Consider the following 56,071-nt stretch of genomic DNA (forward strand, 5'->3'; position numbering starts at 1 on the left):
GTACCTAGTTTATTGGCTAGATAATAATCTGTTATTATATTACTTATTTATCTTGTCCTCTCCCCTTATACGAAGGGACCGAATCCGACGCGTCACAAGGCGGGTACGGGGGACTTTAATCAGCTTGTCCTTTTAGATGTCTGTACGGAAAAATCTGTCGGAAAAACGGCCCTTAAATCGATAGTTATTGACTACGAGGAATCGACTAGGACTCAGCCGTCGTCCGGAATGTGGACAGATAGATTTATCTGAGCCATATGGGTGTGACATTGTGCGTTCTTCATTCGTCGCAGTTCCTATAGTCAAAGGCGCTTCGAAACGGTGGTAGGCTCTCCGGCCCGGCCCACCATTCCGTTTCAGATCAATGCCTTAGCCAGAGGATTGTGCCGGTGGGACATTTTGGTCCTCAATCCGGTCTGTTTGCGGCGTTCCAAAAGCGGCAGCCTGAGTCTGCTCTGGACGGCTCGCCGCCTGCGCATCGATGATCGCCCCGGGTGGCTAGTTGCTCGCGCTTGACCGGGCTTCGGCAGCCAAGCCGGCGACGGCCTCGATCAAGCGAGCGATGTCGCCTTCGCTCGTGAGATAGCTGACCGATGCACGTACGATTCCGGCAAGCCCGCGCGCCTGCATGTCGAAGGGCGTATAGGCCGGCCCGTTGGCGCCGACCGCAACCCCCAGCGTTGCCAGGCGGTTCTTGACCTCGTTCGCGTCGAGATCGCGGATCGTGAACGAAATCAGGCCGGACCGTTCCTGTCCGAGGTCGCGGATCGTCACGCCGCCGATCGAAGCCAGCTCTGAGCGTATCCGGGTCGCGACGAGGTCGATCCAGGCGCGGATCGATGGGATACCGAGCGCCAATGCCTCGCGCAACGCGTTGCCAAGTCCAAGCAGCAGCGCGATGGGAGCCTCGCTGGTCTCGAAGATCCTGGCGTCGCGTCGCGGCGCGGGCCCCTGCGTCGTCCAGGGCGCGGAGAGGACGTCGTGGAAGACTGGCCTCAGTTGCGGCAGGAAAGACTGGCGAACATAGAGGATCGCCGTCCCGCGGGGTCCGCGAAGATGCTTCCGCCCGGCGCCTTTCAGCACGTCGCAGCCGATCGCCTCGACATCGACCGGGATTTGTCCGAGCGCCTGGCCAGCATCGACGAAATAGGGAATGCCGGCGGCGCGCGCGACCTGGCCGATTGCCGCCGCATCGTTGATCAATCCGCCGTTGGCGGGCAGCCATGTCAATGCGATCAGCCGGACGCGCTCGTCGAGCATCGCAGCGAGCGCCTGAGGATCGACCGAACCGTCTGCGCGGCAGGGAATGACCTCGATCCGGGCTCCGGTTCGATCGGCCGCGGCCTGCATCGTCGCGAGATTGCCGCCCCATTCCTGGCGACCGACGAGAAGGCGGTCGCCAGCACGCAACGGGGCGAGAGCCGAGAAAGCAAGGCCCCAGCCGGCCGAGCCGCTCGGCGTGAAGGCGATCTCTGCGATCGAGGCGTTCAAGAGGCGCGCCGCATCGGCCCTGGCCGCGTCCAGCCTGTCCTGCACGGCGGCTGCTGCCTCGTGCGGTCCGTGCGCAGCCTCCCGCTCCAGATGGCCGGTGATTGCAGCAAGGGTCGCGGCGGAGATCAGGGAGGCGCCGGCGTGATTGAAGTGGACGCTCGTCGCGCAGCCCGGTGTGGCGGCCCGCAGCGCCTCGATATCGAAACCGCTCGTCATGGCGAAACCGCGAGCTGGACAATCGCCTCGATCTCGACGCTGGCGCCGCGTGGCAGCGCGGCGACGCCGATGGCCGAGCGGGCATGGCGCCCGGCGTCGCCGAAAACCTGCACGAGCAGATCCGAGGCGCCGTTCGCAACCTGGGAATGTTCAGCGAAATCGGGCGTGCTGGCGATGAAGACGCCGAGCTTGAGCACCTGGGCGACGTCGGCCAGACGTCCCTCCGTCGCAGCCGCGATCTGGGCGATGACGTTGAGCGCGGCTGCGCTTGCGGCCGTGCACCCCTCTTCGACCGACAACTCGGCGCCGAGCCGTCCGCGGTGGATCCGCCCATCGTCCTGCGCGATCTGGCCTGAGATGAACAGGGTGGAGCCGGCCCGCGTCGCCGAGACATAGTTTGCGGCGGGAGCCGCGGAGGCCGGCAGTGCATATCCGAGAGCCCGCAGGCGGTCGGTGATCTTCATGGCGTCATCCTTTCGATGGGCAACGATGACGCCTGCGATCCCTGCTGACCAATTCGAAGCATCGCCCTGTTGCAATCGATCTGGCTCATGAGTCGGAGCTGCCTTAGAGACTCAAGGCATGCTCGCCGAAACGGTCTGACATCATGCGCTCCTCCGCCGATCTGCCGCCGCTTCATGCCTTGCGCGCCTTCGAAGCCGTGGGGCGGCTTCTGAGCTTTCGCCGCGCGGGGGAAGAACTGCTGATCACGCAGAGCGCGGTGAGCCACCATATCCGTGCCCTGGAGCAGTCGCTCGGCGTCGTGCTGTTCGTGCGTAAGGCCCGCGGCGTCGCGTTGACGGCGGCCGGCGAGCGCTATCTCGACAGCGTCTCGCGCGCCTTCTCCCTGGTCGCCGAGGGTACACGCGCGGTCCGTGCGGATGCGCCACGCCAGCGGTTGCGCGTCAGCCTGCTGCCGTCCTTCGCCGCGAACTGGCTATTGCCCCGGCTGGAAGCCTTCCGTGCCGCCAATCCGCAGATCGAGCTGGTGCTGGATCCGACGCTGCGCCGGGCCAGCCTCGAGACCGGAGAGGCCGACATCGCCATTCGCTTCGGAGAGGGTGACTGGCCTGGCTTGCGTTGCGAGCTTCTCGCCACCGAGCGGCTCATGCCGGTGATGAGTCCGGCATTGGCCGCGCGCAACCCGCTTGCTGCGCCCGAGGATATCCACGGCCACACGCTGCTGTTCAGCCAGCGCCCGACCGAGTGGGAGGTCTGGGCCAGGCAGATGGGCATCGAACTCGCCACCGGCCGCAGATTGCAGCTGACGGACTACAACATCGTTCTGCAAGCAGCGGCGAACGGCCAGGGTATCGCGATGGGGCGAGGCCTCCTGGTTGCCGACTATCTCCGCCGCGGCGTCCTCGTCGCGCCGCTGCCGGAGCCGGTGACATCGCCTTTGCTCGGATACTGGTTGGTGTTACCCCGGAAAGCAGATGCCAACGCGGCGGCGACGGCGTTCACAGAATGGCTCAGGCGAGAGGTCGCCGGGGCCTGAGCGAAGCAATGATCTCGGTCACGAAACAACTGCTCGCGTTGCATTCGCCTGGAACGGAGCAGTGCACTGCCTTGACGTCTAGGACGATGGCACTTCAGTTCTGTCCGGCCCACCAATTTCTGCTTCGTTCACAAAGCCCTGAAACTATGACCGTCTTTGACCTAGCCTGATCTTGCGGCGAAGCATGCCACTGCCTCTCGGCTCAGCCGCTGTCGCTTTGCCTTCGTTCGTCTCATCAAAAGTCGAAATTGACGTTTCCCGAACCTTGCCCGCAAGATGCGGCGTGGCTGCCGTCAAGGCTCCCGAGTTTCGGGGCGCTCATCGACTGGGTTGCAGGCCGGAGCTGCTCCGGCGAATTCTGCTGGCCGCTGTCACGCTGCTGGCCGCCGGCACACCCAGTACGGCTGACGAATTCCGCCCATGGCCCGCCGAGACGGTGCCGGCGCTCGTGCTCAGCCAGCTCGACGGCCCCGGCATCGATCTCGCCGAATTTCGCGGCACCCCTGTCATCGTTCATTTCTTCGCCACCTGGTGCGCGCCCTGCATCGCGGAGATGGCATCGCTGAACGCGCTTGCCGCCGCGAGGAAGGGCAGCCCTGCCATCCTCGCGATCAGTGTCGGCGAGGTCGATGCGCGGGTGCGCAATTTCTTCCGCGATCGTCCCGTCGCCTTTCCGATCCTGCTCGACCGCGACCGCAGTGCGATGAAGACCTGGCAGGTCGAGGGCCTGCCGACGAGCTTCGTGCTCGATCGCGATCTCAGGCCTGCCTTCAAAGCCGATGAACCGCTCGACTGGACGAGCCCGCCGGTTGCGGCGGCGCTTGCGGCCTTGCCTGCCACACCACCGAAAAGCAACCGAGGGGAAAAGGAGACGCCGCCATGATCAGCCGTCGCGACATGTTGAAGACCGGTGCTTGCGCTGCAGCCGCTTTGGCACTCCCTCGTGCTGCCGATGCGCAGGCGGCGGCCTTCGCGCCGAAGCCCGGGGCCTGGCGTGATTTCGAGGTGGCGACGCGTCTCGATCTGCCGGCGAACGGCAAGGCCCAGGCCTGGATTCCACTGCCCTCGGTGCGGGAGGACGAGTGGATCAAGCCTGGCAAAAGCAGCTGGGAGACCAATGCGTTGTCCGCCGAGATCGTCCGGGATCCAAAATACGGTGCGGAGCTCCTGCACCTTGTCTTCAAGGATGGCGAGACCGCGCCCCGCGTCGAGGTCCGCAGCGGCTTCTCGCTGCGCGACCGGGCCGAGGACCTCGCGGCGAAATCCGCGGTGCCGGCGTTGGGAGAGAACGATCGCAAGCTCTATCTCGAGGCGACAGAGTTGATGCCGACCGATGGCATCGTCCGGGAGACCGCGGAGAAGGCGGCTGCCGGCAAGACGGGCGATCTCGACAGGGCGCGGGCGATCTATGAATGGGTCGTGGCGAACACCTTCCGCGATGCCAAGACCCGGGGATGCGGCACAGGCGACGTCGCCTCGATGCTGCGGACCGGCAACCTGAGCGGCAAATGCGCCGATCTGAACGCGCTCTATGTCGCGCTGGTCCGCAGCGTCGGCATCCCGGCCCGAGACATCTACGGCATCCGCGTCGCACCCTCGAAATTCGGCTACAAAAGCCTCGGGGCGGGGTCGGATGTCATCACCAAGGCCCAGCACTGCCGGGCGGAGATCTGGCTCGACGGTTATGGCTGGGTGGCTGCCGATCCTGCGGATGTCCGCAAGGTCGTGCTCGAGGAGCCCCCGGGAAACAATACGGTCGACGATCCGAAGGTCGTCGCGGCGCGGCAGGCGCTGTTCGGCGCCTGGGAAGGCAACTGGCTCGGCTACAATGTCGCGCACGACCTCGTCCTGCCGGGCTCAAGGCACAAGGTCGGATTCCTGATGTATCCGCAGGCGGAGGTCGCGGGAGCGCTGCTCGACTGCCTCGATCCGGATACGTTCAAATACGCGATCAGGTCGACCGAGCTGAGGGCCTGACTGCGTCTCGGGGGGAGCGCCGATCTTCGATGCGTCTTGCGCTGAGGCCGGCACGCAGCTTCCGGCCTCAGCGCGACAGCGCCATCACGCGATCGAGGGCGGTCGCGAAGCCCTGGAGCGAGATCGAGAACGGCGCGGCGGCGCCGCCATCGGCCGTCGCCTTGATCTTCAGCGCCGTGCCCGTTCGCAAGGCCGTGACCGTTGGTGCATCGAAGCTGACCGCGACGAGGCAGCCGTTCGGCAGGCAGGTGCGGAAGCGCATCGGCTGAGCCGTCAGCTTCTCGTCGATCTGGAAGGCGACGCCGGAATCGAGCGACAATCCGAAGGGCAGCACGAGCACGCCGGCGACGGCATGGCCCGCCGGCGCATTGAGCTCGATGGCGAGCACGCGCTGGCCATTCTGCTGCGCCTGGATCTGGCTGAGCACGCAGCGCTTGGCGCTGCCCTGCTGGGCGCAGACGACGCGCCAGTCCTTGTAGGTTTCGTTGAGGGCGGATGCGCCGCCGGGCAGCGCCGCTCCGGCGACCGTGGCCTGTCCTCCTGCGGGAGCCTGGGCGAGCTCGATGCGCGGCGTCTCCGGGGCAACGCCCCGGCCCGTGGCCGATGCGGCCGGGCTGAAGCCGGCAAGTGCCGCCAGGCCGATGGAACCGAGGATGCGAAGCGGGGAGCCGGTCATGCGATCGCCTTTCGGCCTTCGGCTTTCGAGGGCGCGAAAGCCGGTTCAGGACGTCCTTCGAGTGCGCGCTGCCAGGCCAGTTCGGCCTCGATCGTGAAACCGGCGCCGAGACTGCGCCTGAGCGTCCACAGCAGCGTCCCGGCCAGAGCCTGATAGTGAGGTTCGATCAGGCGGCCGATCCTGTGGGACCGGGAGAGTTCCTGCACGATCGGCAGGACTTCTCCGAAGTGCCGGGAATTCCCGAACATCAGCCTGAGCGTCAGGACGAGGCTGCGCTCCTGCGGTTCGAGCTCCAGGGCGAAGAGCCGATAGACCTCCGGGTAGGTTTCGAGCAGCCGGTTGGCGAACATCGCGTCCGCCTGCTCGGCGATCGGGAACAACGTCACGATATTCGTCAGGATGAGGGAGCGGGAACGATGATCCATGCAGTCCTCAGAACCTGACATTGAAGTTGGCCTTGGCGGAATGGTCGGCGAGGCCGGAGCCGAACTGGCCGCCATTTAGTCCCGCCCGAAGCGTACCGGCCGCCAGCGTGGTGCCGCCGGAATAGGTGTTGGCGCCGCGCAGTGTCTGCCGGTTGTCGCCTTCCTTGCGCAGCGAGCCCTGGCCGGTGATCAGGTTGCTGGAGCTGGTCGAGTAGTCCAGCCCTCCGCTGCCGTCGCGGCCGAGCGTCAGCTGCGCGCCATTGGCAAGTGCCACCTGGCCGGTGCCGATGACCTCGTAGATCTTCTCGTTGCCCTGGACGTTTAAGGTCGCGTTCCGGGAGACGATGATCGATGCCGTATCGGAGATGTTGCCGCCGAGCGGCGCGGCCGAGGTCAGGCTGCCGCGATTGAGGAAGATGCGGCCGACATCGACAGCGCCGCCGAGGACGAGTTCGCCGTTGCCGTCCTTGAACAGGTCGCCCCCGTTGCTGGCGATGTCGCCCATCAGCCGGCCTGTACCGCTGCCGACGGTGAAGACGGCGGTGGCTCCCGCTGCCAGATTGATGTCGTTCGCGAGCGAGATGGTATCGTTGAGCGCAAGCGTGCTGCCCAGCCCCTCGAAACGTAACGCGCCGGTGCCGAGCGCATTGGAATGCGCCACTGTCAGCAGCGAACTGGCGGCCAGGGTCGTGCCACCGGAATACGTATTGTTGCCGCCGAGGGTCTGGGTGCCGCTGCCTTGCAGGCGCAGGCCAAGCGCGCCCGCGCCGTCGGTGATCGCTCCGTTGAAATCGATGCTGTTCGTGATGGTCAAGGTGGCGGCGCCGGGGCCGTTATTGGTGATCGTGCCGGCGCTCACGCCGAGCTGGCCCAGGGTATGGACAGTCTGGCTGGTGCCGCCGAGATCGAACGTGCCGCCGGAGACGAACAGGCCGGTTCCTGACTGGCTGTAGAAGGTCCGGGCCGCATTGCTGCCGAAACGGACCACGCCGCCGGTCATGTCGAGAAAGTCGTAGCCGAGCGTGCCGACCATGCTGGTCGGCGCGAAGACGATGGTGCCGTTATTGGCCGAGGTATCGCCGAGGAAGAGATAACCGACGGCGGGGTCGCTATAGGTGACTGTGCCCTCGAAGACCGCGTTGACGCCGGCCTGGGTCCGGATCGAATCCGTCGCTCCGACCGTGATGGCATCCGTATAGGTGCCGCTCACGGTGTCGAGCACGGAGTTCGCCTGCACGGAGGGCGCAGCCAGCGTGCCGGCCGCGACGAGCGCGGTTGCCGAGAGGAGGTTCGTCCTGCGGAGAACATGGCTGCGCACGGGGCGCTTCGGGGAAGCAGTTTTCATCATGGGCCTTTGGGACAAGCGAGATGAGTGTCGGCCGGCGGTGATGGCCGGGCGTCAGTCGGAGCTGCTGTCGAGGACCGCCTTCAGGCGCGGCGCGAGCGGGCGAACGGTGTCGGCGAAGCGCGCGCCCTCGGCGCGGAACGCCAGCATCCGCGCGAATTCCACCCGGGGTGCCTGCAAGGCCTCCGCCTTCTGGGCCGCGTTCAACCCGACGAGGCCGCTCGCGCCGGCATCGAGCTTGGCGCGCAGCGCGTCGATCTCGCTCTGGGGTGCGAGCGCGGCGAGGCCGCGGAAGGTTTCGCTGACCGCGATCTTCCAGCTTTCGGCGGTGAAGCCCGCAGCCCGGATCAGGCCGCGCTCGGCGGAATCGCGCTCGAACCACTCGCCGACGATCTCCTCGTCATAGGCGAAGGAGCCGAAACCCGGCTGCAGCGCGGCGATGAGCTCCGCGACCTTGGCGACCTCGTCGCGCGTCAGGGCCACTGCGGGATCGGCGGCGAACAGGAAGCCGGCGCAGAGCACGGCAGACAGGAGACGGCGCTTCGGGCGGCGCGCGGCGGCGGCACCGTGCTTGCGGGCGCTTGAAATCGACAGCACTCGAAATCCCTTCCAAGGCCGAGAATGAAGGCTGTCGGCACGGCCCATTCGGCAAAGCGGAGCAGCGCTTTCGCGCAATTCGATCCGGACCTTAGGAAGAGGGTGGCTTGCCCGTCTGCGCGGGGAGCGAAGGGGCTTTGCAGGAAACGAACATCGCGCCGGGTATTTTTCAGGGAATGACGGTTCGTCAGCGGCAGACCGGCATCGCGCGCCTTCATCCGAGTCATTCCTCGCCTTTCGGGAGGGCGGCGCGGCGACTCAGGATATCCGCCCGGAACTCGGAAGGCGTGGCGTCGAAGCGCTTGCGGAACGCGCGGTTGAACGAGGAGACGTCGGAGAACCCGACATCATAGGCGATCGTGGTGATCGTGCTGGAGGCGAGGTCGCGCTCCTTCAGCAGGCGGATGGCGTGTTCGAGCCTCTGTCCGCGGACGAAGTCCGAAAACGTCGTCCCGGCATTCTCGAACAGGCGCTGGACATAGCGCACCGTGACGCCCTGGCGCCGTGCCACGGCCTCGATCTGCAGATCGCGATCACAGAGGCGTTCGAGGACGTCCTTCTGCACGAGCTTGAGGCGGGCGCCTGCGATACTGCTTTCGTTGCGTTCGGTCCCGCCGCGCACCACGCCGGCGAGGACCAGGGCCGTGAGATCGTAGACATGGCGCGCCGCCGCCTCGGCGACCTTGACCGAGCCTGGCGGATTGCGGCGCAGCAACGCGACATAGTCCTTCAGCAGCGACATGCCCTCCGTCGCCGCCGGGATCACGTAGCTCGCGTCGAGATCGATGCGGGGCGCGCGGGCGACCAGCAGCCGGCGGTCGAGCGAGACGAAATCGAAGGAGGTGGAGCGGCCGTGCCAGCATTCGTGGCAGGTGCCCTCGTTGACGAGCACGAGATCGCCCGCGCCGATCCTGATCGGCGGCTTGCCCGCGACCGAAATCTCGCGTTCGTCGTCCTGGATCGTCCAGACGTAGTTCTGCCGGCCGTCCTGCAACTGGTCGCGCGCCCGGATGCCACGCATCGGCGTGAAGCGGCCATGGGAGACGAGAAGCTCGCTGGGCAGCGCCATCGCTTCGAGATCGACGCGGATCGTGTCGTTGTCGGCGGGGAGCAGCCGCCGCCCGCTCCAGACATGCCGGGCCATGAAATCATGCAGGAAGGCCATCCGCTCGCCGCGCGGAATCTCTTCCGTCGATAGCCGCTGCATCGCAAACGGTGCGATCGTCATGCGAGGGCTCCGGCTTCGACGAAGTAGGAGCCATTCCCCCACCGTTCAGAGGGGGCGGACGCTATGGCGGGGGAGGATGGGCCGTCTCGGATCGCGGCGAACAGATTTTGCAGCCGGCGAACAAAGCAGCGGTTTTTCCGCGGCCGGATTGCAAAAGCCTAGCTTGAATCAGCCTTTCAGGGCGCTGGCCCTGACGTCGGAGGGCGTCGCCTCGAAGCGCCGCCGGAAGGCCCGGTTGAAGGAGGTGACGTCGGAGAAGCCGGCATCAAAGGCGATGGTCGTGATTGTACAGGAGGCGGGATCGCGCTCGCGAAGCATGCGAAAGGCGAGGTCCAACCTCTGGTCGCGCACGAAGTCCGAGAAGGTCGTTTTCTCTGTCTCGAACAGGCGCTGGACATAGCGCGGCGTGATGCCCTGGCGCCGGGCGACCGCCTCGATCCCGAGGCCGGGATCGGCAAGCCGCTCGAGGATATCCTTGCGCACGAGCTTCAGCCGCGCCGCCGCGATGCTGCGGGCATTGCGCTCGGCGCCGCCATGCACGAAGCCGTCGAGGACCAGGGCGGCGAGGTCGTAGACATGGCGGGAGGCGATCTCGCTCGCCTTGACCGATCCGGGCGGATGACGGCGCAGCATCTCGACATAGCCGGAGAGCAGCGACAGCGATGCCGATGCCGCCGGTATGACATAGCTCGCTTCCAGCGCGACGCGCGGTGCCAGGCTCGCCAGCCGCCGCTGGTCGAGAGAGAGCACGTCGACCGACATCGGCTTGCCCTGCCAGAACTCGAAGCAGACCGCCTCGTTCAGGAGCAGGACATCGCCGGCCGAGACCTTGACCATCCTGCCGCCATCGACGGCGACCTCGTGGTCCTCGTTATGGATCGTCAGCGGATAGTGCTCGCGGCCGTCCTGAAGCAGGCCGCGCGTCCGCGCGCCATGCATCGGCGCATAAAGGCCGCGGCCGACGGTCAGCCCGCCCGGCAGCATCATGGCTTCCATATCGATCCGGATATTGTCCCGGTCGGCCGGGCGGAATTCCAGCCCGCCGACATGGCGCGCGACGAAGTCGTGCACGAAGGCCATCTGTTCCCGGCGCGGGACATCATCCGTCCGCAGTCGCATCATCGGGAACGGGGCTGCCGTCACTGCGCTCTCTCGGTGATGATGGTCGGCCCAATTCCTCTATTATCGGATCGATTTCCGCACAAGCGGGGTCCATTCCAGGTTGCAGAGTGCGCGCAGCCTTCCCCGCACCGGAGACGGGCCGTCAGGCGTGGTGCAGGATCTGTCCGAGGAACTTGCGCGTGCGCTCGTTCTGCGGCGCCGAGAAGAACTGCTCCGGCGGCGCTATCTCGACGATCTCGCCGGCATCCATGAAGATCACGCGGTCGGCGACCTTGCGGGCGAAGCCCATCTCGTGGGTGACGCAGATCATGGTCATGCCGCTCTCGGCCAATTCTACCATCGTGTCGAGGACCTCGCTGACCATCTCGGGGTCGAGCGCCGAGGTCGGCTCGTCGAACAGCATGATCTTCGGGTTCATGCAGAGCGAACGGGCGATCGCGACGCGCTGCTGCTGCCCGCCCGAGAGCTGCACCGGGTATTTATGCGCCTGTTCGGGGATGTGGACGCGCTCCAGGATCTTGCGGGCCGTCACCTCGGCCTCGGCCTTGGGCGTGCCGCGCACCTTCATCGGCGCCAGCGTGCAGTTCTCCAGCACGGTCAGGTGCGGAAACAGGTTGAAGCTCTGGAACACCATGCCGATCTCGCGGCGGATGTCCTCGATGCCCTTGAGCTTGGCATGAACGGTGGTGCCGTCGATGACGATCTCGCCCTTCTGGTGCTCTTCGAGCTGGTTCAGGCAGCGGATCAGCGTCGACTTGCCCGAGCCCGAGGGGCCGCAGATGACGATGCGCTCGCCGCGCGAGACGGTGAGGTCGATATCGCGCAGGACATGGAAGTCGCCATAGAACTTGTCGACCTTGCGCATTTCGATGATCACGTCGCCGATCTCATGGTCGGTGGCGGACGGGGCTGTCGCGGACATCTGCAAAAACCGTTCTGGATGACAGTCGAAAGAGGTGCCCGGCGCGAAGCCGGGCACCCGTCAGGCATGATCAGAACTGCGGCATCGCCGGCAGCTTCGGCAGCGGGATGCCGAACCACTTCTGGTTGATCTTCGAGAGCTCGCCATTGGCCTCGATCTCGGCGATGAACTTGTTCGAGAACTCGGCCAGCGCCGTGTCGGCCTTGCGGAAGGCCATGCCGTTGGCCTGCTCGCGCAGCGTGATCTTCGGCTCGATATTGAGCTGCGGGTAGTCCTTGAGGAGCTGGGCGAGGATGGTGTTGCTTGCGCCCATCGCCTGGACCTGGCCGGAGATCAGGGCCTGCAGCGCGGTTGCATCGTCGTCGAAGCGCTTGAGCGGCGTGCCGGCCGGCGCGACGGCGCTGATCGCGGTGTCCTGGGTCGAGGCGCGCGCGACGCTGATCGTGACCGGCTTCAGGTCTTCCGCCGTCTTGATGTTCAGGCTCTTGGGGGCGAGCACGTAGATCGTCAGCGTGCTGTAGGGGTTGGAGAACAGCACCTGCTTCTGGCGCTCGGCGGTGATGCCGAAGGTGGCGATCAGCACGTCGACCTTGTTGGTCAGCAGATAGGGGATGCGGTTCGGGCCGGTGACCGGCACGAGCTCCAGCTTCACGCCGAGCGCCTTGGCCATCAGGGCGGCGACGTCGGCATCGTAGCCGGCCGGGTTCTGCTGGGCGTCGGTGCCGCCGAAGGGCGGGTAATCGGTCAGCACGCCGACTATCAGCTTGCCGCGTGACTTGATCTCGTCGGGCGTGGCGGCCTGGGCAGGCGCGGTGTTGAGAGCTGCGGCGGCGAGGCCGGCGAAGACGAGCGCGCCGAGGCTGCGGCGGCAAATCGATTTAAACAGTGACATGGGTCGTTCTCCTCTGAGGGTGGGCTTCGTGTTGCGTAGCCGCGCTCAGCGCGCGGCGACGAGGAGCTTTTGCTCCATTCGCTTGCTGTAGGCCGAGAGCGGCCGGCAGATGACGTAGTAGACCAGCGCCACCAGCGCGAAGATCGTGAAGGGCCGGAAGGTGGCGTTGTTGATGATCTGAGCCGCGCGCGTCAGCTCGACGAAGCCGATGATCGAGGCGAGCGAGGTGCCCTTGATCAACTGCACGAGGAAGCCGATCGTCGGCGGGATCGCGATGCGGATCGCCTGCGGGGCGATGATCAGCACCATCTTCGGGGCGTAGCGCAGGCCGAGCGAGGTCGCAGCCTCCCATTGCCCGCGCGGCACGACCTCGATGGCGCCGCGCCAGATCTCGCCGAGGAAGGCGCTGGCATGGAGCGAGAGGCCGAGCGCGGCCGCCGTCCAGGGATCGACCGACCAGCCGAACAGACCCGGCACGAAGAAAGCGAGGAAGAGCTGCATCAGCAGCGGCGTGCCCTGGAAGACCTTGATGTAGCCGGCCGAGGCGACCCTCAGCCATTTGTACTCGCCGGTGCGGGCGAGCGCGACCAGCGCGCCGCCGAGCGCCCCACCGAGGAAGGCGACGAGCGAGAGCAGCAGCGTCCAGCGCACCGCCATGAGGATGTAGATGATGTCGGGGGAGCCGAGTGTGCGCATCGTCTCACCTCACCGGGTTGGCTTGCGCAGGAAGCTGCGCTCGATGGCGGCGAAGACCGTCCAGAAGAAGACGGAAAGGCCGAGATACATGCAGGTGACGACGAAATAGACCTCGAAGCTGCGGAAGGTGCGCGACTGGATGTCGCCGGCCACCGCCGTCAGCTCGCTCGCCGCGATCGCCGAGCAGACGCTGGTGTTCAGCATCAGCAGGATGAACTGGCTGGTCAGCGAGGGGTAGATCGCCTGGATCGCGGGCTTCAGGATGATGTAGCGGAAGATCTGGAGCGGGCGCATGCCCAGCGACTTGCCGGCCTCGATCTGCCCCTTCTGGATGCTCTCGATGCCGGCGCGGATGATCTCGATGCCATAGGCGCCGACATTGACGACCAGCGCCAGCAGCGCCGCCGTGTTCGAGGTCATCTTCAGGCCGAGCGAGGGCAGGCCGAAATAGATCATGAAGATCTGGATCAGGAACGGCGTGTTGCGGATCAGCTCGATATATTCGTCGATGATCCAGACCAGCCATTTCGGGCCCGAGGTCTTGCCGAGCGCGCCGGCGACCGAGACCACCATGCCGATCGCCATCGCCAGCGCCGAGAGCACGAGCGAATTGAACAGACCCTGCAGCAATTCGGGCCAGGCCGCGAAGACGTCGGCGAAATCGAACTCATAGCTCATGCGGGCAGGCCCCTCCGGGGCTTCCGCTGCTCAACAGCCTGCATCGATCCTGTCCTCCGTGAGTATCCGGCCGGCTTGGCGCCCGCTTCTCGGTGTTGTCGGTCCAGTCTTGCTACAAACGTGGGATCAGCAAGCCGCCATCGACGTTGATGACTGTCCCCGTCGCATAGGCGAATTGCCCGCTGGTCAGGGCGGCGACCGCGGCCGCGACATCCTCGCCTTCGCCCCAGCGTCCGGCGGGGATCAGCCCGTCGGCGATGCGCGCATCGTATTTGGCGGCGACCTTGGCGGTCATGTCGGTGCGGATCACGCCCGGCCGGACCTCGAAGACCGGAATGCCCTCCGGCGCGAGCCTGACCGCCAGTGCCTTCGCCCACATCGAAAGCCCGAGCTTCGAGACGCAGTATTGCGCCCGGTCGATCGAGACGAGCTCGGTCGAGGCCGAGGTGATGAAGACGATGGCCGGCCGTTCCGGCCTGTCCGCCAGCATCGCCCTGGCGACTTCCTGACTCAGGAAGGCGGCGCCGCGCAGGTTGATGTCCATCACGAGGTCGAAGCTCTCCTCCGTGATCTCCAGCATGTCGCCGCGTATGGGCGCGCCGATGCCGGCATTGGAGACGAAGAGATCAAGTCGACCGAAACCGGCCTTCACGCCCGCGACGAGACCGGCATGGCTTGGGACGGCCGCGACATCGTGCTTGAAGAAGCGCGCCTTCGCGCCAGCCGCTTCGAACAGCCTCAACGCTTCGGTGACGGCCTCGTCCTCGGCGATATCGGTGAAGGCGATGTCGTGGCCGGCCTTGGCCAGCGCCACGCCGATGGCGCGGCCGATGCCGCGCCTTGCGCCGGTGATGAGGGCGACGGGACGCGTCATCTCATTCTCCCCGATAGGTCGGCGTGCGCTTCTGCTGGAAGGCTGCAACGCCTTCCTTCACGTCGTCGGTATAGGAGACGAGCGAGCTCGCCAGCGTCTCCATGATCGCGCCGCTATCCTCGTCCTCGGCGGCGTTGATGAGCTGCTTGACGATGAGGTTCGCGACCGGGCCGCGCTGGCAGATGCGCTCGGCCATGGCCTGTGCTGCCGCGAGCGCACCGCCCTTCTCGACGATCTGATCGACGATGCCGAGCGAAAGCGCCTGCTCGGCGGTGACGATCTCGCCGGTGAGCGCAAGGCGCCGCGCGACCTGCCCGCCAAGGCGCTTCACGAGACGCTGCGTGCCCGACCAGCCGGGGATCATGCCGAGCCCGGTCTCGGGCAGGCCGATCTTGGCCTGAACCTCGCAGACGCGGATATCGGCGGTGACGGCGAGTTCGAGCCCGCCGCCGAGCGCATGGCCGTTCATCGCGGCGATGACCGGCGGCTTCATCCGCGCCAGCTTGTCGAAGACGCGGTGGCCGGAGCGGACCCAGCCCTGGCCCATTTCCAGCGGAGACAATCCGCCCCAGGCGACGATGTCGCCGCCGGCGCAGAAGGCCTTGCCCTCAGCCGTCAGGATGACCGCGCGCACCGAGCGGTCGGCGTCGACGGCGTCGGCGAAACGGCCGAGCAGGCCGACCATGACATCGTCGAGCGCATTGAGTTTTTCCGGCCGGGCGAGCGTGATCGTCGCGATGCCGGCGGCAATGTCGAGGCGGACGGGGTCGCTCATGCCGCCCTCGCAGGGAGATCGAGGCCGATGAGGGCCTCATTGAACAGCGCGGCGTCCATCAGCTTCGGGGGCTTCGGCACCAGCAGCGGGAACTCGCTCTGGGCGAGGATGTCACGCTCCAGATCGACGCCCGGCGCGATCTCGGTGACGACGATGCCCTCGGCCGTCAGCTTCATCACGCAGCGCTCGGTGACATAGGTGATGTCCTGGCCCTGGGCGATCGCACGAGGGCCGGAGAAGGAGATGTGCTCGACTGCCTCGACCAGCTTCTTCACCTTGCCTTCCTTCTCGATGACGAGCTTGCCATCCGCGATCGCGAGCTTGGCGGCGGCGCTGAAATAGCCGGAGAAGACGATGCGCTTGGCCCGCGCGGTGATGTCGATGAAGCCGCCGGCCCCGGCGGTGACATGCGGACGCACGCCGAGCTTCGAGACGTTGACGCAGCCCTGCCGGTCGATCTGCAGGAAGGAGAGCAGCGACAGGTCGAAGCCCGCTCCCTGAAAGTAAGTGAACTGGTAGGGGGAGGGGACGATGGCTTCGGCATTGGAGGCGCAGCCGAACTGGAATTCGAGCAGCGGCACGCCGCCGACGGCGCCCTGCTCGATCACCCAGGTGACCGCGCCATGCTGGCCTTCCTCGATCAGGATGCGCGGGACATTGGCCGAGATGCCGAAGCCGATATTGACGGCGTCGCCATGGCGCAGTTCCTGCGCAACTCGGCGCGCGATGACCTTGGCGACGTCGAAGGCCGGGGTCTCGAAGCTCGACAGCGGCCGGCGCACCTCGCCGGAGATGGCGGGGTCGTAGACGGTCTGCGTCGTCTGCATCTGGTCGGGCGCGACCACGATCGCATCGACGAGGATGCCGGGCACGAAGACGGCCTGCGTGTTGAGGCTGCCGGCCTCGACCACGCGCTTCACCTGCGCGATGACGATGCCGCCATTGTTGCGCACTGCCAGCGCCTGATCGAGCGGGCCGAGCAGGCCGCCTTCATGCTCGTAGGAGAGGTTGCCGCGCTCGTCCGCCGTGGTGGCGCGGATGATTGCGACTTTCGGCACGATGCTGCGGAAATAGAGCCAGTCCTCGCCGTCGAATTCGACGCGCGACACGATCGGCTCGGCCATGGCGCGGGCGTTCATCGCGCAGCCCTGATGCGTCGGGTCGACGAAGGTCTCCATGCCGATCTTGGTCAGCACGCCCGGACGCTTCGCTGCGGCCTCGCGGTGCATGTCGAACAGGATGCCGCTCGGGATGTTGTAGGCCGGGATCTCGTTGCCCGTGACCATCTTCCAGATCGCGGGCGGCTCGGCCGAGGACGGGCCGGACGGGTAGGAGCCGCCCATGATCCGAGCCAGCAGGCCGGGCTTGGCGATGTGGTCGACGCCCTTGACGCCCCACATGTCGCCGGCCGCGATCGGATGCAGCGTCGTCAGGTTGCGCGGGTGGCCGGACGCATCGAAGCGCCGGCCGATCGCCGCCAGAACGGCATCGGGGCAGCCGAGGCCGGAGGAGGAGGAGACCGTGACGATCGCCTCGTCCGGGATCAGGGCGGCGGCTTCGTCGGCGGAGAGGATGCGGGGGAAGGCCATGGGTTACGTCTCTTCGGAAAGGGTTCAGCCGGCGGCGGCGAGCGCGCGCTGATAGGCGCCGCAGGATTCGCGGATGACGAGATGGGCGGGGCCGATGAAGCTTTCCGGCTCCGCGGCGGGATCGTTGATCTGCTTCAGCAGGAGGGCGGCGGCGCGCTCGCCGAGGCCAACGGGATCGACCGCGACGGTGGTCAGCGCGGGCGAGACATGGCGCGCCTCGCTGGTGTCGTCGAAGCCGACGATCGCGATGTCGCGCCCGACGACGAGACCGTGGCGCGCGGCCGCCAGCATCGCGCCGATCGCGGTGACGTCGTTGTAGCAGACGACCGCGGTCGGCCGGTCGGCGAGCGAGAGCACCGCGCTCATCGCGCTGAAGCCGCCGTCGCGCGTCGGCATGCTCTCGAGATTGAGCGCGGGATCGACGCTGCGGCCGGACGCTTCCATCGCCGAGAGGAAGCCGCCATGGCGCTCCTGCCGGACCACCATCGAATGCATGCCGCCGAGGAAGGCGATGCGCTCATGGCCGAGATTGATCAGGTGGCGGGTGACGCGGCTGGCGCCAAGGAGGTTCTCGGGAACGACGATACTGGTATCGGCGCCGGGCAGTCGGCGGATCGCCACCAGCAGCGCGGTGCCGGCTGCCTTGGCCCAGTCGAGATGCTCGGGCCGCGTATCCAGCGCCGGGCAGAGGATGATGCCGCCGGCGCCGTGTTCGCGCATCATCCGCATCACCTGCTCCTGCCGCACCACGCTCTCGGCGGTGTTGGCCATGAAGGCGACATAGCCGGCCATCTGCAGCACCTTCTCCACGCCGATGGCGAACTCGGCGAAGAACGGGTTGGAGAGGTCGTTCAGGACGAGGCCGACGATGCGGGACTGCGCATTGCGCAGATTGGCGGCGCCGCGATTATAGACATAGCCGAGCCGATCCATGGTCTGCAGGACATGCTGGCGGGTCTCGGGCTTCACCGCGCCGCGGCCGGTGAGGACGAGCGAGACCGTCGATTTCGAGACGCCGGCGGCGTCCGCGATCTCGATGATCGTCACCTTTCCCTTGCTGCCTTGCGGCTGCGGCATGGTTTCGTCCCTGATGCGCGTGGCGCTGTTCTTTTCTTGGAACGTTCCATTATCAGCGAATGGATCGTTGCGCAATATGCCTCTTTCAAAGCTTTTTCTCGCTCTGTATAAGGCTGGAAACGCGTTTCATTATTGGAACGTTCCAATAATTCACCGGAGGAAGCGATGGTCGAGATCAGCCTGCCCCGCATGGATGGCAGCAGCGAGCGCTACAGGCTGGCGCCGCCTTCGCCTTTCCCGCAGACGGCCAAGGCCAACGGCGTCCGCACCGTTTATGCCGCCGCCCATGTCGTCGCCGATCCATTGAAGCTGGTCGATCCCTGGCGCGAGCCGGCCGTCGACTGGGACGCGACGCTGGCGTTCCGGCACCATCTCTGGGGCCTCGGCTTCAAGATCGCCGAGGCGATGGACACCTCCCAGCGCGGCATGGGGCTGGACTGGCCGAACGCCGCCGAGCTGATCACTCGCGTCCTCGCCGAGGCCAAGGCGACGCCGGGCGCCGATCTCGCCTGCGGCGCCGGCACCGACCAGCTCGCCCCGCAAGGTGCCCGCGGCCTCGATGACGTGATCCGCGCCTATGAGGAGCAGATCGGCCATATCGAGGAGCATGGCGGCAAGATCATCCTGATGGCGAGCCGCGCGCTCTGCCGCGTCGCGAAGGGGCCGGACGATTATCTCGCCGTCTATGGCCGCCTGATCCGCCAGTGCCGCGGCAAGGTGATCCTGCACTGGCTCGGCGACATGTTCGATCCGGCGCTCGCCGGCTACTGGGGCAGCCGCGATTTCGAGCCGGCGATGGAGACGGTGCTCACCCTGATCCGCGACCATGCCGACAAGATCGACGGCATCAAGATCTCGCTGCTCGACGCCGGCAAGGAGATCACGATGCGTCGCCGCCTGCCGGCGGGCGTCGTCATGTATACCGGCGACGACTTCAACTATGCGGAGTTGATCGGCGGCGACGAGCAGGGCTTCTCGCATGGCCTGCTCGGCATCTTCGACCCGATCGCGCCGGCCGCTGCCGCTGCCTTCGCCAGGCTGGAGGCGGGCGACCGCGCCGGGTTCCGCGCCATTCTCGATCCGACCGTCGCGCTCTCGCGCCGGCTCTTCGAGGCGCCGACGCAGCATTACAAATGCGGTGTCGTCTTCCTCGCCTGGCTCAACGGCTTCCAGAGCCATTTCAGGATGGTCGGCGGCGCGGAGTCGGCGCGCGGCATCCTGCATTATGCCGACCTCTTCCGCCTCGCGGACCAGTCGGGGCTTCTGATCGATCCCGAATTGGCGGCGCGGCGGATGACGCATCTCTGCGCCCTCAACGGCGTCGCCTGAGGGGAGGGCAGGTCATGCACGCTCTCCTGCTCGATGCCGATATCTACGACCAGATCCGTGAGACCGCCCGGCGCTTCGCCGAGGAGGTCGTCAGGCCGGCCGCTGCCGATCTCGACCGTGACGAGACCTTCCCGGCCGATATCTACCGCCAGATGGGCGCGCTCGGCCTGTTCGGCATCACCGTGCCGGAAGGGCATGGCGGCGCCGGTCTCGATACCTACGCCTACTCGATCGTCATGGAGGAATTGTCGCGCGGCTATGCCTCGGTCGCCGACCAGTGTGGCCTCGTCGAATTGATCGGCACGCTGCTGACCCGCTACGGCGCGCCGGAGCAACTCAAGCGCCTGCCCGGCATCCTCGCCGGGAAAACCCGCGTCGCCTATTGCCTGACGGAAGCGGAGGCGGGTTCCGATCTCTCGAATGTCCGCACCACGGCGCGAGAGACCGCCGAGGGCTATGTCATCGACGGCGGCAAGCTCTGGATCCACAACGCGCCCGTTGCCGATCTCGGCTTCGTGCTGGCCTCTACCGACCCGTCAGCAGGCCATCGCGGCATGAGCATCTTCCTGGTCGATCTGCATGTGCCGGGTGTCTCGCGCGGGCCGAAGGAGCACAAGATGGGCCAGCGCGCGAGCCAGGTCGGCGCGCTGACGTTTGATGGTGTCACGGTGCCGCGCGAGGCGTTGCTCGGTCCGAAGGGGCGCGGCTTCCACATCATGATGAGCGTGCTGGAGAAGGGCCGTGTCGGCATCGCCTCGCTGGCGGTAGGCATCGCGCAGGCAGGGCTGGAGGCAGCGCTTGGCTACGCTCGCGACCGGCGCCAGTTCGGCAAGCCGATCCTCGACAACCAGGGTCTGCAATGGCTCTTGGCCGACATGGCCAAGGATATCGCCGCCGCCCGAGCGCTGGTCGAGCGCGCCGCGCTGCTGATCGACCACGAGAAGCCCGCGACCTCCGCCTCCTCGATGGCCAAATGCTTCGCCAGCGACATGGCGGTGGCGCAGACGGCCAATGCCGTGCAGGTCTTCGGCGGCTCCGGCTATATCCGTGGTTTCGAGGTCGAGCGGCTCTATCGCGACGCCAAGATCACCCAGATCTACGAGGGCACCAACCAGATCCAGCGCACCATCATCGCGCGGGAATTGATCAAGAACGGCGCCTGACTACAGGGCCGTGGTCTGGCTCACCCTGGCGCGAACCGCCGCGAGGCAACCGGCGATCTCCGCGATCAGCCATTCCGAGACGATCCGGCTGACGCGCGAGAGCGGCCGGCGGGCATCGATGGCGACGCTCACCGATTGCGGCTCGACGGCCGTGTCGCGGATCGGCAGGAAGACCAGCGAGCCGTTCATCAGCTCCGGCGCGGTGTCGAGCTCCGAGGTGAAGGCGAGATATTCTCCTTCAAGCGCGAGCTGCTTCACCAGCTGGAGCGAGTTGGTGACCACGGCCCGGCGCGGGTCGGAAAACAGCCAGCCATGGTGCATGTCGAGATAGCGCCGGATCGTCAGGGCGCGGCTCTGCAGGGCGATGCGGTGGGTCGAGGCCTCTTGGAAGCTGACGGACTCGGCGCTCGCCAGCGGATGCGACGGCGCGACGACGCAGCCGACCGGCAGCGCCGCGCTCCAGAGCACATGGATTTCGCGGCGCGGGACAAGGTTGAAGACCGCGGCGATATCGGCGGCGTCGCCGGCCAGCGCGGTCAGGGCCGCGTCGGGGCTCGCGACTTCGACATCGAGTGAGATCGCCGGGTGCTCGGCATTGAGGCCACGGATCAATCGCGGCAGGAAGCCGTTGACATGGCTGTCCATCACGACGAGCCGGGTGTGGCCCTGATCGACGCCCTGTAGCTGGCGCAGGTCCGCGGCGGCGCGGCGCTCGTCGGCCAGCCAGTTCCGCGCCAGCGCGATGATGGCGTCGCCCGCCGCGGTCGGGCGCATGCCGCGCGGCAGCCGCTCGAACAGCTCCATGTTGAAGTCCCGCTCCAGCAACAGGATATGCCGGTCGATCGCGGAGGCCGCGACATGAAGCTCGCGCGCGGCCTTCTGGATCGAGCCGGAGCGCGCGACCTGCTCGACATAGCGAAGGGCGGCGGGGACGAGGGAGGCGCGCATGTAACCATCCTAATTTCGAGAATGGAGAGTTCCAAATTCTGAGCTGGACGGCAACATTCGAAGCGCCGATCCTTCCTTACGTCAACGGGCCTTAGGCCCTCTTGGCGCAGGGGGAGCGTGCATGATCGACGCCGGACGCATCGGGCAGCCCAACGCGCGCCGCAGCAGCCGCGAGGATGGCGGCAGGCCGGACAAGGCTTCACGGCCGACGATCGGGGTCGTGTTGCCGTCGTCCAACCGGACGGTCGAGCGCGTCGCCTATGTCATCCGGCAGAGCCGCCCCGAACTCGACATCTGCATGACGCGGGTTCCCTATTCCGGGCATCCGCACGATGGCTACGAGCTCGAGAGCTTCCGTCGGGCAACGCGGCTGCTCGCCGATACGCGGCCCGACGTCATCCTGTGGAACGCGACGCGCGGGGCGCTGCTCGGTTTCGAGCCCGACCGGGTGTTGTGCCGGATGATCGAGGAGATCGCCGGCGTGCCGGCGACGACGACGGCACTGGCGACCCTCCAGGTCCTGAAAGCCGACGGCATCCGCCGCATCGCCCTGATCGCGCAGGGCGGCCTCGACGATTGCGAGCGGCTGACCAGCACCTTCGGCGACGAGGGCATCACGGTGATCGCGTCGTCGGCGCTCGGCATCGAGGACAACTTCGAGGCGGCGGCGGTGACGGATGACGACCTGATCGCCGTGGCCTCCGATCTCTGTGCGCGGGCGGAGCCCGAAGGCCTGCTGATCTGGAGCACCAATCTCGGCGGGCACGCGCTGTCGCGCCGCTGCGCCGGCCTCGGCGTCCGGGTCTTCGATTCCACCACGATCGGCTTCGACGTCGCGCTCGCCCTTCTCGACGACCCGCCCCGGAACAAGCCCCCGGATGCGGCACTAAGCCCAGCCTCTCCCCGATAACAACAAGGGCCCGTCAGTGGCCTGCTCAGAGGACGAACGGTCATGGTCACAACCCTTACACGCAGGCATTTCGGCAAGCTCGCGGCGGCCTCCGCGCTCGCTTGCCCGGCCGTGGTCCAGGCGCAGCCCGCCTGGCCCACGAAGCCGGTGCGCATTCTGATTTCCTTCCCGCCCGGCGGCTCCAGCGACTTCGTCGCCCGGGCGATCACGCCAGCCTTGTCCGAGCATTTCGGACAGCAGTTCATCGTCGATAACCGCCCCGGTGCCGGCGGCACGGTCGCGGGCGACATCCTGCGGCGCGAGCAGCCGGACGGCTACACCTTCCTGCTCTCCAACAACGCGCCCTTCACCATCGCGCCGACGATGTTCAAGAAGATCCCCTACAACGTCGTCAAGGACTTCACCCATGTCTGCTATCTCGGCGCGACCTATGGCGGGCTGGTGGCGCATGCCAATGTCGGCGTGAAGACGGCGGCCGAGCTGATCGCCAAGGCCAAGGCCAATCCCGGCCAGCTCAGCTTCGGCTCCAGCGGCGTCGGCTCGATCGGCCATATCACCGGCAATACCTTCTGCCGGGCGGCGGGGATCGACATCCTCCATGTGCCCTATCGCGGCGCCGGGCCGCTCCGGATCGACCTCACGGCCGGCATCATCGGCCTGCAGTTCGAGGGCATCGTCACCAGCGTGCCGCAGATCGCGGCCGGCGAGTTGTTCGGGCTGGGCGTCACCTCCGACAAGCGCCTGCCGGCCGTGCCGAACATCCCGACCTTCAGGGAGATGGGCTACGACGTCTCGGTCAAGAACTGGCACGGCATCAGCGCGCCCGCCAACCTGCCGCCGGCCATCGCGGAGAAGATGAGCGCGGCGCTCGCCGATATCTGCACGCGCCAGGCCATCACCGATCAGTTCGCGAAGATCGGCAACTACTACGACCCGATGACCTCGGCTGAGTTCTCCGCCTTCGTTGCCGATCAGATCGAGGTGTGGCGGCCGATGATCATCGCCGCCGGGGCTGCCGGACAATGAGCGAGCCCAGTCTCTCCCCCGTCCGGCCGGGGCGGGCCGAGCTCGCCTCCGGGTTGCTGGTCACGGCGCTCGGACTGCTCGGCCTCGCCGCCTCCTGGGACCTCGATCGCGGCGTGCTGCGCCAGATGGGGCCCGGCTACCTGCCGGCCACCGTCTCCTGGCTGATCATCGCCGGTGGCGCCGTGATGATCGCCGCCGCCATGCTGAAATCCGGCAAGCCATTGCCGGATTTCCAGTTCAGGCCGCTGGCCGTCATCTCCGCCGGCATCGCGCTGTTCGGCCTGACGATCGACAGGCTCGGAATTCTCGCGGCGATCGTGATCCTGATCATCGTCTGCGGTTTCGCGAGCCCGATCACCCGCTTCCGGGAGAATGTCGCGCTCGCGGTCTGCCTCGCGGCGGCTTCCGCCGTGATCTTCGTCAAGCTGCTGGGCTTGGCGATCCCCATCCTGCCGAGGTGAGCGCGCCATGGATCTGCTCGGCAATCTCGCCATAGGCTTCTCCGTCGCTGCGTCCGCGACCAATCTCGGCTTCTGCCTACTCGGCGTCTTCGTCGGCACGCTGATCGGCGTCCTGCCCGGCATAGGCCCTGTCGCGACGATGGCGATGCTGCTGCCCGCCACCTTCCATGTCGCGCCGGTCTCGGCGCTGATCATGCTCGCCGGCATCTATTACGGCGCGCAATATGGCGGCTCGACCACCGCGATCCTGGCGCGTGTGCCGGGCGAGGCTTCGTCGCTGGTGACGGCGCTCGACGGCTACAAGATGGCGCTCAAGGGCCGGGCCGGCGCTGCGCTCGCCATCGCCGCGATCGGCTCCTTCTTCGCCGGCACGGTCTCGACCCTGCTGGTCGCGATGTTCGGGCCGGCCCTGTCGAAGGTGGCGCTCCAGTTCGGGCCGTCGGATTACTTCGCGCTGATGGTGCTCGGCCTCGTCGCCGCGATCGTGCTGGCGAGCGGCTCGCTGCTCAAGGCTGTGATGATGATCCTGGTCGGCATCCTGCTCGGCCTCGTCGGCACGGACCCGAACAGCCCGCTGCCCAGGATGAGCTTTGACGTGCCGGCGCTGGCGGAGGGCATCAACTTCGTCTGCCTCGCGGTCGGCCTCTTCGGGCTCTCCGAGATCATCTACAATCTCGAGAAGGAGATCGTCCGGCCGCAGGCGATCCCGTTCCGCGAGCTGATGCCGAACCGCGAGGAGATGAAGGCGGCGACGCCGGCGATCCTGCGGGGATCGCTGATCGGCTCGGCCTTGGGCATCCTGCCGGGCAGCGGCGCGCTGCTCGCCTCCTTCTCGGCCTATGCGATCGAGAAGAAGATCTCGAAGACGCCGGAGCGCTTCGGCGAAGGCGCGATCGAGGGCGTCGCGGCGCCCGAGGCTGCGAACAATGCGGGCGCGCAGACCTCCTTCATCCCGCTGCTGACGCTGGGCGTGCCGTCAAATGCGGTGATGGCGGTGATGGCGGGCGCGATGGCGATCCAGGGCATCACGCCCGGCCCGCAGGTCATGGTCAAGCATGCCGAACTGTTCTGGGGCATGATCGCGAGCATGTGGATCGGCAACCTGATGCTGGTGATCCTCAACCTGCCGCTTGTCGGGCTCTGGGTGAAGCTGCTGCAGGTTCCCTACCGGCTGCTCTACACCTCGATCATCCTGTTCTGCTGCATCGGCGTCTACTCGATCAACAGCTCCGTCTTCGACGTCTATCTGACGATCGCCTTCGGCATCCTCGGCTATGTACTGATCAAGCTGGAATTCGAGCCGGCGCCGCTCCTGCTCGGCGTCATCCTCGGGCCGCTGATGGAGGAGAACCTCCGGCGCGCGATGCTCCTGTCGCGCGGCAGCCTCTCCGTGTTCTGGGAGCGGCCGCTGAGCCTGGGGCTGCTGCTGACGGCGGCCGTGCTGCTGATGGTCGTGCTGCTGCCGAGCCTGCGGCAGGCGCGCGACACGCTCAAGGAAGAGTGACGGGGCCTCCCACTGGGTCGCGGGGCGCGTGCGCATCGATGGAAGCGCGCCCCGCGACCACTTTTTCCCCGGGCAAGGGTCATTCGCGATGAAACGCTTCAAGATGCTTCTCAACGCCAATTTCAGCGGGCCGCAGGCCTGGCTGCTGCTGGCGATCCGGCGAGGCTATGTCGCTGACGCCGGGATCGAACTGGAGTTCACGCCGGGGACCGGCGCGTACAACGCTGCGCCGGGCCTGGTCGCGCGCGATTTCGACCTCGCCTATGGCGACCTGAACTCATTGATCGAGGTCGCGGCGGCTGAGCCCGAGCGCGCGCCGACCTGCGTTTACGCGCTGTTCAACGCCTCGGCGGCGGCGGTCGCGGTGCCCGCCGGCAGCCCGATCGCGACGCCGGCCGATCTCAAGGGCACGCATCTGATCGGGCATGCCTCGGATGTAGGCCTGCGCACCTTCCGGGCCTTCGCCGAGGCGACCGGTCTCGATCCCGACAGCGTCAGGGTCGAGACCGCCGACGGGGCGATGGCCGAGCTGGTGGCGCGGCTCGATAGCGAGCGGGGGCCACATGGCCTGTTCGGCTATGTCAGCACCATCACCGCGGCGCTGGCCGCGCAGGGCAAGGACGCCGCGACGCAATTGCGTTGGCTGCGCTACGACCGTTACGCCCCGTTCTTCTATGGCAGCGGCTTCATGGCCTCGCCGCGCGTCATCGCCGAGGAGCCGGAGGCGTTGACGCGACTGGTCGCGGCCATCAATCGTGGCGTCGTCGAGGCTCTGGCGGACGAGGAAGCCGCGCTCGACGCTGTGCTGAGCTTCGCGCCCGAGGCCGACCGCGAGGTCGAGCGTATCCGCTGGAAGACGACGCTCGGCGTCGAACTCGCCCATCCCGATGGTGAGCGGCTCGGCCTCGGCATGATCGATGCGGCGCGCTTCACCGAGAGCGTCCGCCGCCATGCGAGCGCGCAGAACCTGCCGCGCGTCCCCGCCACCGAGCGCCTGTTCAGCGCCCGCTTCCTGCCGCCGGCCGCAGAGCTGGCGCGCACCCGCCAGACTCAAGGAGCCGTCGCTTGAAACGCCTGCGCATCCTCCTGAACGGGCCCTTCGCCGGCCCTCATGCCGGCTTCGCGCTGGCCGAACGCCGCGGCTACCTGGCCGATGCCGGGATCTCGATCGACTGGCATGCCGGGAAGGGCGCTTCCGCCGTGATCCCCGAACTGCTCGGCGGCGGCTATGACGCGGCCTATGGCGATCTCAATGCGCTCGCGCTTGCGCTCGGCGGGTTGGCGCCAGAGACGGGCCCAAAGGCGATCTATGCCGCCTTCAACCAGACGCCGCTGACCATCGCCGTCCGGGCGGGCGATGGCATCGCGGCGCCGCGCGATCTCGAAGGACGCACGGTGCTCGGCCATACCTATGATGCGGCATTCCAGATGTTCCCGGCGCTCGTCGTGGCGGCCGGGATCGATGCCGCCCGCGTCAAGCTGATCTTCTCGGAGGAATCGCTCGGGCTGATGGTGCGGCAGATGGTCGAGACGCGCGATTGCGACGGTGTCTTCGGCTTCGTCAACACGATCAAGGCCTCGCTTTCGGAGGAGGGGCTTTCGATCGAGGACAAGGTCGGTTTCATCGAATACCGCGATTGGCTGCCGTCCTTCTACGGCAATTCCCTGCTGGCATCGCCTGTCTTGCTGGCCGATGCCGGTCTGGCGCGCGCGCTGGTCGAGGCGGTGGCGAAGGGCTTCGCCGATCTGCGCGCCGATCCGGAAGCCGGGATCGATGCCGTCATGGAGATGCGCCCTGAGCTCGACCGCGCGATCAACCTGCGCCGCCTCAAAGGCACGCTCGCCATCGAGATGAACCATGCCGAGCGGGAGGGCGTGCGCGACGGTGATGTCGATCCGGTCCGCCTGCAGGAGGCGCTCGACCTGCTGGCGCGCGCCTTCCCGAAGACGCGGTCGCTCAAGGCGCAGGAGGTTTTCGCGCAGCTTCGGCCGGCCTGAATTCGCCAGGGATGTGGCAGGCTTCGCCACAACATCACCGCGAAATGATCAGAGCGGCTTCAGCCTGAGACCGCATTTCGGCTGTCCGATGGGCATTCATTGCCAATACAGAGGAGAATTCTCCATGCGAAAGGCCATGATTGCCATCGGTGCCGCGCTGTTCGTCTCGGGCGGCGCCATGGCGCAAGCGCCGGCCACACCGACGCCACCAGCCCAATCCGCGCCCTCGGACGAGAAGGCGGCCACGATCAAGACGGTCAGCGTCGTCGACATGGACGCCCTGCCGGCGGCGGCGCAGGAGCAGGTCACGCAGCAGTCGAAGGCGCAGCCAGCCGGGCAGCTCCAGCGGGTCCAGTCCGCGATCGAGGGCGAGCCCAAGCTGAAATCGGCCCTCGCCACGAAGGGCTTCACCTCCCGCGACGTGGTGCTCGCCTCGCTGGGCGATGACGGCGAACTGACCATCCTCGCCAAGCGGGCGTCGTAAGTCCGGCTCGGCCGGCCTTTAGACCGGGATCAGCGTCGCGACATGGCGCTCCGCCGGCCGCTCGCTCTCGGCGAGGCCGGCGGCGACGCCGGCGCGGTCGGCCGGGCTGCGGTTCTGGCTGAGCTTGCGCTTGCCTTCGAGCATCGCGATCGGCATGCGCAGGCCGACGATGCCGCGCAACTGGGCCTGGACGAATTCGGGCGGCGCATCGGAGACCGCCCAGGGCGCGGCGCGCTCGCCCTCGTGCAGGCTGGTCAGGCGGGTGACGACATCGAGCAGGCGGGTCGCGTCGTCGAAGAACTCGACCGGGCCGGAGGCGTGGACCGTGACATAGTTCCAGGTCGGCACGACCTTCCCGGTCTCCTGCTTTACCGCATACCAGCTCGGCGTTACATAGGCGTCCGGACCCGCGAAGATGGCGAGGCCGTTGCCGACGGGCGGCACGCGCCATTGCGGGTTCGCCCTGGCGAGATGGCCGTAGAGCACGCCATGCTCGCCCTCGCTCTCGTCGATGAACAGCGGCAGCGACGTCGCCAGCGGGCCTTCCCCTGTGGCGGTGATGAAGGTGGCGAGACGCGCGGCGCGGATCGTCGCCAGCAGGCTTGTCCTGTCCTCGTCGCGAAAGGCCGGTGGGTTGTACATGCGGGAACTCCTTGTGCCGCCGCTGTCATGCCTGCAATCTGGACCTTCAGGAATATCCAGTTCCAAGGGTTTTTAGTGGTCCAGTTGGAAGAGCAGGGCGTCGCCCGCCGGATCATCGCCGCGATCAAGCAGCGGATCCATGGCGGGGAATACCGGCCGGGCGACCGCCTGCCGTCGAGCCGTTCGCTCGCCATCGAATGGGGCGTGTCGCGGACGACGGTCACGGTTGCCTATGCGCAGTTGATCGCCGAGGGTTATCTGCTCAACCGCCCTGGGGCACGGGCCATCGTCGCGCGCGGGCTCGCGGCAGGGCCAATGCCCAAGGTTGCCACGCCTGGAAGCGCGCGGGCCTTGTCCGATTTTGCCGAGCGCCTGCTTGCCTTGCCCGCGCCGGCCCGGTTCCAGACCTATCGCGTCGCCGATTTGCGCTATGGCGACCTGAACGGGGCGGATTTCCCGATGCTGGCCTGGCGCCGCGCGCTCAATCGGGCGAGCCTGCGACGGGCCGAGCGTCTGCGCTACAGCGATCCGCAGGGCTCGGCTCCGCTTCGCGAGGCCTTGCAGAGCTATCTGTGGCGGTCCCGAGGGATCAGTTGCGCGCCGGAGCAGATCATCGTCGTCAACGGCTCGCAGCAGGGGCTCGATCTTTGTGCGCGTTTGTTGCTCAACCCCGGCGATCGCTTCGTCATGGAAGACCCCGGCTATGTGCTGGCCCGGCATGCCTTCGCGGCTTCGGGCGGGGTGATCGTGCCCGTTGCCGTCGATCGCGAGGGCATCCGCACGGACGGGTTGCCGGCGGCGCGATTGGCCTATGTCACGCCGTCGCATCAGTATCCGCTTGGCAGCGTGCTCTCCGCCGCAAGGCGTCGCGCCCTGCTGGATTGGGCCGCAGAAGTCGGAGCCGTGATCGTCGAGGATGATTATGACGGCGAATACCGGCACGGCGTTGCGCCGATCCCGCCCTTGCAGGCTTCCGCGCCCGACAAGGTGATCTATCTCGGCACGGTCTCGAAGACGCTCTCTCCGACTTTGCGGCTGGGCTATCTCGTCGTGCCGCCCGATCTCGGCCCGATCTTCGCCGAGGCCAAGCGCCTGACCGACCGGCATACGCCCTTGCTGGAGCAGGACGCGCTGGCGGAGTTCCTGTCGAGCGGCGGCTATGAGCGCCATGTCCGCAGCGTCCGCAGACGCAATGCGGAGCGCCGGGCCGCGCTGCTGCAGGCTCTCGCCGAAGAATGCGGAACGCGCCTGACGGTGACCGGCGCGGATACCGGCCTGCATGTCGTCGCCTGGCTGAACGGCGTTCCGGCGGAGCGCGAGGCGGCGATCGTCGAAGCGGCTCGCGAGGCCGGGATCGGCATCTATCCGATCGGGCCGCTCTACGCCTCCGGGACCGGGCGGCCGGCCGAGGCTGGCTTCGTCATCGGCTATGCGGCGCATGACGTCGAGGTGATTCGGCGCGGCGTCTCCGGGCTGGCCAAGGTGTTCGCGGCTATCGGCTGACGATCAGCCGCGCAGGCCGCCGAGCATCAGGTCGCAATAATCCTGAGCGAAGGACGCGGCGCGGCGGCCCTTGCCCGGCTTGAACCAGCGCACCATCCAGTTGAGCATCGAGAGCACGGCACGGCTGGCGACATCGACATCGACCGCTCGGAAGGCGCCCTTGGCGACGCCGTCGGCGATGATCTGCCTCAGCGCCTGCTCGTGCTCGTCGCGCAGCTTCTGCGCTTCCGCGATCATCACGACATTCTCCATGCCGCCATAGCCGACGAGCATGGTGAGGAAGCCGTCATAGTGATCCTCGAAGAAATCGGCATGGGCGGTCATGAAGCGGGCGAGCGTCTCTTCCGGTCCCGAGGCCTGCGCCGTGGCCCGCGAGACGTGGCCGCGCAGCCCCTCCAGCGTGCGCACGATGATCGCCTCGTAGATCTCCTTCTTGTTCGGGAAGTAGTGGTAGATCGCCGCCTTGGTGACGCCGACGGACGCTGCGAGCTCGCCGAGCGATGTCCCGTCATAGCCGTCCCTAGCGAAGAGCCGGGCGGCATCGTCGAGGATGCGGTCGCGTGCGTTCGCGATGGTCGGCGGGCGACCCTGACGCTTGGGTTGCGTTGCGGTGTTCGGTTCCGCCATGGCGCGTCAGCCGATCGCGCCGACGGCGCGCAGGCGTTCGATCTGCCCGGGCTCAAGGCCGAGATGCTCGGCCAGGACCGCATCTGTGTGTTCTCCCACCGCAGGCGGCGGCGTCGGCTCGCGCGGGGGGCTTGCGGACATCCGCAAGGGGCTGCGGACCGAGCGAAATGTCCCGATCGTCGGCGCGGGCACGGAGACGACGCTCTGGCGCAACTCGGCGATGTCACTGGTCAAGGCCTGCCCGACGCTGCGGACATCACCTGCGGGCACCCCAGCGGCGCGCAGGCCAGCTAGCACCTCGGTCAGGTTCAGGCCCGCGAAATGCTGTTCGAGCAGGGGCAGGAGCGTGTCGCGATGCTCTGTGCGCTTGCGGTTGGTCGCATAGCGCGGATCGTCCGACAGATGGGCCAGGCCGAGCACCCGGCAGAAGCGGCGGAACTGCTCGTCATTGCCGACGGCGATGGCGATCCGTCCGCCGATGCAGGCGAAGATCTGGTAGGGCACGATGCTGGGATGGGCGTTGCCATAGCGGCCCGGGTCCTTGCCGGTATTGAGATGGCCCGAGGCGATATTCGCCAGGAAGAACAGGGCGCTGTCGTTGAGCCCGATATCGAGCCACTGCCCCTCGCCGGTGCGCTCGCGCATGTAGAGGGCGGCGAGCACGGCCTGCACGGCGTTCATGCCGGTGACGAGATCGATGAAGGCGACGCCCAGCCGCATCGGCTCGCCAACGCGCTCGCCGGTGATTGCCATGAAGCCGGATTCGGCCTGGATGATGAAGTCGTAGCCGGGGCGTTCCTCCTGCGCGTGACCGCGGCCATAGCCGGAGATCGAGCAGACGATCAGGCGCGGATTAATCGCCTTGAGGTCCTCATAGGTCAGCTTGAACTTGCGTAGCGAGGCCGGCCGGAAATTCTCGACGAGGATATCGGCCTTGCGGGCGAGCTCGACGATGAGCTCGCGGCCTTCCGTGGTGCCGATATCGACGGCGAGACTCTTCTTGTTGCGGTTGGCGCCGAGGTAATAGGTCGAGATGCCCTCGACCGAGGGCGGCATCCAGCCGCGCGTGTCGTCGCCCGCGCCGGGCTGCTCGATCTTCCAGATTTCCGCGCCGAGATCGCCCAGCGTCATGGTCGCCCAGGGGCCGGCGAGGACGCGGGTGAGATCGAGGACCTTGATGCCGTCCAGTGCCGCGCCCATCGCCTGTCACCTCGCATTCCCGATATTTACTTACCGGCTGGAAGGTATTTAACTGCCCCGCCTTGTCAAGGAAGCCCGAGGCGCCGGGCGCGGGCAAGCGAGGGAGAGGGCGATGGCCTTGGACAGCGAGACGATGCAGGGGTTGCTGGAGAGCGTCGCGCGCTTCGTGCGCGAGCGCCTGCGGCCCCTGGAGCATCAGGTCGCGCAGGAGGATCGCATCCCCGCCGAGATACGCCGGGAGATCGCCGATATGGGGCTGTTCGGCCTGTCGATCCCGGAGGAGTACGGCGGCCTTGGCTTGACGATGGAGGAGGAGGTCCGGGTTGCCTTCGAACTCGGCAGGACCTCGCCGGCCTTCCGTTCCCTGATCGGGACCAATAACGGCATCGGCTCGCAAGGGCTGATCATGGACGGCACCGAGGAGCAGAAGCAGCGCTACCTGCCTCGCCTCGCCTCGGGCGAGATCATCAGCTCCTTCGCGCTGACGGAGCCGGAAGCAGGCTCGGATGCGGCCTCACTGAAGACCTCTGCGCGGCGGGTTGAGGGCGGCTATGTCCTCAACGGTACCAAGCGCTTCATCACCAATGCCCCGCATGCCGGGCTGTTCACGGTGTTCGCGCGCACCGATCCGTCGCAGCCCGGCGCCAAGGGCGTTTCGGCCTTCCTCGTCGAGGCGGGCACGCCGGGGCTTTCGCTCGGGCCGGTCGACAAGAAGATGGGCCAGAGCGGCTCGCACACCTCGGACGTCATCTTCGAGGATTGCCGCATTCCGGCCGACGCCCTGCTCGGCGGGCGCGAGGGGCAGGGTTTCCGCACGGCGATGAAGGTGCTTGATCGCGGGCGCCTGCACATCTCGGCGGTCTGCGTCGCGATGGCCGAGCGCGTGATCGATGACAGCTTGCGCTACGCCGTCGAGCGCAAGCAGTTCGGCCAGCCGATCGCGGAGTTCCAGCTGGTGCAGGCGATGCTCGCCGACAGCCGGACGGAGGCCTATGCCGCCCGCTGCATGGTGCTGGAGACGGCGCGGGCCAAGGATCGCCGCGAGGACGTCGCGACCGACGCCGCCTGCTGCAAGCTCTTCGCCAGCGAGATGGTCGGGCGCGTGGTGGACCGGGCGGTGCAGATCCATGGCGGCGCCGGCTATATCGCCGATCACGGCATCGAGCGCTTCTACCGGGATGCGCGCCTGTTCCGCATTTACGAGGGCACCTCGCAGATCCAGCAGATCGTCATCGCCCGCAACATGGTGAAGGCGCTGGGCTGAGCGGCCGCGCTCAGTCGGCGCTCTTGCCCTGCTGGCGCAGGGCCTTCAGCCGGTTGATGAGGTGGCGCGCGCCCATCAGGATATGCTGTTCCAGATGCTCCTTCGCGCGCTCGATCTCGCCCTGCTTGCACAGGTCGAGCAGGAGCTGGTGCTCGCGGTTCATCCGGTCGCGCCCGCCGGTCAGGCGGATCGGCAGTGGGAAATGGCGGTAGGCGTTGAGATAGAGCTTGCGGACGAGCTCCAGCGTCTGCGGCCGGTTCGCCGGGGCGTAGAGCGCGGCGTGGAAATTCCAGTTCTGGCTCGACCAGGCTTCGTCCTCGCGGTCGACCGCCATGCGCGCCAGCAACTCCTCCGCCTTGGCGAAGTGCTGAGGGCCGAGCAGCGGGATGGAGAGTTCGAGCAGCCAGGTCTCCAGCCGGGCGCGGATTTCGTAGGTCTCCTCGAGATCGTCGATCGACAGGCCCGAAACCACCGCGCCCTTATGTGATTCCTGAAGGACGAGCCCCTCGGCTTCGAGCTGATGCAGGGCCTCGCGGATCGGCACCCGGCTGACGCCGAGCTCGGCCGCCAGCTTTTCCTGCCGCAATTGCATCCCCTCCGGCAGGGCGCCGGAGAGAATCTGGTCGCGCAGCAGCGCCACGACGCGCGCGGTCGTCGTCTTGCGCTGGAGCGCGGTGGTCTTCGTCGAGAGGATCGGCGCGGTCATCGCTCAGGCATGCTTCGTCGATTGCATTTGGCCCCAATCCTTGCCCCGAACGGTGCGCGCTTACAATCGGCGGCGCTGACATGTCTGTATGTCGAAATTATTGTATCCAGTTTTTGGATCGTAAAACGTAATATTTTCCTATTCTGCGGCGGTTAAATCCCCCCTTGCGCACTCAAGAGAGTCGTCGTATCCAAAAATTGGATTCAATATTTAATTTGAGTGGACGGCCGGCCGGTGATCGCGATCTGCAACAATGAGGGAGCCTGCGGAATCGCGGCGACAGGTGCGGCGCTGGCCCGTGGCGATGCGGCGCTGGACGCGATCGAGGCCGGCATCCGGCTGGTCGAGGCCAGCGAAGAGGTCAGGACCGTGGGGCGCGGCGGCTGGCCCAACCTGCTGGGAGAGGTCGAGCTCGATGCCTCGATGATGGATGGTTCGACGCTGCGCACCGGCTCTGTCGGTGCGCTGACCGGCTATCTCCACCCGGTCAGCATCGCTCGGCAGGTGCTCGAACGATTGCCGCATGAATTGCTGGTCGGAGAGGGCGCGCGCCGCTTCGCTGCCGAGATCGGCGCCGAGGCCGGCGAGTTGCTGATGCCGCATGCGCGGATGGCGTGGGAGCGCTGGTTCCGGACGGAGGTCGGCGCGGCCGAGCAGGCGCGTTGGCCGGACGTGCCGATGGCGGAACTGTGCCAGCAGGCGATCGACCCGGAAATCGGGCGCGATACCACGGTCTTCCTGGCGCAGGATGCGGAGGGCCATATCGGCGCGGGCACGAGCACGTCGGGCTGGGGCTGGAAGTATCCCGGCCGCCTCGGCGACAGCCCGATCATCGGGGCGGGCTCTTACGCGGATAGCCGCTACGGCGCCTGCGCCTGCACGGGCGTCGGCGAGATGAGCATCCGCGCCGGCACGTCGCGCGCCGTCGTCCTCTACATGAAGATGGGCATGAGCGTCGAAGAGGCCGTGCATGAGGCGGTCGAGGACATGCGCGCGCTCAAGGGCGGGCTGATCGGCCGCGTCACGATCCACGCCATCGACCGGCAGGGCGGCCACAAGGTCGTCGCCGTCAACGGCCTTCCTGAGAACCACTACTGGCTTTGGCGCGCGGGTGACGCCGCCCCGTCGAGCCAGCCCTGCGAAATCATCGCGATCAGCGATGTCCCCGCCCCGAAGCCGACGGCGCATCGCCGCTACGAGCAGATGGGGCTCTGAGCCCGCCCTCCCGCCAGCAACAGGACAGACCATGACAGCGTCACGCCATCGCCTTTTCGCAGCATTCGCCGGCCTGCTGCTCGCCGGGACCGCCGCGCAGGCTCAAACCACGCTCGAACGCGTCAAGCAGCGCGGGCAACTGATCTGCGGCACCAGCACCGGCATCGCCGGCTTCAGCATGGCGGACGGGCAGGGCAACTGGTCGGGGCTCGATGTCGATGTCTGCCGGGCGCTGGCGGCGGCGATCTTCGACGATCCCGCGAAGGTCAAGTTCATCCCGCTGGCGAGCAAGGACCGGCTCACCGCACTGCAGAGCGGCGAGATCGATGTGCTGCCGCGCACCACGACCTGGACGCTGAGTCGCGACGCCGGCCAGGGCCTGAACTTCACCGCCGTGAACTATTATGATGGGCAGGGCTTCCAGGTCCGCGCCAAGAGCGGGGTCAAGTCGGTCAAGGACTTGAACGGTGCTTCGATCTGCACGGTGCAGGGCACGACCAACGAGCTGAACCTCTCCGACTATTTCCGCGTCAACAAGATGAAATACGAGGTCGTCGCCTTCCAGGGCATCGATGAGACGGTGAAGGCCTATGAGAGCGGGCGCTGCGACGCGATCTCGACCGATATCTCCCAGCTCGTCTCCTATCGCCTGAAGATGTCCGACGCGGCCGAGCATATGCTGCTGCCCGAGGTGATCTCGAAGGAGCCCATCGGCCCCTATGTCCGCCAGGGCGATGACGAATGGTTCGACATCGTACGCTGGACCGTCTTCGCGCTGGTCAATGCCGAGGAGCTCGGCGTGACCAAGGCCAATCTCGCCGACATGCTGAAGTCGGAGAACCCGGAGATTCGGCGCCTGCTCGGCGTCGAGGGCAAGTTCGGCGCGGGGCTCGGCCTGACGCCGGACTGGATCGCCCGCATCGTCAAACATGTCGGCAATTACGGCGAATCCTACGAGCGCAATCTCGGTTCCGGCAGCCGGATCAACCTGCCGCGCGGCATCAACAATCTCTGGTCGAAGGGCGGCATCCAGTTCGCGCCGCCGGTGCGCTGAAGCGATCCAGCGATATAGACCGGAAGCATGCGACGGCCCCGCGAGGGGCCGTCATCGCTCGAGAGGGCTTCAGCGCCGCTCGTCGAGCGCGTCGCGGACGCCGTCGCCGAGCAGGTTCACTGCCAGGATCAGCAGGCAGAGCCCGGCGCCCGGCAAGGCGATCAGCCAGGGGTCGAACAGGATATGCTCGCGCCCCTCGGCGATCATCAGGCCCCAGGACGGCGTCGGCGGCTGGGCGCCGAGGCCGAGGAATGAGAGCGCGGCTTCGAGCAGGATGACGTTGGCGATCTCCAGCGTCGCGACCACGATCAGCGTGTTGCGCAGGTTCGGCAGGATGCCGTGCAGCATGATGTAGAGATGCGAGGCGCCGAAGGACTGGGTCGCCTGCACGAATTCGCGGCTGCGCAGGCTTTGGGCCGCCGAACGCACGACCACGGCGAAACGATCCCAGAGCAGCAGGCTGAGCACGATCGCGAGCGTCTTCAGGGAGGCGCCACCCAAGGCCACCGCCGCGAGCGCGACCAGCACGATCGGCAGCGAGAGCCGCGTCGTCACGATGAAGCTGATCGCCATGTCGACACGGCCGCCGAAATAGCCGGCGGCGAGACCGAGCATCGTGCCGATGAACCCGGCGCAGAGCGTGACGCCGAGGCCGATCAGGATTGAGACGCGGGCGCCATGGAGCAGGCGGGCGAGATAGTCGCGGCCGAGATGGTCGGTGCCGAGGAGGTGAGCCGGGTCGGAACCCGGATACCAGAAGGGCGGCACCATGCGCTTGCCGAGATCCTGCGCGATCGGATCATGGCTCGCGAGCCAGGGCGCGAAGATCGCGATGAAGACGATGATAGCGAGCAGGCCGCCGCCGATGCGGATGGCGCTGCTGGCGCTCAGCCCCTTGAAGAGCTTGCGCCGGCGGATGGCAGGGCTGTCGGCGATCGACATCAGGCGCTCCTCAGGCGGGGATCGAGCCAGGCATTGATCAGGTCGGCCGCGGTGGTCAGCGTGACGTAGATCAGCGAGAGGATCAGGATGATCGCTTGCACCACGGGAAGGTCGCTGCGCAGCAGCGATTCCCAGGCGAGGCGGCCGAGCCCGTTGATGGCGAAGACGCTCTCGATGACGATCGAGCCGGAGAGCATCAGGCCGAATTGCACGGCGGCGAGCGAGACCAGCGGCAGCACCGCGTTGCGCAGGGCGTGGACCAAGAGCACGCGCGGTTGCGAGGCGCCCTTGGCGCGGGCGGTGCGGATATAATCGGCGGTGAGCACGTCGATCATGCCGGCGCGCGTCAGGCGCATCAGGGCGGGCATGGCGTAGTAGCTGAGCACCACGACGGGCAGGATATAGCCCTGCCAGCTCTCGGTGCCGGAGATCGGCACGAGCCCGTACCAGACGCCGAAGATCACGATCAGGATCAGGCCGAGCCAGAAGCTCGGGATCGCCTGGCCGAGCACGGCGAGCATCAGGGCGATCCGGTCGATCGTGCCGCCCGGCTTCAACGAGGCGAGAATGCCGAGCGGAACCGCGACGACGAGCGCGAGCAGGAAGGCCGCCGAGCCGAGCACGAGCGTGACCGAGAGCCGCTCAGTGATGATCGGCGCCACCGGCAGGTTGAAATAGAGGCTCGTGCCGAAATTGCCGGCGAAGGCATTGCCGATCCAGCTCAGGAACTGCAACGGGATCGGCCGGTCGAGGCCATAGGCCTGCCGGATCAGCTCGACATCCTGCGCCCGGCCGGCCTGGCCGGCGAGGACGACGGCGGGATCACCGGAGACGAACATCAATCCGAAGGCGACGGCCGAGACGGCGAGCGCCACGAGGGCGGCGACGATCAGGCGGCGCGCGAGAAAGGGCAGCATGACGGCTCCGGGGATAGCGGGTCGGCCTGCCTGGCAGGGACAGCGCCGCTACCGGCTTTAGACCGATAGCGGAGCGGCGATAGGTGTGAAGCTGTTACTTCCAGCTCGACAGCCACCAGCGGGCGAACTCGTCCGGATGGGGCTTGAAGGTGAGCTGCTGCGACAGGCCGTAATTGATGTTGAAGTCGTACATCGGCAGCCAATAGGCCTGATCGGCGATCTTCTTCAGCGCCTTGGCATAGTTCGCCTCGCGCAGCGCCCGATCCTGCGAGGTGTCGGCCGCGTTGACCAGCTCCATGACTTCCTTGTCCTGGACGAGGTCGTCGGCGCCGCCGCCGAAGAAGTTGGAGATGATGAAGGCGACGTCGCCGGTGCCGTAGCTGCCCCAGTTGGTGAAGAAGGCCGGCAGTTCGCCCGCGCGCCATTTCTGCACGCCGGCAGCATATTGCTGCTCGTTCAGCGTGGCGCGGATGCCGACCTTGCCGAGATCGTTGGCGATCGCCTCGGCGACCGGGCGCGGCATGGCGGCGAAGACCATCTCGATATCGACGCCGTTGGCGAAGCCGGCTTCGGCCAGCAGAGCCTTGGCCTTGGCCGGGTCATAGGCGTATTTCGTCACGTCCTGGGCACAGCCGAATTGCTTGGGGTTGCAGGCGGCGTTCAGCACCTGCGAGGCGCCGCCGGCGAAAGCCTTGACGATGGCCTCGCGGTTGACGGCGTGGTTGATCGCCTGCCGGACCTTCAGGTTCTTGGTCGGGTAGTCCTTGCCCTTGCCGGTCACGGTCATGCCGACATAGGAAATCCGCATGATCGGGCCGTTGACGATCTGCACGCGGCTGGCGAGGCGCGCGGCCTGGTCCGGCGGGATGCGCCAGGTCCAGTCGAGCTTGCCGGCCATCAGCTCGGCGAACTGGGTGTTGAGCTCGGGGATGGTGCGGACGACGATCTTGCCGATCGCGGGCTTGCCCTTGGGGCTGCCGGCATAGTGGCCGTCGAAGCGCTCGAAGGCGTAACGGATGCCGGGCGTCATCTCGGTGAGCTTGTAGGGGCCGGTGCCGACGGGCTTGGCCGCCATGCCGGCCGAGCCGACCTCCTTGAAATAGGCGGCCGGATAGATCGGCAGCGCATCGGCGAGCATCTCGACCGCGCCGGCGAAGGGCTTGGCCATCTTGATGCGGACTTGGAAGTCCGAGACCTTCTCGACCTTGTCGATCCAGTCGACCGCGATGCGGAAGCGCGTGCCATAGGCCGGGTCGAGCACGGTGGTCAGGGTATAGACCACGTCATCGGCGGTGAACTTGGCGCCGTTATGGAAGGTCACGCCCTCGCGCAGGTCGAATTCCATCGTGGTGGGATCGACGAAGCGCCAGGCCTTGGCCAGCGCGGGCTTGATCTCGCCGGTGTCGAGATCCTTGTAGAGCAGGCCGTCATAGATGTGCCGGGCGAGGATCAGGCCTTCGCGGCCGGCGATCTTGTAGGTGTCGAGCGCTTCCGGCTCGAGCGCGAAGGCGGCGTTCAGCGTATCGTCGGCCTTGCCGGCCAAGGCCGGAGCCGGCGCGAAGGCGAAGGAGGCGGCGAGAAGCGCGCCGGCCAGCGCGGTCGTTCCCAAGATTTTCATCGGTGTGTTCCCCTGTGTTGTCTGGATGATGATCCGATCGAAACCCGCCTCTGTGGGCGGTGCCGCGACCGGCCTATAAGGCCCGCAGCTTTTCGTAGAGCGCCCGCGCGCCGTTGATCTCGTCGATGCGTTCGCCCTTGAGGACGCGCGCGATGATGCCGGGCTCGGCCGCCTGCATGGCGGCGCAGGTCCGGGCGAGAGCTTCCGCTTCGGCGGGATCGATGATGCAGACGCCGTTCTCGTCGGCGAGGACGAGGTCGCCGGGGCGCACTGTCGCGCCGCCGCACTGGACGGTCTCGCCGATCGCGCCGCCCTTGCCGAGGAGCTTCGTCGTCAGCGGCGAGCGGCCGCGACACCAGACCGGCAGGCCCGAGGCCCGGATCGCCGCGACATCGGTGACGAAGCCATCGATGACGACGCCGACGATGCCGGCGGCCTGGGCGGCGGCGGTCATCACCGCCCCCCAGCAGGCATGACGGTCGTCACCCTGGCGGTCGATGACGAGGATGTCGCCGGGCTTGGCCTGCGTCAGGGCGCAGGAGAGCACCGCGCCGTCATCGGGTGGGACGCTGACGGTGAAGGCCGGTCCGCAGACGCGCGGGCCCTCGATGACGCACTGGATCGCGGGGACCATGAAACCCTCGGTCAGGATATGGCCGAGCGTCGCGGTCTCGATCTCGCGGAAGAGCGCGGCGCGCTGTGCGATCGAGGCTTCGGCCGATGATCCGGTCGCTGTCATGGTCGCCCTTGCGCTGGAGGATGTCGCGTTCTGCCGAACCTACGGAAGCCGCGAAACCGGGTCCAATAGACAGTTCCTATGCTAAGCATAGGCTTGCCACGGCAGCGGGTTTGCATAAGGGGCAGGGACGACCGAACGGGGAGAGGCTCGCTTGAGCGGAACGAAGCCGAAGCTGCACCATCTCAACTGGAACCTGCTGCATACCTTCCTCGTCATCGTCGAGGAACGCAGCATCACGCGGGCGGCCGACCGTCTGCTCGTGCGCCAGCCGACGGTGAGCGCGGCCCTGCAGCGGCTGGAAGAGACGCTGGGCGGCCAGCTTATCCAGCGCGACAGCCGCCGCTTCGTCCTGACCAAGCGCGGCGAGCTGCTCTACAAGGAATGCGTCGACATCTACCGCAGCGTGGCGCGCATCGGCGACCGGCTGTCGGAGGATCATGACGACCTGACCGGGCTGGTGCGACTGCTCGTCGTGACCCATGTCGTGCTGCCGCCGCTCGACCGGACGCTGACGCTGCTCAATCGCAAGCACCCCGGCGTCAGCGTGCGCATCGACGTCGCCAACAGCCAGGACATCGTCCGCGCGGTCTCGCAGAAGCTCAGCCCGTTCGGCTTCTGCTTGCTCGCCAAGCCGTTGGCCGGGCTCGACTGCCGGCCGCTATTGCGCGAGGAGTTCGGCATCCTGTGCGGGCGCGGGCATCCGCTCTTCGGGCTCTCGGATGTGCCATTGGCGGAACTGCGCGACGAGCCCTTCGTCGCGCTCGCCTGCGGGCAGGACGGAGCGCTGGAGCCGATGGTCTCGGTCCGGGAAGGGGCGGGGCTCGGCAGCCGGGTCGTCGGCTCCAGCCCCAATCTCGAGGAGGTTACAAGGATGATCGCCGCCGGGCTCGGCATCGGCATCCTGCCGCTGGCCTCGGTGGCCGAGGCGCTGGAGAGCCGCTCCTTGTGGAACCTCGCGCGGCCCGAGGACCTGCTCGGCGCCGACCTCTATTTCATCTCCAACCCGGCCATGCAGCTCAGCGCCGCGGAAGAAGCCTTCCTGCGACTGTTCGAGCAGCGGCTCAGCGCGACCGAGGAGGAGCCGGCGGCCGAGACTGCTGCGATTCTGCTCAGCGATCCGCCCGCGCCATGACGGTGTGAAGCAGCACGTTGAGGCCGGGTTCGAGGTCGTCCTTCGTGCAAAGCTCGGCATTGTTATGGGTGATGCCGCCCTTGCAGGGCGCGAAGATCATCGTCGTCGGGGCATGGCGCGCGACGAAATAGGCGTCGTGCCCAGCCTGGCTGAGGATGTCCTGCGTGCGGTAGCCCAAGGCCAGCGAGGTCTGACGCACGCTGTCGATCAGCTCCTGCGCGAAGATCCTGCCGCCCCATTTCCAGATATCGAGGATCTCGGCGGTGCAGCCGGCGCGGGCGGCGGATTCGCCGACGGCGCGGCGGACACGCTCGGCCATGACCTCGGAGGTTTCGGGATCGGGATGGCGCACGTCGCAGACGGCCTGCGCCCAGTCGGAGAGGATGCCCGGCTTGTTCGGCCAGGCGGCGAGGCGCGCCGCGGTCGCCTTACCGCCGCCGGCGGCATAGGCCCAGCCGATCTCGTCGGTCTCGACCAAGAGGCGGGCGCCGGCGAGCAAGGCGTTGCGGCGGCGCTCCATCGGCCAGGGGCCGGTATGGGCGGTCTCGCCCTTGAACTCGACGAGCATGCCCGTGCTCGGGAAGCCGCCGGTGACGACGCCGACCTGCATGCCGTCGCGGTCGAGATAATAGCCCTGCTCGATATGGAACTCGACATAGGCGTCGAAGGCATGCGGCGCCGCTTCCATCTCGCCGCGATAGCCGATCCGCTCCAGCTCCTGGCCGATCGTGCGGCCCTCCTCGTCGGTGCGCCCCAGCGCCCAGTCGAGCGTATAGGCGCCGACGAAGCAGCCGGAGCCGACCATCGGCGGCGAGAAGCGCGCGCCTTCCTCGTTGGTCCAGTTGACGATCTCGATCGGCCGGCGCGTGCGGTGGCCGAGTGCGTCGAGGGTGCGGCAGACTTCGAGCCCGCCGAGCACGCCGGCGATGCCGTCGAAGCGGCCGCCATTGATCTGCGTGTCGAGATGGCTGCCCATCACCACCGGCGGCAGGCTGTCATCGCTGCCGGCGCGGCGGGCGAAGATGTTGCCGATGCCGTCGACGCGCACGGTGAGGCCTGCCTCGCGGCACCAGCCGACGAAGGTGTCGCGCACCTCCTTGTCTGCATCGGAGAGGGCGAGACGGGAGAGGCCGCCCGGCCGGCCGGGGCCGATCTCGGCCGAGCGCTCGATCGTGGTCCAGAAGCGCTCGATGTCGATACGGGCCGTGTCGAGGCTGGGCATGACGGGTCTCCTCTCCGCCGGGCGGGGCGGGAGCTGCTGCGGGGCGATGAAGCGACGGGTTCGGCACCGCGATCGCAGGCGAACCGTCCAGCTCAGGATTTCAGGCGAGAGGCGGCGCAGGCAAATAGATATTGCCTATGCTTGCCATCGGCCGGCTCCGGGACCGTCAGCGGTTCGGCGGCAACTCCGCCGAGACGAGCCGGTTGCGGCCCTCGTTCTTGGCGCGGAACAGGGCGAGGTCGGCGGCATTGACCAGCCGGGCCGGTTCGCTTTCGCCATCCGGCCAGGCGGTGGCTACGCCGACGCTGATCGTCACGCGGTCGGCGCCATGCGCGATGTTGAGGTTGCGCACGCCCTGCACCAGCCGGTCGGCGACATGGATCGCCCCTTCCTGCGGCACGCCGGTCAGGATGACCACGAATTCCTCACCGCCGAAGCGGGCGGCCAGGTCGGTCGAGCGGGTGGAGCCGTCCTGGATGACGCGCGCGATCTGCTTCAGCACGTCGTCGCCGGCGAGATGGCCGTAGGCGTCGTTGTAGCGCTTGAAATGATCGACATCGATCATCAGCACCGAGAGCGGGCTCTGGGTGCGCTGGCAGCGCCTCCATTCGGCTGCGAGGTACTCGTCGAAATAACGGCGATTGCCGAGGCCGGTCAGGCCGTCGATCCGGGTCAGGCGCTCCAGCTCCAGATTGGCGCGCATCAACTCGCGCTGGCTCTCGCGCAAGGCGCGATAGGCCTCGTCGCGCTGGAGATGATCGAGATAGGCACGGGTGTGGTAGCGCACCCGTGCGATCAGCTCGATCTTGTCGGGCAGCTTGACGAGATAATCGTTCGCGCCGGCCTGGAAGGCTTCGCTCTTCGTCGCCGGGTCTTCCTTGGTCGAGAGCACGATGACGGGCACGGCATGCAGCGCCGGATGCTTGCGGTATTGCCGGACGAGATCGAGCCCGTCGACGCCGGGCATCACGAGATCCTGCAGGATGACGGTGGGCTTGACGCGCTGGGCGACCGTGATCGCCTCCAGCGGGTCGGTGCAGTAGTGGAAATCGACATCGCCGTGATGGGCGAGCGCACGCCGAACCGCCTCGCAGACCATGACCTGGTCATCGACCAGCAGGACCATGGACAGATAGCTGTCGGCCGGCGCCGGGACATCAGGCAGGGAAGATTTCGTTTCGCCTGTCATGGGGCAACCTTCATCAGGACGACGGAGCGCACGCCTCGGTCAGGCGAGGGGCGATCGCGGCCAGCGGCAGAATCTCCGCGGCCGCGCCGATCGCAGCGGCAGCCTTGGGCATCCCGTAAACCGCGCTTGTGGCCTTGTCTTGCGCTATCGTCAAACACTGCCTGTCGCGCAGGAGCTTCAGTCCACGGGCGCCGTCACGGCCCATGCCCGTCAACAGGACGCCGACCGGGTCGCCCTGCCAGCGCTCGGCCACGCTTTCGAAGAACACGTCCACCGACGGGCGGTAGGGATAGTCGCGCGGCTCGGCCCGGTAGCTGAGCTCTCCGCTTGCCTTGAAGATGAGGTGATCGGCGCTGGCCGCGATCAGCACCGCACCGCGCTCCGGCCTGTCACCATCGCGGGCCGGGCGGACGGGCAGGCGGCAATGCTGGCTGAGCCAGCTGGCGAAACCCGGCACGAACTGCTCGTCGAGATGCTGCACGAGGATGATCGCGGCCGGGAATTCGGGCGGCAACCCGCCCAGCAATGTCGCGACGGCCGCAGGGCCGCCTGCGGACGCGCCGATGGCGACGAGGCGTTGCGAAGGAGACGTGGGAGTCGGCGGCCGGCGCTGGCTGCGGGGCGTCGGGGGCAGGCTGCGCGAGAGCCGGCCGATCGTCGTGATGCGCGCGAGCAGCGCCGCGGTTTGCGCCGAGGAGTGGCCGGTCAGGCCGACGCTGGGGATGTCGACCGCGTCGAGCGCGCCATGGCCCATCGCCTCGTAGACGCCGGAGATATTGGCATCGACGCTGGCGGTGACCAGCAGGATCGGGCAGGGCGTCTCGGCCATGATCCGGCGCGTCGCCTCGACGCCGTCCATCTCCGGCATGTTGAGGTCCATCAGGATCAGGTCGGGCCGGTCGCGCCGGCAGGCCTCGACGGCCTCGCGGCCGTTCATGGCGATCCAGGCGACCTCGTGTTCCGCCGTGGAAACGATGACGCGCCGCAACAGTTCGACCGCCATCGGCAGGTCATTGACCAGCCCGACTCTCATGAAACGCCCCCACAGCGCATGCCCTGATTCATGGCTCGCCGATCAGGTCGACGACCGCATGGATCAAAGTTTCGTCGTGGAAGCTCCCCTTGGTCAAATAGTAATCCGCGCCGGCATCGAGCCCGCGGCGGCGGTCCTCCTCGCGATCCTTGTAGGAGACGATCATCACCGGCAGGTTGCGCAGGCCGGGGTCGCGCTTGATCAGCGTCACGAGCTCGATGCCGTCCATGCGGGGCATGTCGACATCGGTGACGACGAGATCGAAGCTGTCGGAACGCACCGCGTTCCAGCCGTCCATGCCGTCGACCGCGACCTCGACCTCGAAGCCGCGATGGTCGAGCAGCTTGCGTTCCAGTTCGCGCACCGTCAGCGAATCGTCGACGACGAGGATGCGCTTGCGCCGCTTCTGCCCTGCGCGCGTGACGCTGCGCTCCAGAGACCTGAGACGCCCGCCCGAGACCAGCTTCTCCATCGAGCGGATCAGGTCCTCGACATCGAGGATCAGGACCGGCGAGCCATCGTCCATCAGGGCGGCGGCGCTGACATCCTTGACCTTGGCGAGACGGGGATCGAGCGGCCGGACGACCAGCTCGCGCTCGCCGAGGAAGCGATCGACCACGAGCGCATAGAGATTGTCGCCCTCGCCGACGACGACCGTCGCCAACTCCGACCCGTCCGCTACCGCTTCGCCCCGGCCGAGAATCTCATGGGCGGTGACGAGCCCGACCTGCTGCTCGTCATGGCGGAAATGCGGGCGGCCTTCGAGCAGTTCGATCTTGTCGCGCGGCAAGCGCAAGGCGCGGGCGATCGCGGTCAGTGGCAAGGCATAGGGCTCGCCGTCGATCTCGACCAGCAGCGCACGGATCACCGAGAGCGTCAGAGGCAATTGCAGCTGGAAGCGCGTGCCGATGCCGGGCTCCGAGGCGATGGTGACCTGGCCGCGCACCTGCCGGACCATGGCCTGCACGGCATCGAGGCCGACGCCACGGCCCGAGATATCGCTGACCGTCGCCTTCATCGAGAAGCCAGGCAGGAAGAGGAACTCGAGCAGTTCCTCCTCGCTGAGGTCCCAGACCGTCTCGGCCGTGGTCAGGCCGCGCGCGAGCGTCGCCTGCCGGAGCGCTTCGAGATCGATGCCGCCGCCATCGTCCGAGACGATGATCTGGAGCAGGCCGGCATTGTGCCGGGCTTCGAGCCGCACCAGGCCCTCGGCCGGTTTGCCGTTGGCACGACGCTGCTCGGGCGCTTCGATGCCGTGATCGACGGCATTGCGCAGGAGGTGGCCGAGGGGCGCGTCGAGCTGGTCGAGGATGTCGCGGTCGATGCTGGTGGCGCCGCCGACGATATCGAGGCGCACGGTCTTGCCGAGCGCCCGGCCGATATCGCGGACATTGCGCTGAAAATGCCGGACGCCGTCTTCGAAGGGGCGCATGCGGCTCGCGAGCGTCTCGTCATAGAGCCGGTTGGCGAGATCGGTGGCGTGTCGGTCGACCGTGTCCATCTCGTCGAGGCGCTGGGCGAGGAGCGCCTGGCCTTCGGCCAGCTTGAGCTGCGCGGTGGCGAGCGCCTGGGCGGCGCGATCATCGGTCTCGGCCGGCATGGCGGCGCGCAGGTCCTCGAAGCTTTTGGCGAGCTCTGCCTGCACGCGCCGCAGCCGCAGCAAGCCGTCATTGAACGGCCGCAGCCGGCGCGCCGACATCAGCGACTCGCCGGCGAGGCCGAGCAGGCGGTTCAGGCTGTCGGCCGTGACCCTGACCATGCGTTCGCCGGCCGCGCCATCCCCTGTCGAGGCTGGCGTGTCAGAAAGGACAGGCGCCGGGGGAGCGGCCGCTTCGGTGGCCGGGGCTTTGTCCGCGGGAGCTGAAACGCCCTGAGCTGCACTCGGCGTGGGCGCCTCCGCTTCATCGGAGGCCTGTCGCAGGACCTGCGCGAAGGTCTCGATCCTGCTCCTTGTTTGCGCTTCGGGCTCCTCCGCTCCGGCTGCGATCGCCGCAAGGAGGTCCAGCCCCGCCAGCAGCGCGTCGATATGCCGTTGGTTCAGCCGGAGCTTGCCGTGCTGCGCAGCGACGAGGCATTCCTCCATCTCGTGCGCGACCTGCACGGCCGGTGTGAGATCGATGATGCGGGCGGCGCCTTTCAAGGAATGGGCCGCGCGCATGCAGGCTTCGAGATGAACCGCGGCGGTCGGGTCGCGCTCGAGGGCGAGCAGGCCGGTCGTGAAGGCCTGCGACTGTGCCGCGAGCTCCGCTCGGAACAGCTCGAGCATGGAGAGGTCGCTGAGATCCTCGCCGCTCATGCGATGCTCCGGTCGATCAGGTCGAGCAGGCGGCCTGCATCGAGGCAGCCAACCGCGCGGCCCTCCCACGGAATCATCGCCGCGACGACGCTTGCCGCCGAGCGGCCGACCGTTGCCGGAACCGCGCTGCGCTCATGGGCGCGGTAGGTGTGGAGTCCGTGGACCTCGTCGACCTCGAAGGCGACGTGACGGGCCTCTTCGCCGGTGACGACCAAGCGCGGGAAGACGGCGATCCGCTCCGCGCCACGAGAGATGACTGCACCGCCGATGCCGAGCAGGGCCTGTAGCGAAACGCAGATCAGCAATTCGCCGCGAACGTTGACGATGCCGCGCACGGCCTCGCTGCGGCGATGAGGCAGGGAATGGACGGGACGTGGTTCGGCGATCTCGCGGCAGATCGCGGCCGGCAGGCCGAGCCATTCCTCGCCGATGCGGAAGATCAGGACGCTGTCGATCTCCTCGCCTTCGGGCGCCTTCTCCTCGCGCCCCGCGAAATGCCGTGTCCATTCGTCGCGATAGCCCGGCGGCAGGGGGCGGTCGAGCAGCTTGCGGGCGATCTGCGCATGGGTCGGGCAGTTGCGGCAGTGGAGCTGTTCCTCCAGCTCCGGACAGGAACGGTCGCCGCTGACGCCGATCTCGCGCCAGCACTCGTCGATGCCTTCGGTCGTCATCGGGGGGGGGCGGCGGACATCAGGTGCCGCTCCGCTTGGCCAGCCGGTCGAGCCGGTCAGCGAGGGCCTTGGCGGCGCCATGGTCGCCTTGCCGCTGCTGGAGCGCCCGGAGCTGGGCAAGGGCTCGCTGGTGGTCAGGCGCCAGATAGAGCGCCTTGCGGTAGTTGCGCATGGCATCCTCGACCGCATCGGCGGCGTCATGAGCCAGTCCCAGCCAGTAGAACGCATCGGGCGAAGGGCCGAAGTCGGCGATATGGCGTTCGGCCGCTGCGCTCACTTCGGTCAGGCGTCCGGCATCGGCCGCGCGCTCGATCTCGGTCAGGCTGGCGGCTGCCTGGTCGGGCGAAGGGGCGGATGTCTGGACGGTAGCAGCCTTCTGCGCAAAGGGGCGAGGCGCCGGTTTGGGCGCCTGCGGCAAGGGGGCTGCCTTCACCGCGGCTGGTCTCGGCTTTCGCGCGACGGGCGGCTCGGTCGGCTTCACGCGTGCGGCTGCTGCCTTCACGAAGGCGAAAGCGCGGGGGAAGCGCACCGAAGCGAAACCGCATAGCACCGGCAGCCCGGATTCGGCCGGACCGACCAGCAGCAGGCCGTCATCGGCCAGCATCTGCCGGAGCCGGGTCAGGGCCGTTCCCTGCGTTTCGCGATCGAAATAGATCAGCAGGTTCCGGCAGAAGGCGACATCATAGGTTTCCTGCCCGGCTTGCGTCGCCGTGGCGAGGACGTTGCCGAGGCGGAAGCGGACATGCCGGCGGACGATGCCGTGCGGCCTGAAGCCGCCTTCCGCAGCCTCGAAATAGCGGTCGCGAAAGGCGATGTCGGCGCCGCGGAAGGAGTTCTTGCCGTAGATCGCGCGCTCGGCATGGACGAGGTTGCGGCTGCTGACATCGATCGCGTCGATCTGGAAGCTGCCATCCGGGAAGCCGGCATCAAGCAGGGCCATGGCGATGGAATAGGGCTCCTCGCCGGTCGAGCAAGGCAGGCTGAGCAGCTTCAGTGGACGGCCGATCGCGCGGTTCTCGCGCAGATGCCGGATCATCGCGCCGAAGGCCTCGCGATCGCGGAAGAACCAGGTCTCGGGGACGATGACGGCATCGACCAGCTCCTGCCGCTCGGCCGGGCTCGACGTGACGAAAGCCCAGTAGGCGTGGAGATCGGAGATGGCGCAGGCCGTCATCCGCCGCTTCAGGGCATGGCGGATCACGGAGGCGCCGACGGTCTCCATGCTCAGGCCGATGGTTTCCCGGAGCAGCTTCTCGAAATCCCGGATCGGAGCGGTCTCGTCCATCACGGCTCCGCCGCTTGCTGACGGAACAGGATGTCGCGGATTTCGGGCGTGAGCAGGGCCTCGCCCCGGACCCATTGGACCAGCCCGCGCTCGTCGCTCGCGACCGGGCCGAGATAGGGCGGCATGCCGGCCTCGACGCCGGACGCGGCGAAATCGGCGGCATCGCGCTCGATGGTCTCGACGGCCTGCTCGACCAGCAGGCCGAGAAGATCGTCGCGGCCCAGGTCAGATGGATAGCGCAGCAGGATGATGCGGGTGCTCAGGCGCGGCTCGGCCGGGCGCCCGAGCGCCAGCAAGGCGAGATCGACCACGGGCACGGGCCGGCCGCGATAATTGATCGCGCCGGCCACGCCCGCCGGTGCGCCGGGGAGTTGCTTGGTCGCGAGCAGCGGCAGCACGGCCTCGACCTGCCCGGTATCGAGCACGTAGCGGTCCTGCCCCAACTGGAACATCAGAAACAGCATCGCGCGGTTCCGTTCCGCCTTGTCTTGTCAGGCGCGCAGCTTGAAGCGCGAGATCGAGTTGCGCAGCCCGCTCGACACCTGGTTGAGCTCGTCGATGGCCAGCGTCGATTGCTGCAGGGATTCGACCGTCTGCTGCGCGGCCTCGCTGAGCTGGGAGAGCGCCTCGCTGATCTGGCCTGCGCCGGTCGCCTGTGCCTGCATGCCTTCGTTCGCGCCTTCGAAGCGAGGCACCAGCCCCTGGACCTGCTCGATGATCTCCGAGAGCTGGCCGCCGACCTGCTGCACTTCCTGCATGCCGCGGCGGACCTCCTCCGAGAACTTGTCCATGCCCATCACGCCGGCCGCGACGGCCGACTGGATATCCTTGACCATCTGCTCGATGTCGTAGGTCGAGACGGCGGTCTGGTCGGCGAGGCGTCGGATCTCGGTCGCGACCACGGCGAAACCGCGGCCATATTGCCCGGCCTTCTCGGCCTCGATCGCGGCGTTGAGCGAGAGCAGGTTGGTCTGGTCGGCGACCTTGGTGATGGTGGTGACGACCTGATTGATGTTGCCGGCCTTCTCGCTGAGGATCGCGAGCTTGGCGTTGATGGCGCCAGCGGCCTCCATCACCTGCCGCATCGTGCTTTCCATGCGCGCGAGCCCGGCCTGTCCGCCATTGGCGAGCGTCGCGGTCTGCTCGGCGACGGCCGAGACCTCGTCCATCGTATGGGCGAGCTCATTGGAGGTGGCGGAGATTTCCTTGGCGGTCGCGCCGATCTCGGTCGTGGTGGCGGCGATCTCGTTGGCCGTCGCCTGCTGCTCCTTCGAGGTCGCGGCGACCTCGGTGATCGAGGTGTTGACCTGGATGCTCGATTTCTGGACCTGGCCGATCAGCCCGGCGAGATCGTCGGCCATGGCGTTGACGCCGTCGGCGAGTGTGCTGAACTCGTCGCGTCGCGCGAGCGTCAGGCGCTCGCTGAAATCGCCTTGCCGCATGTGATCGACGATGCCGAGCAGCTTGCCGAGCGGCACCGTGACAGCCCGGAACAGCAGGTAGCCGCAGAGGACCGCAAGAACGACCGCGATCGCGAAGCAGATGATCAGGCCAAGCTCCGCCGAGCGGACGATCGTGACGATCTGGCGGGTCGATTCGTCGGCCTCGGCCTTGTTGAAATCGACCATCCCGCGGAGCGTGCTGCGGACCTTCACGCCGAGCGGTTCGAGATCGCGCTTGACGACGGCGGACTGGTCGAAGGCTTCTCCCTTCGCTGCCGCCTGCTTGCCGGCGGCCAAGATCGCATCCTCCGCCGCCGCGAATTGTTCGATGAGTTGCGAGGCAGCCGCGTGGTTGCGCCGATCCGTCTCCGAGTCGACCGTGCGCTCATAGGATTTGAGCAGCTCGCGTAGCCTTGCCCGGTTGGCAAGGATCGCATCGGCGGCCTGGCTGACCTCTGCCGTGGTGTCTGCCCGTCCTAGTTCACGGGCGAACTGGTTGCTATCCGCCCAGACCACCATCAGCTGCGCGCTGTAATAGAGAGCAGGAACGGTCTTGGTCTCGACCTCGATCACTTCCCGCTCGGTCTGGAGGAACCAGAGATAGCTCGCGCCCGCCATGGCGGACATCACCGCGAGGATCGCGGCGAAGCTGATCAGGATGCGGCGGCGTATCGTCAGGCTCTTCATCGCTCAATCCATCGTCGCGGCACGCCCGGTCGCTTCGGGCTGCTGCATGAGCCAAATCGTTCGCAGATCATCGTTAGCGAGGAGTTATTGCGTCTCCGTTGCGGAAACGCCTCGAATGAAGGCTGTGGACGCGAATGGCGACGTCGGCCGGTTCAGGCGACACGGGCCTGGGGCAGGAAGCGCTCGGCTGCGAAGGGCGCAGGGTCGCATAGCGTCGGCGCGCCGGTCATCATCTCCGCGAGCAGGCGGCCGGTCGCAGGGCCCAGCGTGAAGCCGTGATGGGCGTGGCCGAAGGCGAACCACAGGCCGCGATGGCGCGGGGCCTGGCCGATGATCGGCAGCATGTCGGGCAGGCAGGGGCGGGCGCCACGCCAGGGCTCGGCATCGAGGCGGCGCCCCAGCGGCACGATCTGGCGCGCGATACGCTCGGCCTGGTCGAGCTGCCAGGAATCGGAGGGCTCGTCGCGGCCCGCGAGCTCGATCCCCGTGGTCAGGCGGATGCCGCGCTGCATCGCGGTCAGCACGAATCCGGCCTGGGCATCGCAGAGCGGATGCTGCGGCGTCGTCTCGGCGACGCTTTCGTAATGCATGTGGTAGCCGCGCTTGAACCCGATCGGGAATCGGTAGCCGAAACGCTCGACGAGATCGTTCGACCATGGACCGAGCGCGACGACGGCCTCGGGGGCTCGCCATTCCGAGCCATCGGCGGACAGGCGCCATTCCCCGTCCCGGTGCTGGAGGCTCGCAGCATCGGCCGGTTTCAGCAGGCCGCCGCGCGCGACGAAGAGCGCGGCATAGGCGCGTGTCACCGCGCCGGGGTCGCTGACGGTGACGGGATCACGCCAATGCACGGCGCCCGAAACGCTGCCGGCGAGCAGGCCGGGCTCCAGGCGACGCAGTGCGTCCTCGTCGAGCAGGTCATAGGTGAGGCCGTAGGCGGCAAGTTCGGCCGCCCCTTGCGTCGCGACGTCGAGGCCTCGCCGCGTCCGATAAAGTTCGATCCAGCCTTCGCCACGCATCAGGGCCTCGGTGCCGGCGGCTTGCGTCCAGCGCCGGTGCTCCTCGATGCAGCGCTCGATCAGCGGCAGGATGGCGCGGCCGAGCCTGTCGAGCCGGTTCGGGGCAGAGTTCCACCAGTAGCGCGCGAGCCACGGCGCCATCCGCAGCAAGGCTGCCGGGCGATAGCGGACGGCGATCGAGCGGTTCGAGGCGAGGCTGGCCAACGTCGCGAGATCGCGCGGGAAGGCATAGGGCACGACGGAGGAGCGCTCGATCAGCCCGGCATTGCCATGGCTGGTTTCCGCACCCGGCTCGCCGCGATCGACGAGCAGCACGCGCCGGCCGCGCTCCTGCAGATGCAGCGCCACGCTGACGCCGACGATGCCAGCGCCGAGCACGATCACATCGGCCTGTTCAGTCGCAGTCGCCATCGTCGCTGGAATCCTCTCCGTCTCTCCGGAAATACGCGGAGCGGAACCGAGCCTCAACCGCGTTATTTTTGCAAGAAAATAAAAACTGTTTGACACTGTGAAAGAAAAATTTCTTGATCTCTGGAAGCGCGGGAGTTCCGATGTCGCAGACGCTTCGCCAGAGATTGCAGGCTTGCCTCGCCAACGGCTCCAGGGCCGACAAGGCGTTGGCGAGCTATATGCTGGCGCAGATGCCGAGCCTGCCCTTCGAGACGGCGGCGAGCCTGGCCGAGAAGGTTTCGCTCAGCGAGCCGACCGTCGGGCGCTTCTGCCGGACGCTCGGCTACAAGAGCCTCAAGGACCTCAAGGCCAATCTCGCCGAGGAGATCGGCGACAGGCCCTGGCTGATCAGCGACCGCCTGCGCGATTTCCAGCAGCGCAGCCTCGCCGGCGACGATCAACTGGCGCGCAGCCTCCAACTGGAGATCGCCGGGCTCGTGCGCATCTACGAGCTTGCCCAGAGCGAGGAATGGAAGCGCGTCGCCCGCCGGCTGGCGACGGCGTCCTCCGTCTATGTCACCGGTTTCCAGACCGAGCGCGGCCTCGCGCAGTACCTCGCCAACCAGCTCCAGTACCTGCGCGATGGCGTGCATCTGGCCGATCTCGCGGCGGGGAATTTCTCGGATCTGCTGCTCTCGGCCGAGACCGAGCGCTGTCTCGTGATCTTCGAGGCGAGGCGCTATTCGCGCATGGCCAAGGTACTGGCCGAGCAGGCGAAGGCGGCGGGCATCAAGACCACGCTCATCACCGATTCCTTCTGCGACTGGGGGCAGGGGCTCGTCGACGAGATGCTGGTCGTCTCGACCGAGTTCAACCTGTTCTGGGACTCGACCGCCCAGATGGCGAGCCTGAGCAACCTGCTGATCAACGCGGTCTTCGTCGAGCTCGGACCGCAGGTCGAGGCGCGCCTGAACCGGATGGCCGAGCTCTACGGCCGCTTCACTGGCCATGTCGGGGACAGTTCGGGTCCGCTCGGCTGACGGCCGCGATCACAGCCTTTCGCAACATCTCGAAACAAAAGGGGAAGCGGGATGAAGACGATGATGAAGGGGAGCATTCTGGCGCTGGGCCTGTCGGCGCTCGCTGCCACCACGGCGCTGGCGCAGGAGGCCACGTTCGTGATGACCGCGCGCCTCGTCGGCGCGCCGACCTATAACCCGATCAAGGCGACGAAGCTCAACACGGCGACGACGCTGATCTACGACCGGCTGGTGGTGCAGGATGCCGACCAGAGCTTCCACGGCCAGCTCGCGACCTCCTGGGAGTCGAGCCCGGATGGCAAGCTCTGGACGTTCAAGCTGAAGCCCGGCGTGAAGTTCCACAATGGCGAGCCGTTCAACGCCAAGACGATCGAATGGTGGGTACCGCAGTTCAAGGGCACCGAGAACGCCTTCACCGTCGAGGCGATCGAGAAGGTCGAGGTGGTCGACGACCTCACCGTGCGCTTCCACATGAAGCATCCCGACCCGAACCTGCTGTTCAACCTCGCCAGCTCGTTCATGTGTGTGCCCGAGCCGAAATCCTACGAGGCGCTGGGCGACAAGTTCGGCGTGATCGAGGCGATCGGTACCGGCCCCTACAAGATGCAGCAGTTCACGGTCGGCCAGCAGACCGTGCTCGTGCGCAACGACGACTACAAGTCGGCCTCCGCCCTGTCGAAGAACCAGGGACCGGCCAAGTTCAGGAAGCTGACCTTCCGCGAGATCGGCGAGGAATCGACCGCCTATCTGGAGCTCAAGACCGGCGGCGCCGACGTGCTCGTCAACGTGCCCACCGACTTCCTGCCGCGAATCCAGGCGGACAAGGCCGTGAAGCTCGTAACCATCCCCGGCAACGAGGTGGTCTATATGCCGATCAACACCAGCGTCGAGCCGTTCACCGACATCAAGGTGCGCGAGGCGACTGCCTTTGCCGTCAACCAGAAGGAAATCCTGACCAGCCTCTATGGCGGCAATGGCGAGACGGCCGACACCTTCCTGATCTCCTCGCTCAAGGAGTCGCAGGTCGATCCCAAATACAAGATCGCCTACGATCCCGAGCGCTCGAAGAAGGTGTTTGACGCGGCCGGCTGGAAGCCGGGCGCCGACGGCATCCGCGTCAAGGACGGCAAGCGCCTCGAGGTGAAGCTCTGGGCCCAGAACGGCACCGAGTTCAAGCGCCTCGCCGAGATCGTGCAGGCGCAGCTCAAGGCCGTCGGCATGCAGGCCGATATCAGCATCATCGATGCCGGCTCGATCAATGCGCAGTACCGCAAGAAGACCGAGCACCAGCTCGCGGTGCGCGCCTATCAGTGGACCAATGCCGATATCGTCGACTGGTTCTTCGCAGCCAAGCGCGCGGGCTACCCCAATGTCTCGATGTTCAACGATCCCGAGGCGGAGAAGCTCAACGACATCGCCATGAACAAGTCGAAGACCTGGGACGAGCGCGTCGCGAATTTCACGAAGTACCACGAGTACGTGCTGTCGCAGTACCCGTTCGCGCCGATCTATCAGCCGGTGCAGAGCCTGGCTTATGGCAAGCGCGTCGTGATGCCCGAGAAGATCCGCGGCATCGGCTTCTCCAGCCAGTCGATGATCGACATCGCGCCGGCCAACTGAGCCGGGACGAACTCACGCAGGAGATCGATCCTTGCTGCGCTTCGCGATCCGGCGCCTCGCCATGCTGGTGCCGGTCTTCCTCGCCGTCTCGCTGGTGATCTTCATGATCATCCACCTCGTGCCGGGTGACCCGCTGGAGCATCTGATCCAGGTCGGCTCCTCGCCCGAGCAGCGGGCGCAGATGATCGCGCGTTACGGGCTGGACCAGCCGCTGCTGGTCCAGTACGGGCGCTGGCTCGCCAAGGTCGTCACCGGCGACTTCGGCGATGCGATCGTGATGCGCCAGCCGGTTTCGCAGCTCATCGCCGAGAACATGCCGCATAGCCTCGCGCTTGGCGGCACGGCGCTGATCTTCTCGACGGTGGTCGGGATCGTCACCGGCGTGCTCGCGGCCTCCTTCCGTGACAGCCTGTTCGACCGGGCGGTGATGGGGTTCATCCTGCTGGGGTCGACGCTGCCGAGCTTCTGGCTGGCGCTGCTGATGATCCTGATGTTCGCCGTGCAGTTCGAGTGGTTCCCGGTCTCGGGCGCCCGGACATGGGATGCGCTGGTGTTGCCGGCGCTGACCATCGGCATCGGTGGCACGGCCCTGATCGCCCGCGTCACCCGCGCCGCGATGGTCGAGATCGCGAGCCGTGATTTCGTGCGGGTGCTGCAGGCCAAGGGCGTGCCGTTCTGGCGCATCCAGCTTCGCCATATCCTGCAGCAGGCGATGCT

General features: G+C 67.1%; 54 protein-coding genes (1 of these 54 running past the window's edge). 20 read left to right on the forward strand and 34 right to left on the reverse strand.

The annotated features are described in order from the left end of the window. Positions 1–498 precede the first annotated feature (498 nt). Positions 499–1,707 carry an aminotransferase class V-fold PLP-dependent enzyme gene (locus tag NUV79_RS02315; RefSeq protein WP_257731454.1) on the reverse strand — a complete coding sequence of 403 codons (1,209 nt, stop codon included), beginning with the start codon at positions 1,705–1,707 and terminating at the stop codon, positions 499–501. Further along, positions 1,704–2,171 carry a RidA family protein gene (locus tag NUV79_RS02320; protein ID WP_257731455.1) on the reverse strand — a complete coding sequence of 156 codons (468 nt, stop codon included), beginning with the start codon at positions 2,169–2,171 and terminating at the stop codon, positions 1,704–1,706. Before NUV79_RS02320 ends, NUV79_RS02315 begins: the two co-directional genes overlap by 4 nt. A gap of 143 nt (positions 2,172–2,314) precedes the next feature. Between NUV79_RS02320 and gcvA the strand changes: the two genes are divergently transcribed. The 3 genes from gcvA (at position 2,315) to NUV79_RS02335 (ending at position 5,182) form a co-directional block, all read left to right on the forward strand. Next, on the forward strand, positions 2,315–3,205 hold the full coding sequence (gene gcvA, locus NUV79_RS02325; RefSeq protein ID WP_257731456.1) for a transcriptional regulator GcvA: 891 nt from the start codon (positions 2,315–2,317) through the stop codon (positions 3,203–3,205). A gap of 184 nt (positions 3,206–3,389) precedes the next feature. Then, a complete protein-coding gene (locus NUV79_RS02330; protein ID WP_257731457.1) occupies positions 3,390–4,088 on the forward strand; it encodes a TlpA disulfide reductase family protein in 699 nt (232 codons plus the stop codon). Continuing rightward, positions 4,085–5,182: a transglutaminase-like domain-containing protein gene (locus NUV79_RS02335; RefSeq protein WP_257731458.1), complete on the forward strand. Its 1,098-nt coding sequence runs from the start codon at positions 4,085–4,087 to the stop codon at positions 5,180–5,182. Before NUV79_RS02330 ends, NUV79_RS02335 begins: the two co-directional genes overlap by 4 nt. A gap of 67 nt (positions 5,183–5,249) precedes the next feature. Here the strand turns inward: NUV79_RS02335 and NUV79_RS02340 are convergent, their stop codons facing one another. The 14 genes from NUV79_RS02340 to NUV79_RS02405 form a co-directional block, all read right to left on the reverse strand. Further along, positions 5,250–5,858 carry an invasion associated locus B family protein gene (locus NUV79_RS02340; protein ID WP_257731459.1) on the reverse strand — a complete coding sequence of 203 codons (609 nt, stop codon included), beginning with the start codon at positions 5,856–5,858 and terminating at the stop codon, positions 5,250–5,252. After that, the gene (locus NUV79_RS02345; protein WP_257731460.1) at positions 5,855–6,283 is read right to left on the reverse strand and encodes a globin family protein; all 429 of its coding nucleotides are present in this window, start codon (positions 6,281–6,283) and stop codon (positions 5,855–5,857) included. The genes NUV79_RS02340 and NUV79_RS02345 overlap by 4 nt, the downstream gene beginning before the upstream one ends. Positions 6,284–6,290: 7 nt before the next feature. Next, positions 6,291–7,601 (reverse strand): autotransporter-associated beta strand repeat-containing protein, encoded by a 1,311-nt coding sequence (locus NUV79_RS02350; RefSeq protein ID WP_257731461.1) that lies wholly within the window; start codon positions 7,599–7,601, stop codon positions 6,291–6,293. Positions 7,602–7,682: 81 nt separating this feature from the next. After that, positions 7,683–8,225, reverse strand: coding sequence for a hypothetical protein (locus tag NUV79_RS02355; protein WP_257731462.1), 543 nt, complete (start codon positions 8,223–8,225; stop codon positions 7,683–7,685). A 223-nt stretch (positions 8,226–8,448) separates the two neighbouring features. After that, positions 8,449–9,453 carry a helix-turn-helix transcriptional regulator gene (locus NUV79_RS02360; RefSeq protein ID WP_257731463.1) on the reverse strand — a complete coding sequence of 335 codons (1,005 nt, stop codon included), beginning with the start codon at positions 9,451–9,453 and terminating at the stop codon, positions 8,449–8,451. A gap of 168 nt (positions 9,454–9,621) precedes the next feature. Further along, positions 9,622–10,596, reverse strand: a complete 975-nt coding sequence (locus NUV79_RS02365) for a helix-turn-helix transcriptional regulator (protein ID WP_257731464.1) — start codon at positions 10,594–10,596, stop codon at positions 9,622–9,624. A 121-nt stretch (positions 10,597–10,717) separates the two neighbouring features. Continuing rightward, the gene (locus NUV79_RS02370) at positions 10,718–11,440 is read right to left on the reverse strand and encodes an amino acid ABC transporter ATP-binding protein (protein WP_374678703.1); all 723 of its coding nucleotides are present in this window, start codon (positions 11,438–11,440) and stop codon (positions 10,718–10,720) included. 127 nt (positions 11,441–11,567) lie between these two features. Then, complete coding sequence (locus NUV79_RS02375; RefSeq protein ID WP_257731465.1) at positions 11,568–12,389, reverse strand: transporter substrate-binding domain-containing protein; 822 nt, start codon at positions 12,387–12,389, stop codon at positions 11,568–11,570. A 45-nt stretch (positions 12,390–12,434) separates the two neighbouring features. Next, complete coding sequence (locus NUV79_RS02380) at positions 12,435–13,085, reverse strand: amino acid ABC transporter permease (protein WP_257731466.1); 651 nt, start codon at positions 13,083–13,085, stop codon at positions 12,435–12,437. 9 nt (positions 13,086–13,094) lie between these two features. Beyond that, positions 13,095–13,763: an amino acid ABC transporter permease gene (locus tag NUV79_RS02385; RefSeq protein ID WP_257731467.1), complete on the reverse strand. Its 669-nt coding sequence runs from the start codon at positions 13,761–13,763 to the stop codon at positions 13,095–13,097. 112 nt (positions 13,764–13,875) lie between these two features. Beyond that, positions 13,876–14,637 (reverse strand): 3-ketoacyl-ACP reductase, encoded by a 762-nt coding sequence (locus NUV79_RS02390; protein WP_257731468.1) that lies wholly within the window; start codon positions 14,635–14,637, stop codon positions 13,876–13,878. Between the two features lies 1 nt (position 14,638). Continuing rightward, positions 14,639–15,412 carry an enoyl-CoA hydratase/isomerase family protein gene (locus NUV79_RS02395; RefSeq protein WP_257731469.1) on the reverse strand — a complete coding sequence of 258 codons (774 nt, stop codon included), beginning with the start codon at positions 15,410–15,412 and terminating at the stop codon, positions 14,639–14,641. Beyond that, positions 15,409–17,001: an acyl CoA:acetate/3-ketoacid CoA transferase gene (locus NUV79_RS02400; RefSeq protein WP_257731470.1), complete on the reverse strand. Its 1,593-nt coding sequence runs from the start codon at positions 16,999–17,001 to the stop codon at positions 15,409–15,411. The genes NUV79_RS02395 and NUV79_RS02400 overlap by 4 nt, the downstream gene beginning before the upstream one ends. Positions 17,002–17,025: 24 nt before the next feature. Next, positions 17,026–18,078 (reverse strand): LacI family DNA-binding transcriptional regulator, encoded by a 1,053-nt coding sequence (locus tag NUV79_RS02405; protein WP_257731471.1) that lies wholly within the window; start codon positions 18,076–18,078, stop codon positions 17,026–17,028. 165 nt (positions 18,079–18,243) lie between these two features. On the opposite strand from NUV79_RS02405, the gene NUV79_RS02410 reads away from it, so the two are divergent. Together NUV79_RS02410 and NUV79_RS02415 are read left to right on the forward strand one after the other, a co-directional pair. Then, complete coding sequence (locus tag NUV79_RS02410) at positions 18,244–19,407, forward strand: dihydrodipicolinate synthase family protein (RefSeq protein ID WP_257731472.1); 1,164 nt, start codon at positions 18,244–18,246, stop codon at positions 19,405–19,407. 14 nt (positions 19,408–19,421) lie between these two features. Continuing rightward, a complete protein-coding gene (locus NUV79_RS02415; RefSeq protein WP_257731473.1) occupies positions 19,422–20,570 on the forward strand; it encodes an acyl-CoA dehydrogenase family protein in 1,149 nt (382 codons plus the stop codon). Here the strand turns inward: NUV79_RS02415 and NUV79_RS02420 are convergent, their stop codons facing one another. Further along, positions 20,571–21,518, reverse strand: a complete 948-nt coding sequence (locus NUV79_RS02420) for a LysR family transcriptional regulator (protein ID WP_257731474.1) — start codon at positions 21,516–21,518, stop codon at positions 20,571–20,573. Positions 21,519–21,639: 121 nt separating this feature from the next. On the opposite strand from NUV79_RS02420, the gene NUV79_RS02425 reads away from it, so the two are divergent. From NUV79_RS02425 to NUV79_RS02455, 7 genes are all read left to right on the forward strand, one after another. Further along, complete coding sequence (locus NUV79_RS02425) at positions 21,640–22,428, forward strand: aspartate racemase/maleate isomerase family protein (protein ID WP_257731475.1); 789 nt, start codon at positions 21,640–21,642, stop codon at positions 22,426–22,428. A gap of 42 nt (positions 22,429–22,470) precedes the next feature. After that, positions 22,471–23,454, forward strand: a complete 984-nt coding sequence (locus NUV79_RS02430) for a Bug family tripartite tricarboxylate transporter substrate binding protein (protein ID WP_257731476.1) — start codon at positions 22,471–22,473, stop codon at positions 23,452–23,454. After that, on the forward strand, positions 23,451–23,915 hold the full coding sequence (locus tag NUV79_RS02435) for a tripartite tricarboxylate transporter TctB family protein (protein WP_257731477.1): 465 nt from the start codon (positions 23,451–23,453) through the stop codon (positions 23,913–23,915). Before NUV79_RS02430 ends, NUV79_RS02435 begins: the two co-directional genes overlap by 4 nt. 7 nt (positions 23,916–23,922) lie before the next feature. After that, positions 23,923–25,419 (forward strand): tripartite tricarboxylate transporter permease, encoded by a 1,497-nt coding sequence (locus NUV79_RS02440; RefSeq protein WP_257731478.1) that lies wholly within the window; start codon positions 23,923–23,925, stop codon positions 25,417–25,419. Positions 25,420–25,507: 88 nt separating this feature from the next. Then, positions 25,508–26,488, forward strand: a complete 981-nt coding sequence (locus NUV79_RS02445; RefSeq protein ID WP_257731479.1) for an ABC transporter substrate-binding protein — start codon at positions 25,508–25,510, stop codon at positions 26,486–26,488. Continuing rightward, positions 26,485–27,417 (forward strand): ABC transporter substrate-binding protein, encoded by a 933-nt coding sequence (locus tag NUV79_RS02450; RefSeq protein ID WP_257731480.1) that lies wholly within the window; start codon positions 26,485–26,487, stop codon positions 27,415–27,417. The genes NUV79_RS02445 and NUV79_RS02450 overlap by 4 nt, the downstream gene beginning before the upstream one ends. Before the next feature lie 124 nt (positions 27,418–27,541). After that, a complete protein-coding gene (locus tag NUV79_RS02455) occupies positions 27,542–27,901 on the forward strand; it encodes a hypothetical protein (protein WP_257731481.1) in 360 nt (119 codons plus the stop codon). An 18-nt stretch (positions 27,902–27,919) separates the two neighbouring features. Here NUV79_RS02455 and NUV79_RS02460 read toward each other — a convergent pair whose 3' ends face one another. Further along, positions 27,920–28,543 (reverse strand): FMN-binding negative transcriptional regulator, encoded by a 624-nt coding sequence (locus tag NUV79_RS02460; RefSeq protein ID WP_257731482.1) that lies wholly within the window; start codon positions 28,541–28,543, stop codon positions 27,920–27,922. A gap of 75 nt (positions 28,544–28,618) precedes the next feature. On the opposite strand from NUV79_RS02460, the gene pdxR reads away from it, so the two are divergent. Continuing rightward, the gene (pdxR, locus tag NUV79_RS02465) at positions 28,619–30,046 is read left to right on the forward strand and encodes a MocR-like pyridoxine biosynthesis transcription factor PdxR (protein ID WP_257731483.1); all 1,428 of its coding nucleotides are present in this window, start codon (positions 28,619–28,621) and stop codon (positions 30,044–30,046) included. A 3-nt stretch (positions 30,047–30,049) separates the two neighbouring features. On the opposite strand, the gene NUV79_RS02470 is transcribed toward pdxR, so the two are convergent. Then, positions 30,050–30,673 (reverse strand): TetR/AcrR family transcriptional regulator, encoded by a 624-nt coding sequence (locus tag NUV79_RS02470; protein ID WP_257731484.1) that lies wholly within the window; start codon positions 30,671–30,673, stop codon positions 30,050–30,052. A 6-nt stretch (positions 30,674–30,679) separates the two neighbouring features. After that, positions 30,680–31,873, reverse strand: a complete 1,194-nt coding sequence (locus NUV79_RS02475; RefSeq protein WP_257731485.1) for a CaiB/BaiF CoA transferase family protein — start codon at positions 31,871–31,873, stop codon at positions 30,680–30,682. 112 nt (positions 31,874–31,985) lie between these two features. On the opposite strand from NUV79_RS02475, the gene NUV79_RS02480 reads away from it, so the two are divergent. Continuing rightward, positions 31,986–33,137, forward strand: coding sequence for an acyl-CoA dehydrogenase family protein (locus NUV79_RS02480; RefSeq protein WP_257731486.1), 1,152 nt, complete (start codon positions 31,986–31,988; stop codon positions 33,135–33,137). Positions 33,138–33,147: 10 nt separating this feature from the next. Here NUV79_RS02480 and NUV79_RS02485 read toward each other — a convergent pair whose 3' ends face one another. Next, positions 33,148–33,843, reverse strand: a complete 696-nt coding sequence (locus tag NUV79_RS02485; protein ID WP_257731487.1) for a GntR family transcriptional regulator — start codon at positions 33,841–33,843, stop codon at positions 33,148–33,150. A 234-nt stretch (positions 33,844–34,077) separates the two neighbouring features. On the opposite strand from NUV79_RS02485, the gene NUV79_RS02490 reads away from it, so the two are divergent. Next, positions 34,078–35,058: a glycosylasparaginase gene (locus tag NUV79_RS02490; protein ID WP_257731488.1), complete on the forward strand. Its 981-nt coding sequence runs from the start codon at positions 34,078–34,080 to the stop codon at positions 35,056–35,058. A gap of 31 nt (positions 35,059–35,089) precedes the next feature. Further along, on the forward strand, positions 35,090–36,112 hold the full coding sequence (locus NUV79_RS02495; RefSeq protein WP_257731489.1) for an amino acid ABC transporter substrate-binding protein: 1,023 nt from the start codon (positions 35,090–35,092) through the stop codon (positions 36,110–36,112). A 69-nt stretch (positions 36,113–36,181) separates the two neighbouring features. Here NUV79_RS02495 and NUV79_RS02500 read toward each other — a convergent pair whose 3' ends face one another. From NUV79_RS02500 to NUV79_RS02515, 4 genes are all read right to left on the reverse strand, one after another. Next, positions 36,182–37,054 carry an ABC transporter permease gene (locus tag NUV79_RS02500; protein ID WP_257731490.1) on the reverse strand — a complete coding sequence of 291 codons (873 nt, stop codon included), beginning with the start codon at positions 37,052–37,054 and terminating at the stop codon, positions 36,182–36,184. After that, a complete protein-coding gene (locus NUV79_RS02505) occupies positions 37,054–37,971 on the reverse strand; it encodes an ABC transporter permease (protein ID WP_257731491.1) in 918 nt (305 codons plus the stop codon). Before NUV79_RS02505 ends, NUV79_RS02500 begins: the two co-directional genes overlap by 1 nt. A 94-nt stretch (positions 37,972–38,065) precedes the next feature. Beyond that, positions 38,066–39,589: an ABC transporter substrate-binding protein gene (locus NUV79_RS02510; RefSeq protein ID WP_257731492.1), complete on the reverse strand. Its 1,524-nt coding sequence runs from the start codon at positions 39,587–39,589 to the stop codon at positions 38,066–38,068. Between the two features lie 73 nt (positions 39,590–39,662). Next, positions 39,663–40,328, reverse strand: coding sequence for an RraA family protein (locus NUV79_RS02515; RefSeq protein ID WP_257731493.1), 666 nt, complete (start codon positions 40,326–40,328; stop codon positions 39,663–39,665). A 151-nt stretch (positions 40,329–40,479) separates the two neighbouring features. Between NUV79_RS02515 and NUV79_RS02520 the strand changes: the two genes are divergently transcribed. Continuing rightward, positions 40,480–41,460 carry a LysR family transcriptional regulator gene (locus tag NUV79_RS02520; protein ID WP_257731494.1) on the forward strand — a complete coding sequence of 327 codons (981 nt, stop codon included), beginning with the start codon at positions 40,480–40,482 and terminating at the stop codon, positions 41,458–41,460. On the opposite strand, the gene NUV79_RS02525 is transcribed toward NUV79_RS02520, so the two are convergent. From NUV79_RS02525 to NUV79_RS02565, 9 genes are all read right to left on the reverse strand, one after another. Further along, positions 41,438–42,682: a Zn-dependent hydrolase gene (locus NUV79_RS02525; RefSeq protein ID WP_257731495.1), complete on the reverse strand. Its 1,245-nt coding sequence runs from the start codon at positions 42,680–42,682 to the stop codon at positions 41,438–41,440. The genes NUV79_RS02520 and NUV79_RS02525 overlap by 23 nt on opposite strands. Before the next feature lie 166 nt (positions 42,683–42,848). Continuing rightward, a complete protein-coding gene (locus NUV79_RS02530) occupies positions 42,849–43,871 on the reverse strand; it encodes a response regulator (RefSeq protein WP_257731496.1) in 1,023 nt (340 codons plus the stop codon). Positions 43,872–43,884: 13 nt separating this feature from the next. Then, positions 43,885–44,904 (reverse strand): chemotaxis response regulator protein-glutamate methylesterase, encoded by a 1,020-nt coding sequence (gene cheB, locus NUV79_RS02535; RefSeq protein WP_257731497.1) that lies wholly within the window; start codon positions 44,902–44,904, stop codon positions 43,885–43,887. Between the two features lie 28 nt (positions 44,905–44,932). After that, entirely contained in the window at positions 44,933–47,200 is a 2,268-nt protein-coding gene (locus NUV79_RS02540) for a hybrid sensor histidine kinase/response regulator (RefSeq protein WP_257731498.1), read from the reverse strand. Beyond that, the gene (locus NUV79_RS02545) at positions 47,197–47,871 is read right to left on the reverse strand and encodes a chemotaxis protein CheW (RefSeq protein ID WP_257731499.1); all 675 of its coding nucleotides are present in this window, start codon (positions 47,869–47,871) and stop codon (positions 47,197–47,199) included. The genes NUV79_RS02540 and NUV79_RS02545 overlap by 4 nt, the downstream gene beginning before the upstream one ends. Before the next feature lie 19 nt (positions 47,872–47,890). Beyond that, positions 47,891–49,156 carry a CheR family methyltransferase gene (locus NUV79_RS02550; RefSeq protein ID WP_257731500.1) on the reverse strand — a complete coding sequence of 422 codons (1,266 nt, stop codon included), beginning with the start codon at positions 49,154–49,156 and terminating at the stop codon, positions 47,891–47,893. After that, positions 49,156–49,620 (reverse strand): chemotaxis protein CheW, encoded by a 465-nt coding sequence (locus NUV79_RS02555; protein ID WP_257731501.1) that lies wholly within the window; start codon positions 49,618–49,620, stop codon positions 49,156–49,158. Before NUV79_RS02555 ends, NUV79_RS02550 begins: the two co-directional genes overlap by 1 nt. A 27-nt stretch (positions 49,621–49,647) precedes the next feature. Next, positions 49,648–51,285 (reverse strand): methyl-accepting chemotaxis protein, encoded by a 1,638-nt coding sequence (locus tag NUV79_RS02560; RefSeq protein ID WP_257731502.1) that lies wholly within the window; start codon positions 51,283–51,285, stop codon positions 49,648–49,650. Positions 51,286–51,437: 152 nt separating this feature from the next. Continuing rightward, entirely contained in the window at positions 51,438–52,715 is a 1,278-nt protein-coding gene (locus NUV79_RS02565) for an NAD(P)/FAD-dependent oxidoreductase (RefSeq protein WP_257731503.1), read from the reverse strand. Between the two features lie 140 nt (positions 52,716–52,855). On the opposite strand from NUV79_RS02565, the gene NUV79_RS02570 reads away from it, so the two are divergent. The 3 genes in view from NUV79_RS02570 to NUV79_RS02580 are tightly spaced (at most 51 nt apart) and all read left to right on the forward strand, a layout consistent with a single transcriptional unit that may run on beyond the window. Beyond that, positions 52,856–53,734 carry a MurR/RpiR family transcriptional regulator gene (locus NUV79_RS02570; protein ID WP_257731504.1) on the forward strand — a complete coding sequence of 293 codons (879 nt, stop codon included), beginning with the start codon at positions 52,856–52,858 and terminating at the stop codon, positions 53,732–53,734. 51 nt (positions 53,735–53,785) lie between these two features. Beyond that, positions 53,786–55,354 (forward strand): ABC transporter substrate-binding protein, encoded by a 1,569-nt coding sequence (locus NUV79_RS02575; protein WP_257731505.1) that lies wholly within the window; start codon positions 53,786–53,788, stop codon positions 55,352–55,354. Between the two features lie 31 nt (positions 55,355–55,385). Continuing rightward, positions 55,386–56,071: the 5' portion of an ABC transporter permease gene (locus NUV79_RS02580; RefSeq protein WP_257731506.1), read on the forward strand. It continues 247 nt past the right edge of the window; the window shows 686 of its 933 coding nt (coding positions 1–686); it begins with the start codon at positions 55,386–55,388; the stop codon falls past the right edge of the window.

Source organism: Allobosea sp. 47.2.35 (genome assembly GCF_024655635.1).
In the GTDB taxonomy this organism is placed as follows: domain Bacteria; phylum Pseudomonadota; class Alphaproteobacteria; order Rhizobiales; family Beijerinckiaceae; genus Allobosea.

Bases quoted from the DNA above. Each gene is read 5' to 3' on its own strand.
- NUV79_RS02420 (WP_257731474.1), bottom strand. From the start codon at position 21,518: ATGCGCGCCTCCCTCGTCCCCGCCGCCCTTCGCTATGTCGAGCAGGTC.
- NUV79_RS02415 (WP_257731473.1), top strand. From the start codon at position 19,422: ATGCACGCTCTCCTGCTCGATGCCGATATCTACGACCAGATCCGTGAG.
- NUV79_RS02525 (WP_257731495.1), bottom strand. From the start codon at position 42,682: ATGCCCAGCCTCGACACGGCCCGTATCGACATCGAGCGCTTCTGGACC.
- NUV79_RS02360 (WP_257731463.1), bottom strand. From the start codon at position 9,453: ATGACGATCGCACCGTTTGCGATGCAGCGGCTATCGACGGAAGAGATT.
- NUV79_RS02500 (WP_257731490.1), bottom strand. From the start codon at position 37,054: ATGTCGATCGCCGACAGCCCTGCCATCCGCCGGCGCAAGCTCTTCAAG.
- NUV79_RS02405 (WP_257731471.1), bottom strand. From the start codon at position 18,078: ATGCCGCAGCCGCAAGGCAGCAAGGGAAAGGTGACGATCATCGAGATC.
- NUV79_RS02475 (WP_257731485.1), bottom strand. From the start codon at position 31,873: ATGGGCGCGGCACTGGACGGCATCAAGGTCCTCGATCTCACCCGCGTC.
- cheB (WP_257731497.1), bottom strand. From the start codon at position 44,904: ATGAGAGTCGGGCTGGTCAATGACCTGCCGATGGCGGTCGAACTGTTG.
- NUV79_RS02445 (WP_257731479.1), top strand. From the start codon at position 25,508: ATGAAACGCTTCAAGATGCTTCTCAACGCCAATTTCAGCGGGCCGCAG.
- NUV79_RS02550 (WP_257731500.1), bottom strand. From the start codon at position 49,156: ATGGACGAGACCGCTCCGATCCGGGATTTCGAGAAGCTGCTCCGGGAA.
- NUV79_RS02505 (WP_257731491.1), bottom strand. From the start codon at position 37,971: ATGCTGCCCTTTCTCGCGCGCCGCCTGATCGTCGCCGCCCTCGTGGCG.
- NUV79_RS02380 (WP_257731466.1), bottom strand. From the start codon at position 13,085: ATGCGCACACTCGGCTCCCCCGACATCATCTACATCCTCATGGCGGTG.
- NUV79_RS02485 (WP_257731487.1), bottom strand. From the start codon at position 33,843: ATGACCGCGCCGATCCTCTCGACGAAGACCACCGCGCTCCAGCGCAAG.
- NUV79_RS02540 (WP_257731498.1), bottom strand. From the start codon at position 47,200: ATGAGCGGCGAGGATCTCAGCGACCTCTCCATGCTCGAGCTGTTCCGA.
- NUV79_RS02340 (WP_257731459.1), bottom strand. From the start codon at position 5,858: ATGACCGGCTCCCCGCTTCGCATCCTCGGTTCCATCGGCCTGGCGGCA.
- NUV79_RS02425 (WP_257731475.1), top strand. From the start codon at position 21,640: ATGATCGACGCCGGACGCATCGGGCAGCCCAACGCGCGCCGCAGCAGC.
- NUV79_RS02320 (WP_257731455.1), bottom strand. From the start codon at position 2,171: ATGAAGATCACCGACCGCCTGCGGGCTCTCGGATATGCACTGCCGGCC.
- NUV79_RS02315 (WP_257731454.1), bottom strand. From the start codon at position 1,707: ATGACGAGCGGTTTCGATATCGAGGCGCTGCGGGCCGCCACACCGGGC.
- NUV79_RS02335 (WP_257731458.1), top strand. From the start codon at position 4,085: ATGATCAGCCGTCGCGACATGTTGAAGACCGGTGCTTGCGCTGCAGCC.
- NUV79_RS02480 (WP_257731486.1), top strand. From the start codon at position 31,986: ATGGCCTTGGACAGCGAGACGATGCAGGGGTTGCTGGAGAGCGTCGCG.
- NUV79_RS02330 (WP_257731457.1), top strand. From the start codon at position 3,390: ATGCCACTGCCTCTCGGCTCAGCCGCTGTCGCTTTGCCTTCGTTCGTC.
- NUV79_RS02470 (WP_257731484.1), bottom strand. From the start codon at position 30,673: ATGGCGGAACCGAACACCGCAACGCAACCCAAGCGTCAGGGTCGCCCG.
- NUV79_RS02460 (WP_257731482.1), bottom strand. From the start codon at position 28,543: ATGTACAACCCACCGGCCTTTCGCGACGAGGACAGGACAAGCCTGCTG.
- NUV79_RS02565 (WP_257731503.1), bottom strand. From the start codon at position 52,715: ATGGCGACTGCGACTGAACAGGCCGATGTGATCGTGCTCGGCGCTGGC.
- NUV79_RS02345 (WP_257731460.1), bottom strand. From the start codon at position 6,283: ATGGATCATCGTTCCCGCTCCCTCATCCTGACGAATATCGTGACGTTG.
- NUV79_RS02385 (WP_257731467.1), bottom strand. From the start codon at position 13,763: ATGAGCTATGAGTTCGATTTCGCCGACGTCTTCGCGGCCTGGCCCGAA.
- NUV79_RS02545 (WP_257731499.1), bottom strand. From the start codon at position 47,871: ATGACGACCGAAGGCATCGACGAGTGCTGGCGCGAGATCGGCGTCAGC.
- NUV79_RS02560 (WP_257731502.1), bottom strand. From the start codon at position 51,285: ATGAAGAGCCTGACGATACGCCGCCGCATCCTGATCAGCTTCGCCGCG.
- NUV79_RS02390 (WP_257731468.1), bottom strand. From the start codon at position 14,637: ATGACGCGTCCCGTCGCCCTCATCACCGGCGCAAGGCGCGGCATCGGC.
- NUV79_RS02400 (WP_257731470.1), bottom strand. From the start codon at position 17,001: ATGGCCTTCCCCCGCATCCTCTCCGCCGACGAAGCCGCCGCCCTGATC.
- NUV79_RS02430 (WP_257731476.1), top strand. From the start codon at position 22,471: ATGGTCACAACCCTTACACGCAGGCATTTCGGCAAGCTCGCGGCGGCC.
- NUV79_RS02570 (WP_257731504.1), top strand. From the start codon at position 52,856: ATGTCGCAGACGCTTCGCCAGAGATTGCAGGCTTGCCTCGCCAACGGC.
- NUV79_RS02510 (WP_257731492.1), bottom strand. From the start codon at position 39,589: ATGAAAATCTTGGGAACGACCGCGCTGGCCGGCGCGCTTCTCGCCGCC.
- NUV79_RS02495 (WP_257731489.1), top strand. From the start codon at position 35,090: ATGACAGCGTCACGCCATCGCCTTTTCGCAGCATTCGCCGGCCTGCTG.
- NUV79_RS02555 (WP_257731501.1), bottom strand. From the start codon at position 49,620: ATGCTGTTTCTGATGTTCCAGTTGGGGCAGGACCGCTACGTGCTCGAT.
- gcvA (WP_257731456.1), top strand. From the start codon at position 2,315: ATGCGCTCCTCCGCCGATCTGCCGCCGCTTCATGCCTTGCGCGCCTTC.
- NUV79_RS02370 (WP_374678703.1), bottom strand. From the start codon at position 11,440: ATGCGCAAGGTCGACAAGTTCTATGGCGACTTCCATGTCCTGCGCGAT.
- NUV79_RS02440 (WP_257731478.1), top strand. From the start codon at position 23,923: ATGGATCTGCTCGGCAATCTCGCCATAGGCTTCTCCGTCGCTGCGTCC.
- NUV79_RS02395 (WP_257731469.1), bottom strand. From the start codon at position 15,412: ATGAGCGACCCCGTCCGCCTCGACATTGCCGCCGGCATCGCGACGATC.
- NUV79_RS02375 (WP_257731465.1), bottom strand. From the start codon at position 12,389: ATGTCACTGTTTAAATCGATTTGCCGCCGCAGCCTCGGCGCGCTCGTC.
- NUV79_RS02410 (WP_257731472.1), top strand. From the start codon at position 18,244: ATGGTCGAGATCAGCCTGCCCCGCATGGATGGCAGCAGCGAGCGCTAC.
- NUV79_RS02575 (WP_257731505.1), top strand. From the start codon at position 53,786: ATGAAGACGATGATGAAGGGGAGCATTCTGGCGCTGGGCCTGTCGGCG.
- NUV79_RS02435 (WP_257731477.1), top strand. From the start codon at position 23,451: ATGAGCGAGCCCAGTCTCTCCCCCGTCCGGCCGGGGCGGGCCGAGCTC.
- NUV79_RS02515 (WP_257731493.1), bottom strand. From the start codon at position 40,328: ATGACAGCGACCGGATCATCGGCCGAAGCCTCGATCGCACAGCGCGCC.
- NUV79_RS02530 (WP_257731496.1), bottom strand. From the start codon at position 43,871: ATGACAGGCGAAACGAAATCTTCCCTGCCTGATGTCCCGGCGCCGGCC.
- NUV79_RS02455 (WP_257731481.1), top strand. From the start codon at position 27,542: ATGCGAAAGGCCATGATTGCCATCGGTGCCGCGCTGTTCGTCTCGGGC.